The organism is Streptococcus lishijunsis (assembly GCF_047290665.1).
Classification (GTDB): Bacteria; Bacillota; Bacilli; order Lactobacillales; family Streptococcaceae; genus Streptococcus.
The window spans coordinates 1-40,526 of record NZ_JBLBUC010000015.1 but is presented as its reverse complement, the minus strand read 5'-3'; the positions used below and the strand labels follow the sequence as shown (position 1 = coordinate 40,526).

General features: G+C 37.1%; 39 protein-coding genes. 4 read left to right on the top strand and 35 right to left on the bottom strand.

The features are described 5' to 3' along the window. The 16 genes from ACLN19_RS06850 to ACLN19_RS06775 all read right to left on the bottom strand — a co-directional run. Nucleotides 1-445: putative cross-wall-targeting lipoprotein signal domain-containing protein (locus tag ACLN19_RS06850; RefSeq protein ID WP_413384669.1), on the bottom strand; the 445-nt coding region annotated here is incomplete at its 3' end. Nucleotides 446-506: 61 nt separating this feature from the next. After that, nucleotides 507-1,256, bottom strand: coding sequence for an LPXTG cell wall anchor domain-containing protein (locus tag ACLN19_RS06845; RefSeq protein WP_413384668.1), 750 nt, complete (start codon nt 1,254-1,256; stop codon nt 507-509). Between the two features lie 17 nt (nt 1,257-1,273). Next, nucleotides 1,274-1,609: a hypothetical protein gene (locus tag ACLN19_RS06840; protein WP_413384666.1), complete on the bottom strand. Its 336-nt coding sequence runs from the start codon at nt 1,607-1,609 to the stop codon at nt 1,274-1,276. Between the two features lie 252 nt (nt 1,610-1,861). Next, nucleotides 1,862-2,728 (bottom strand): replication initiator protein A, encoded by an 867-nt coding sequence (locus ACLN19_RS06835; protein WP_413384664.1) that lies wholly within the window; start codon nt 2,726-2,728, stop codon nt 1,862-1,864. A gap of 2 nt (nt 2,729-2,730) precedes the next feature. Next, nucleotides 2,731-2,922: a hypothetical protein gene (locus ACLN19_RS06830; RefSeq protein WP_413384663.1), complete on the bottom strand. Its 192-nt coding sequence runs from the start codon at nt 2,920-2,922 to the stop codon at nt 2,731-2,733. A 2-nt stretch (nt 2,923-2,924) separates the two neighbouring features. Next, nucleotides 2,925-3,176 (bottom strand): hypothetical protein, encoded by a 252-nt coding sequence (locus ACLN19_RS06825; RefSeq protein ID WP_413384661.1) that lies wholly within the window; start codon nt 3,174-3,176, stop codon nt 2,925-2,927. 20 nt (nt 3,177-3,196) lie between these two features. Continuing rightward, a complete protein-coding gene (locus ACLN19_RS06820) occupies nt 3,197-3,691 on the bottom strand; it encodes a hypothetical protein (protein WP_413384659.1) in 495 nt (164 codons plus the stop codon). 270 nt (nt 3,692-3,961) lie between these two features. Further along, nucleotides 3,962-5,371, bottom strand: a complete 1,410-nt coding sequence (locus ACLN19_RS06815; protein WP_413384657.1) for a PTS transporter subunit EIIC — start codon at nt 5,369-5,371, stop codon at nt 3,962-3,964. After that, nucleotides 5,352-7,022: an alpha-glucosidase gene (locus ACLN19_RS06810; RefSeq protein ID WP_413384655.1), complete on the bottom strand. Its 1,671-nt coding sequence runs from the start codon at nt 7,020-7,022 to the stop codon at nt 5,352-5,354. The genes ACLN19_RS06815 and ACLN19_RS06810 overlap by 20 nt, the downstream gene beginning before the upstream one ends. Nucleotides 7,023-7,157: 135 nt before the next feature. Continuing rightward, entirely contained in the window at nt 7,158-7,862 is a 705-nt protein-coding gene (locus ACLN19_RS06805) for a MurR/RpiR family transcriptional regulator (protein ID WP_413384653.1), read from the bottom strand. Beyond that, entirely contained in the window at nt 7,843-8,613 is a 771-nt protein-coding gene (locus tag ACLN19_RS06800) for a MurR/RpiR family transcriptional regulator (protein WP_413384651.1), read from the bottom strand. The genes ACLN19_RS06805 and ACLN19_RS06800 overlap by 20 nt, the downstream gene beginning before the upstream one ends. 97 nt (nt 8,614-8,710) lie before the next feature. Continuing rightward, complete coding sequence (glmS, locus tag ACLN19_RS06795) at nt 8,711-10,528, bottom strand: glutamine--fructose-6-phosphate transaminase (isomerizing) (RefSeq protein ID WP_413384649.1); 1,818 nt, start codon at nt 10,526-10,528, stop codon at nt 8,711-8,713. 192 nt (nt 10,529-10,720) lie between these two features. Beyond that, on the bottom strand, nt 10,721-11,278 hold the full coding sequence (gene lepB, locus ACLN19_RS06790) for a signal peptidase I (RefSeq protein ID WP_413384647.1): 558 nt from the start codon (nt 11,276-11,278) through the stop codon (nt 10,721-10,723). 131 nt (nt 11,279-11,409) lie between these two features. Beyond that, complete coding sequence (gene pyk / locus ACLN19_RS06785; protein WP_413384645.1) at nt 11,410-12,915, bottom strand: pyruvate kinase; 1,506 nt, start codon at nt 12,913-12,915, stop codon at nt 11,410-11,412. 53 nt (nt 12,916-12,968) lie between these two features. Beyond that, the gene (pfkA, locus tag ACLN19_RS06780; RefSeq protein ID WP_413384643.1) at nt 12,969-14,000 is read right to left on the bottom strand and encodes a 6-phosphofructokinase; all 1,032 of its coding nucleotides are present in this window, start codon (nt 13,998-14,000) and stop codon (nt 12,969-12,971) included. An 81-nt stretch (nt 14,001-14,081) separates the two neighbouring features. Beyond that, on the bottom strand, nt 14,082-17,186 hold the full coding sequence (locus tag ACLN19_RS06775; RefSeq protein WP_413384641.1) for a DNA polymerase III subunit alpha: 3,105 nt from the start codon (nt 17,184-17,186) through the stop codon (nt 14,082-14,084). 194 nt (nt 17,187-17,380) lie between these two features. Here ACLN19_RS06775 and ACLN19_RS06770 point away from each other — a divergent pair, with 194 nt between their 5' ends. From ACLN19_RS06770 to ACLN19_RS06760, 3 genes are read left to right on the top strand one after another with little or no spacing between them, the layout of a single operon-like run. Beyond that, complete coding sequence (locus ACLN19_RS06770) at nt 17,381-17,749, top strand: GntR family transcriptional regulator (RefSeq protein ID WP_413384638.1); 369 nt, start codon at nt 17,381-17,383, stop codon at nt 17,747-17,749. Nucleotide 17,750: 1 nt separating this feature from the next. Next, the gene (locus ACLN19_RS06765; RefSeq protein ID WP_413384636.1) at nt 17,751-18,449 is read left to right on the top strand and encodes an ABC transporter ATP-binding protein; all 699 of its coding nucleotides are present in this window, start codon (nt 17,751-17,753) and stop codon (nt 18,447-18,449) included. Between the two features lie 9 nt (nt 18,450-18,458). Then, nucleotides 18,459-19,250, top strand: coding sequence for an ABC transporter permease (locus ACLN19_RS06760; protein ID WP_413384633.1), 792 nt, complete (start codon nt 18,459-18,461; stop codon nt 19,248-19,250). A 36-nt stretch (nt 19,251-19,286) separates the two neighbouring features. Here the strand turns inward: ACLN19_RS06760 and ACLN19_RS06755 are convergent, their stop codons facing one another. The 19 genes from ACLN19_RS06755 to cpsA all read right to left on the bottom strand — a co-directional run bounded on the left by ACLN19_RS06755 (nt 19,287) and on the right by cpsA (nt 38,401). Then, complete coding sequence (locus tag ACLN19_RS06755; RefSeq protein ID WP_413384631.1) at nt 19,287-20,654, bottom strand: DUF2130 domain-containing protein; 1,368 nt, start codon at nt 20,652-20,654, stop codon at nt 19,287-19,289. Nucleotides 20,655-20,701: 47 nt separating this feature from the next. Beyond that, nucleotides 20,702-21,265 (bottom strand): GTP cyclohydrolase I FolE, encoded by a 564-nt coding sequence (folE, locus tag ACLN19_RS06750; RefSeq protein WP_413384629.1) that lies wholly within the window; start codon nt 21,263-21,265, stop codon nt 20,702-20,704. Nucleotides 21,266-21,300: 35 nt separating this feature from the next. Then, on the bottom strand, nt 21,301-22,251 hold the full coding sequence (locus ACLN19_RS06745; protein WP_413384627.1) for an aromatic acid exporter family protein: 951 nt from the start codon (nt 22,249-22,251) through the stop codon (nt 21,301-21,303). An 8-nt stretch (nt 22,252-22,259) separates the two neighbouring features. Beyond that, nucleotides 22,260-22,829, bottom strand: coding sequence for a restriction endonuclease subunit S (locus ACLN19_RS06740; RefSeq protein WP_413384625.1), 570 nt, complete (start codon nt 22,827-22,829; stop codon nt 22,260-22,262). A gap of 88 nt (nt 22,830-22,917) precedes the next feature. Further along, on the bottom strand, nt 22,918-23,478 hold the full coding sequence (locus ACLN19_RS06735; RefSeq protein WP_413384623.1) for a TMEM175 family protein: 561 nt from the start codon (nt 23,476-23,478) through the stop codon (nt 22,918-22,920). A 158-nt stretch (nt 23,479-23,636) separates the two neighbouring features. Beyond that, complete coding sequence (locus ACLN19_RS06730) at nt 23,637-25,067, bottom strand: flippase (protein WP_413384621.1); 1,431 nt, start codon at nt 25,065-25,067, stop codon at nt 23,637-23,639. Further along, nucleotides 25,060-25,923, bottom strand: a complete 864-nt coding sequence (locus ACLN19_RS06725) for a glycosyltransferase family 2 protein (protein WP_413384619.1) — start codon at nt 25,921-25,923, stop codon at nt 25,060-25,062. Before ACLN19_RS06725 ends, ACLN19_RS06730 begins: the two co-directional genes overlap by 8 nt. Beyond that, nucleotides 25,916-26,893 (bottom strand): glycosyltransferase, encoded by a 978-nt coding sequence (locus ACLN19_RS06720; RefSeq protein ID WP_413384617.1) that lies wholly within the window; start codon nt 26,891-26,893, stop codon nt 25,916-25,918. Before ACLN19_RS06720 ends, ACLN19_RS06725 begins: the two co-directional genes overlap by 8 nt. Nucleotides 26,894-26,901: 8 nt before the next feature. Continuing rightward, nucleotides 26,902-28,047, bottom strand: a complete 1,146-nt coding sequence (locus ACLN19_RS06715; protein ID WP_413384615.1) for a glycosyltransferase family 4 protein — start codon at nt 28,045-28,047, stop codon at nt 26,902-26,904. After that, nucleotides 28,047-29,345: an O-antigen polymerase gene (locus ACLN19_RS06710; RefSeq protein WP_413384613.1), complete on the bottom strand. Its 1,299-nt coding sequence runs from the start codon at nt 29,343-29,345 to the stop codon at nt 28,047-28,049. The genes ACLN19_RS06715 and ACLN19_RS06710 overlap by 1 nt, the downstream gene beginning before the upstream one ends. Beyond that, nucleotides 29,342-30,199 carry a glycosyltransferase family 2 protein gene (locus ACLN19_RS06705; protein ID WP_413384611.1) on the bottom strand — a complete coding sequence of 286 codons (858 nt, stop codon included), beginning with the start codon at nt 30,197-30,199 and terminating at the stop codon, nt 29,342-29,344. The genes ACLN19_RS06710 and ACLN19_RS06705 overlap by 4 nt, the downstream gene beginning before the upstream one ends. A 9-nt stretch (nt 30,200-30,208) precedes the next feature. Continuing rightward, nucleotides 30,209-30,886, bottom strand: a complete 678-nt coding sequence (locus ACLN19_RS06700) for an acyltransferase (protein ID WP_413384609.1) — start codon at nt 30,884-30,886, stop codon at nt 30,209-30,211. Then, entirely contained in the window at nt 30,883-32,151 is a 1,269-nt protein-coding gene (locus ACLN19_RS06695) for a glycosyltransferase (RefSeq protein ID WP_413384607.1), read from the bottom strand. The genes ACLN19_RS06700 and ACLN19_RS06695 overlap by 4 nt, the downstream gene beginning before the upstream one ends. A 7-nt stretch (nt 32,152-32,158) precedes the next feature. Further along, on the bottom strand, nt 32,159-33,331 hold the full coding sequence (gene cps2T, locus ACLN19_RS06690) for a beta 1-4 rhamnosyltransferase Cps2T (RefSeq protein ID WP_413384605.1): 1,173 nt from the start codon (nt 33,329-33,331) through the stop codon (nt 32,159-32,161). 15 nt (nt 33,332-33,346) lie between these two features. Next, on the bottom strand, nt 33,347-34,729 hold the full coding sequence (locus ACLN19_RS06685) for a sugar transferase (protein WP_413384603.1): 1,383 nt from the start codon (nt 34,727-34,729) through the stop codon (nt 33,347-33,349). Nucleotides 34,730-34,751: 22 nt separating this feature from the next. Beyond that, nucleotides 34,752-35,468 carry a tyrosine-protein kinase gene (locus tag ACLN19_RS06680; protein WP_413384601.1) on the bottom strand — a complete coding sequence of 239 codons (717 nt, stop codon included), beginning with the start codon at nt 35,466-35,468 and terminating at the stop codon, nt 34,752-34,754. A gap of 15 nt (nt 35,469-35,483) precedes the next feature. Then, nucleotides 35,484-36,170 carry a Wzz/FepE/Etk N-terminal domain-containing protein gene (locus tag ACLN19_RS06675; protein WP_413384599.1) on the bottom strand — a complete coding sequence of 229 codons (687 nt, stop codon included), beginning with the start codon at nt 36,168-36,170 and terminating at the stop codon, nt 35,484-35,486. 8 nt (nt 36,171-36,178) lie between these two features. Beyond that, nucleotides 36,179-36,910, bottom strand: a complete 732-nt coding sequence (gene cps4B / locus ACLN19_RS06670; RefSeq protein ID WP_413384597.1) for a capsular polysaccharide biosynthesis protein Cps4B — start codon at nt 36,908-36,910, stop codon at nt 36,179-36,181. Nucleotides 36,911-36,922: 12 nt separating this feature from the next. Beyond that, on the bottom strand, nt 36,923-38,401 hold the full coding sequence (gene cpsA, locus ACLN19_RS06665) for an LCP family glycopolymer transferase CpsA (RefSeq protein WP_413384595.1): 1,479 nt from the start codon (nt 38,399-38,401) through the stop codon (nt 36,923-36,925). Nucleotides 38,402-38,732: 331 nt separating this feature from the next. Here cpsA and ACLN19_RS06660 point away from each other — a divergent pair, with 331 nt between their 5' ends. After that, entirely contained in the window at nt 38,733-40,454 is a 1,722-nt protein-coding gene (locus ACLN19_RS06660; RefSeq protein ID WP_413384593.1) for a phospho-sugar mutase, read from the top strand. Nucleotides 40,455-40,526: the final 72 nt, after the last annotated feature.

The following is a 40,526-nucleotide window of genomic DNA, read 5'->3' as shown; positions in this document are numbered from 1 at the left end:
TAGCTGTCGCATCTTCTACGGCTTGCGTTTGACTAGCCAGATCAGCTTGCGCATTGGCTAGTGTATCGTGTGATACTGTCGCTTCTTGATTAACCGTAACACCAGCATCTTGCGCTTGACTGACAGCTGTATTAAGCGCATCAGAAGTCACGTCTTGTGTCAAGACGCCTGTTTGAGTACCTGCCTGACTAGCTACTTCAGTTGATGCACTAGACGCTTGACCTTGCGCTTCGACAAGGTTGGTTGCTGGATTAGCTGTAGTTGTGACAACTGGTGTTGTGTCAGTAGTAACAGTTACCTCATCAGCCGATGCGCCACCTGCAAAAATGGCAGTACCTAAGATAATCCCACAAGCAAGCCCTGCTGTTTTGGTCTTACGGAAGAACCCATGACCTTTGACTGTGCGCTCTTGCGCTTTACGCAATTTTGAAATCTTATTTTCCATTGTTGGAATCTCCTTTTAAAATATCTTCACAGTTTAGCGACATGTTGGTCGTATTTTAATACTAAATGTGCTTTTTCTTGAATAGCCAAGCCCCTAGAGCGACTAAGCCACTGCCAAGCGCTGATAAGATACCTGTCGCTTTATCTCCCGTTGCAGGAAGCGTCGCCATCTCACCATTTGATGTTGGGATAGAGATGGTATTATCAGCGTTTCGTGTACCTCCAACTTCTTCAGGTTCAACTTGTGAACCATCTGAAAGAACAACTTGCCCATCTTGCGTACTAACAACTGTTGCCCCACTAGCTGTTTCAACAGGATTAGCTGATGTAACAGCTTGTACGACTTGACCTGTAACACTTGAAACTGCCCCAATTTCAGGAGCAGACGGTGCGACTGTAGCGCTATCTTGACCTTGACTAGGGCTAGTAGCGTTATTGTTTGATACATTCGAAGCATCAGGAACGCTTGGGTTAGTTACCTCTGACTCTACAGGGTCAACAGAAGTACTTGGCACTTCCGCTGTTTCCCCGCCTGTCGAAGGAATCGTTGGCAACTCTGGGCTAACACTATCGTCAACAACGATAGGCTGAGATGGCACACTAGGCTCGCTTGGCACTACTGGTACATCTTGACTATCGCTTGGGATAGTGGGCTGTGTTTCAGGAATCGTTGGTTGCGAACTATCGCTTGGAACAGTCACTTCTGTGCTTGTATCAGCTGGAACGATTTCATCAGCTGAAATAGGCGTACTAGCTAGCGATAGAGCTAAGCTAGATACGGCTAGCTGACTGATTAATTGTTTTTTAGACACTATAATCACCTGTCTTTCTAATATTTCATTTTGTCATAAGGCTTTTTACGATGGTAGCCTTTGCCTGTCAAAGTTAGACGTGTTGATGAACCAAAGCGTTGTCGTCTTGCGATTAAGATACCATTTCGATCAATTCGTTTTATCGCATCATAGACTTTCTTATACTCGAATTTAAGCCTTAGCTCTACTGCCACACCTCTGATATAGCCTCGTTTTTTAGCTATTCCATATTTTGGTTCAAGCTTTATCAACTCGCCTGTTTCTAAATAAGCAAAAGCACCTCCCTCTCTGCCTAGTTGTTTCAAATCACGAATGCAGACAACATTGTCTGCGCTATATTTTAATTTATCCATGTTATATCTCCACTCGATAAATAAGGTTAATTTACACCCATGCTGTCATATTATGAACCGTATTTTGATGACCTCGTTTGAAAGGATACGAGAACCCCCGCAAGAATGGCAGACTTGCAACTCGAGACTGGCATCGAGCCAGCGACTACACTCTACCCTCGCTTGTGTATCTCGATAGTTGCGCCTGATCTGGATAGAGGTTGTATTTAATTGTCAAAGAGCAAGCAGTTTTAAGACATGCTAAGGTCAGCCTTAAGCTTGTTTTCTAGCCATTTTGTTATATTCGAGCAAGATGCCGTTGAAAACATAATCTGCGATAGCTTCCGCAGATCTAGCAAAGCGCATATTATCGAGAGCCAACTCGTAACGCTTATCGAAATGACACATGAGATAATCAGCGCTAGACTTTGAATAATTTTCAGCTAGCAACTGAGAGTGCACAAGCTCAAAGATATAATCTCTGTCATACTTCGTAGCTTGTTCAATTTTTCGAGAAATTGGATAAGACTGATTTTCTTTATTTTCAGAAGAAGCCCTTATCTCCTCTTCCTCCTCTAAAAAGCTCTCTTTAGTCTTACTCTTTTTAGTCTCACTCTCTTTAGTCTTACTTACTGCGCATTTTGCGATTTCAAGAGAGCGCATTTCACGCTGTCCAGAAGTCGGATTTTGCGCTGTCCGGAAGTCGGATTTTACGCTGTCCGCTGATATCAAGGCTTTTGCCTCTTCAAAATCCATATCTAAAAGACGAATATCAGAAACTACATTTTTCACATACAGACGATTAGCTTTATTAAGACCTTGACGAACCTCATCAAGCAAGCCATACTTTATCAATTCTTTCTTGAGTTTTCTAATTTTATCTTTACCCCAATCAAGATCTTCTGTCAGCTCATCAATCGTGTAGTAGATAAAGACGTCACCTTCATCATCGACAAAACGCATATCGCCTTTCCTGGCATTTTCGACAGAAGCTGACATTCTATCTCTTAATAAACTAAACAACAACTTAGCTTCTGCTTTCAAACGCTTATAATATTTTGTTCCAATCAACACTTTTGGGATTTGATAGAAATTATCGCTATTGATTGCTTGAGAGAGTGAAATTCTTCCGTAAGCCATTTTTAAATCACCTCGGCATTTTCTTTTATCATAAAGCCTCCGTTCGATGGAAACTTAACCAAACCAACAGCTTCTAATTCACCTAAAGACTCGATAACCCGTTCTCTAGACCAGCCTGTCAAACGCATAGCCTCAACAATGATGATATTTCTAGCTTGCTTTTGTCTTACTCGCATCATTTTTTTACGATTCATTCTTAAACCTCATCCATTAAAACAGCATAAACTAATTTAGCTTCAGCACTAACATCGTAAATTCTATCTGAAATCAAAGACTTTGGAATCGTATAAAAGTTAACTACTTTGAAGCATTTATGCTTAACGACAACACCTCGTGAATCGTAGCGTACTAACTCTGCACGCTCTAACTCACGTAAACAAGACTCAACCTCTTCTTTAGAACTGCCTAGAGTGCTCATCACAAACCCAATCGCTTCTTCTTTTGTCATATTAATTAACCTCCTGATTTTTAAAACTTTTTAATCAACTGATACAAACCATTTTCAAACCGACACACAGCCCAACCATCAACTGGTTCAGCTGTTGGACAATGCTCACCTTCAAACCCAAAATTCCAGTGATCTGAAACTCTCAAACTGCCTTCTGGTTTATAGCCCCAATCAATATCTTTAGAGCTGTAAAAACTTAAACTGTATGGCGATCGTGACCAATCATCATCCCAATTCTCAACAACAAATTTCATAGCTTCATATGTCGAGACATTCATAGAGAGTTGTCCAGACTGCTGCAGAATTTGCAGATCTTTATCATAATCGTTTGTCAAACCACGATAAGAATCTAGCATTCTGCTTTCTTTGATAAGATCGTAATCCTCGCCCAACTCTTCATATTGACGAATTTCCCAGCTTCGTTCACAATATTTAGCACCAAAGGAATATCCAAGCTTGCGCTCTACAATGCGATAACCTTTATTTCTAATCCAATATATCTCTTTCACTCTCATAAGCAGTCCTACCTTTTTTCTAAACTCATAAAAGGCAACTCAATAGCTCTATTGCCAAGATAAACCAACTCTTGTTCTAAAAATACCCAAAAAGGAAGTGATGAACCTTTAACATAAATATCATTAAGATCGCAAATTTCACCAAACGAACCAACTTCTTCAAAATTCAGAAAAAACAAAAAGAGAACAATTTCTTGTTCTCTTGATTATCAAATATTAAACTTAGATAGATTTTTCAATTCTCAAAACTCTAGACACTTACAATTGACCCTAATCTTCATCTAAAATCGCTTGAGGGATAGCAAAAAGCTTCGTCAATGAAAAACATAATAGAAAACTAAAGATTGAGACAACAAAGTAAATCAATAACTGGTAACTATCATAAATATACATGAGATAAGACGGCAATACCGCTAAACCGTAAGAATTTGACTGAATATGAAAAAGTGATAATATAGCAGATCCAAGTCCTGATGATAACAACATAACATAAAGAGATTTCAAGTTATAGCGTAAATGAATTCCAAACAAAACAGGCTCGCTCACTCCAAATAACTGAGACATAAATGCTCCCATAACAGTCTGTCTCACCTTATGGTTTTTAGAAGAGACATAGAAAGCAAGACAAGATCCTAGATTAGCAAAACCATACATAGCACATAGTGTAATCAATTGATTAAAACCTGTATTGGCTAATAGAGAGGTTTCAATGACAACGTACATATGATGCAAACCTGTGATAACTGCCAAAGGATAAGTTGCTCCTACAAAGAACCCTCCTAAACCAAACGGAAGATTCATCAACAGTTGTGTCAGGCTAATTAAACCTGTCTCTAACCAATGCACAATAGGAGCAAAAACAAATAAAGCAACAACAATAGTACCTAACATCGTGATAAATGGTGTCATAATAAGATCTAGTGAATTAGGCATCACTTGTCGCAGTTTTTTCTCCATCTTGGCTCCGATAATTCCTGTCAAGATAGCTGTGACAACTGACCCCTGAGCCCCCATGACTGGCAATACCCCAAAAACCATAATGGCTTTTTCGCTACCTGAAGCAACAGCATAAGCATTTGGTAATTGCGGCGCAACTAACATTAAGCCAATCACAAGACCGATCATCGGTGTCCCTCTAAAAACTCTAAATGTTGACATGGTAATAAGAGCTGGCAAAAAGGCAAATACGGTATCTGTCAACACCGATACCAGCGAATTCAGATAGTCAGGATAGTGTTTTACGGATAAACCAAATAAATGAAGCACATTATCATTAAAGACAACTCCTTTTAATCCCAAAAATAGCCCCGTAGCAGCAATCACAGGAACAATAGGAACAAATATATCACCCAGTGTTCTCATAAAACGCTTAAACCCTCTGTCTTGAGCTGTTACATACTCATCTTGAGCCGCTTTTTCAACAGTATTTACCCCTAATGATTCGACTTCTGTAAATACCTTATTGACCACTCCTGTCCCAAGAATAATCTGATACTGACCGCTATTAAAAAAGGTCCCCTTTACTTCATCGATAGCTTCTATCGCTTCAGTATCAATGCTATTTTTATCTTTGACAACTAAGCGAAGACGAGTTGCACAATGAGTCGCTGATACAATATTATCAACGCCAACAATATCAATAATAGCTTTAGCTATTTGCTTATAGTTTTGTCCTGTCATCCTTTTTCTCCTTTATTAACACTGCTCGATAAGGTGGTAAGTCTAACTCACCCTGTCTCCACTCTCCTTGATAATTATCTAGTAATATCTCTCCTTCCATATCTAATCTTATTGTACGTCGATTAGCTGATAGATTGACAATAACACTAAAAGAGTCTTTATCCAAGTACCTTTGATAAGCAAAGATGTCATCCGAATCCGTCTCTAAAAAGCTTATTTTTCCTGTCATCAACGCTGGATACGCTTTTTTTAATGCAATCATACTTCGATAAAACTGTAATAGACTATCCTTGTCTTCCAATTGAGCTGCAATATTTCGTATTGGGCTTTGTTCACAGATAGGTAGCCACGGCTCAACAGTTGAAAAACCAACATACTGGCTATCATCCCACTGCATAGGTACTCGGCTATTGTCACGACTACGATAGTTAATAACCGAAAGTGACTCCTCAGCACTCAAACCTTCAGCAATACCTCTATAATACTGATCAACAGAAGATATATCATCAAATTCTCTAATGGAGTGACGATGAGCATTTATCATCCCAATTTCTTGGCCTTGATAAATAAACGGAGTCCCATAAAGGTAAAAATAAACTAATGCTAATGCCTTTAAAGCTTCATTATTTTCTTTGTCTTGCTTTAAGTACTTATCAGGCGCTCTATTTTGATCGTGATTTTCAATAAAAGGCGCTCCCCAACCATGCTTCTGTATATGTCGTTGTGATGTTCTCAATAACTCAAACAAAGTTCGCTTTGTCCAATTGACTCTTTTAAACCATTCACTACCACTGGCCACATCTAAGTCAGCTGCTTTAAAATCAAAAATCATCGAGAAAAAACCATCGTCACCTATAAATTGTTCCAAATCAGAATAATCGACCCCTGGTGCTTCAGCTATAGTAACCGCATTATGTGGTACAAAACAACGTTCCTTTAATTCATTTAAAAACACCTCAATACCTGCTTGATTACGACTTGCTCGTGTGCATTTTCCTAGCCCATCAACGCCATCTGGTGTGATATCCCTATAAGAAAGATCTTTTTTGATGAAGGTTATAGCATCCACTCGAAAACCTGAAATCCCCAAATCCAACCAGCAATTGACCATTTTATAAATCTCTTCTCGCATCAAGGGATTTTCCCAATTAAGATCTGGCTGCTTCTTGTGAAACGTATGATAGTAATAAACCTCTTCATTAGGTACTTTTTCCCAGACACTTCCACCAAAAACAGAACGCCAATTATTAGGTAACTCTTTTGATTCTTTGAATATGTAATAATCTCGATACTTAGAATGCTTATCTTTTAAAGCTTTCTGAAACCACTTATGCTCATCTGAGGTATGATTAACCACTAGATCAAGTACTATTTTTATCCCTCTTTTCCTTGCTTCAGCTAATAGCCTCTTAAAATCATCCATAGTCCCATATTCTGGAGCTATATCAAAATAATCAGAGATATCATACCCATTATCTGCCATAGGAGATTTAAAAATAGGACTAATCCAAATCATGGTAATACCCAGATATGTCAAATAATCAAGTGAATCTGTTATACCATTTAAATCACCAATACCATCACCATTACTATCTCTAAAACTTTTGGGATAGATTTGGTAAATGATTTCTGATTGCCACCAATCCTTCATAATGTCCTCCAATATCTTTTTTGTTTACGCTTACATATTCATTATAAAAATAAAAACAACGCAGAGCAATAGCTCTGCATCGTTTTGAAATATTGTCTTTTTCTTTGACAATTTGACTCAAAATGTAAAAACGTATCAAACATCTAACTGAATTTTTAAATATAGTAACTCCAAAGCCAATATATAAGATGTTATCAAAGGCATCGGTAATAAACCATCTCCTGAAGATAAGGTTGGTATCATCAGCTGCTGATCAACTAGAATAGGAAGATAATGTATCGGTCCAAATAAAACGGTATAAAGAGCTGATTGATTATGACATGATACGGGTAAGTTATCCGTGTCAATAGCAAATAACCAAAGGAGTTGGTCCTTTAAGGAATCACGTGCTGAACTCAAAGCCAAGGCATTGGGTAAAATAAAGATAGGTTTTTCTAATGGTAGAAATATCCGTTGCATCTCTTTAGCCAATCGTAATTCTAATTCACTGTGTGCATAGATAAAAATAGCTTCAGTTGATGCTAATGCCTCTTTTAGGGACGTTAAATCAAGAGATTGAACGTAGTCAACAACGTCATGATAGTGTTGTGTTAATCTCAGGGTAGGTACAACCTCTACCCTATCATTTTTTATTACAGCTTTTAACTCTGAAAAGCCACTTAAACCTAATTTTTGACAAAATCGAAATACAGTTGTTGTTGAAACATGATTTTGTTTGGCTAATTGTTGTATGGTCATCGTTTCAAGAGGAGTGTTTACCACAGATTCAAACAGTTGCCAATCTGTTTGCGTCAATTTTTTCTTATGTTTTTGGACAAGACTAGATAGGGTCACTAGCATACCCCCTAACTAACATCAAAACATCAACATATAATTGATCGATAATAAAATAAAAGGTTGAACTAATTTCATAGGTCAGACTAGTTGGTGTCTGGATAGATTCTGTTGGAACATACAGTTGATAATCAGATAACTGTGCCATCGTATTTTGACTCGTTCTTGTAAAAACAAGACGCTTTATCCCCCTAAAGGAACTATCCTTTAAAATATCAATTCCTTCACTAGACTCCCCCTTGTAGGACACTAAAATCAATAAATCATCTTGTTTGAACTGTTTTTTAACATAATTATATTCCCCAAAATCAAATATCACGACAATCTTCTTACCAATAGACGTAAATAATTGTCTAAAATATTCAACCTCTAACTTTTGCTCATTACCTGTACCGTATAAATAGATTACTGAAGCTTGGCCTAATAATTGTACAATATCTGCAAAAGCTTTTTGCTTAAAAATTTGATCAATATAGGTATGAAAACTACTGGTTACAGATAAAAAATCGGTTTCGTGTTCAGCCTTTTTAGGCATATTAGACTGTTGAAGCAAATATTTTAACTCTGCAAAGCTAGAGATATCAAGCTTCTTTAATAATCTAAAAATACTAGCGCGTGACACAAAACACTCTTTAGCTAGTTTCTGACTCGTCAATGCTTTCATATCCAGTGAATCTTGCTGTAAATAGGAAATGATTTCTTTTTCTTGGTCCGTCAACCGCCCATAGTAGTTATTAACCAATTCTAAAAAGTCCATATCTCATGCCTCTCTTATCCTAACCTTTCATTAGTGTCTTAACCAAATCAAAAATAAGACAAAGCTCTTCAAGAAGCCTTGTCTTAATGATAATGGATTACTCCACCGTAACGGCTTTAGCAAGATTACGAGGTTTATCAACGTCTAAACCACGTTGTAGAGACGCATAGTAAGCAATTAACTGCGTTGGAATAACGATAGAGATAGGGCTCAAGAAAGGATGGACTTTATTGACAATAATGTCATCGCCTTCACGCTCCAAGCCTTCTTCAACAATTATCAAAGCTTTAGCACCACGAGCAATGACTTCTTGGATATTACCGCGCGTGTGAGCTGCAATAGTCGAATCAGACGATAAGAGGGCAATAACTGGAGTTCCATCTTCTATAAGAGAAATAGTGCCGTGTTTGAGCTCACCTGCTGCAAAAGCTTCACACTGAATATAGGAAATCTCTTTTAATTTAAGGGCAGCTTCCATGGTCACATAATAATCCGAACCACGACCAATATAAAAGGCATTCCGAGTTGTTGCTAATAGTTTTTCAACTTTTTCAGCAATCATGTCCTTTTCAGACAGAGTTGACTCGATCGATTGAGCCACTAGTGACAATTCATGAACTAGATCAAACGCTTTAGCAGCTTGGTTACCATTAGCTTCACCGACTGCTTTGGCTAAAAAAGCAAGGGTCGCAAGCTGAGCTGTGTAAGCTTTTGTAGAAGCAACAGCAATTTCTGGACCAGCATGAAGTAACATGGTATAGGTTGCCTCACGTGAGAGGGTCGAACCAGGTACATTTGTAATCGTCAAGCTTGGAATACCCATAGCGTTAGCCTTGACTAACACTTGACGACTATCAGCCGTTTCACCAGATTGACTGAGCAAGATAAACAACGGCTTTTGACTTAAAAGGGGCATATGATAACCCCATTCAGAGGCAATACCTAATTCAACGGGAGTATCTGTCAAAGTCTCCAACATAGCTTTTGATGCAAAGCCAGCATTATAAGAAGTACCTGCTGCTAAAATATAGATACGGTCAGCCTCTTGGACAGCTTTGATAATATTAGGGTCAACAAGCATGTCACCATTATCATTAGCATAAGTCGAAATCAATTTGCGCATCACACTTGGCTGCTCATCAATTTCTTTTAGCATATAAAATGGGTAAGTCCCTTTACCAATATCTGACAAGTCAAGCTCTGCAGTATAGCTTTCACGCTCAATCACATGCCCATCATAATCTTGAACAACAGCCTTGTCCTTACTGAGTAAGACAAGCTCTTTGTCGTGAATCTCCATAAACTGATTGGTTTCACGAATCATAGCCATAGCATCTGAACAGACCATATTGTAGCCGTCACCTAGCCCAATAAGCAAAGGAGATTTATTTTTAGCGACATAGATAAGCTCTGGCTGCTCAGTATCCATCAGAGCAAAGGCATAAGAACCCTCGATAATATGAAGCGCTTTTTGAAAAGCTTCAAAGACAGCTAGACCATCTTCTTCGACAAATTTTCCAATCAGATGAACAGCAATTTCAGTATCTGTTTCACCGCTAAGATGGTGACCAGATAGATAATTTTCTTTAATCTCTAGGTAGTTTTCAATCACACCATTATGCACCAGAACAAAGCGTCCTGTCTCTGAACGATGTGGATGAGCATTATCTGTCGTTGGCTTTCCATGTGTCGCCCAGCGTGTGTGTCCGATACCAGCAGTTCCGCTAACGTTTAAGTTAGACACTTTTGCTTCCAAATCAGCAATACGTCCAACGGACTTGACTAACTCAGACTTTTCGCCATCACACACAAAAATACCTGCCGAATCATAACCGCGATATTCTAGTTTTTCCAAACCTTGAAGCAAAATATCGGTTGCATTTTCATTTCCAACAACACCAACAATACCACACATATCTTATATTGATGAGTCTAACACTCATCTCTCCTTTTTCTAATATAAAATTGGTCTAGTTCGATTTCATCTCACTATTAACAATAATAATAGTATATCCCTAATGATTTTTCTTGTCAAGAAAAAGATTGGTCTAGTTCAGTTTAGCTTATATTTGTCAAAAAAAGAGCTAGTCAAACTAGCTCTTTTTGATTATTCTGTTTGGGTAAATCCAAACTCACTAAATGGATACAACTTGAAACTAATCACACCCTTGATTTGCTTTTTGTTTATCAAACCAAAACGACGACTGTCGTTGGTATTCTGACGGTTATCATTTAGGACAAGATAGCGATCTTTAGGAATCGTCTCCTCTTTCCCATTAGTCAAACTACTTACAGAAAAATCAGAAGTAAAGGCAATCTGATTATCATTTGTAGATTGATACTTAGCTTTAATCGCTTCAATGTAAGGCTCTTCTTGATGAAGATTGTTGATATAGAGAATATCATCCATAACCGTTACTTGCTCACCAGGCATCCCAATGATACGACTAATGTAATAAATGCCATCTTCTTCATAAACGATGAAATCTTTATACTGAGGGTCTTTATTTTTATTAACCAATACAATATCTCCTGAATTAAGATAAGTATTGGCAGCGTCATCATGCACTTTAAACGTCGAAAAGACAAAGCGATGCAATAAAAAAATCGCTAAAACGGCAATGACGGCTAATATAATATTACGGATAAAATCTCTTTTTACCATGTTTTTCTCCACTTCTTCTATATTATACCATGAAGTTCTGAGCTGAGCAATATAGAACATTAGAAAAGATTGAAATCTTTTTTCTGAAAACATGAGAAAAAGACTAGCTAAGCTAGCCTTTTCACACTCTCTTATTGGACAGTACGTACACGCATCGTATTTGTAGAACCAGATACACCTACTGGTACACCAGCTACGATAACAATGTTATCACCTGATTTGACAAGACCAGCTTTTACAGCTTCACGTTCTGCCAATTCAAACATATCATCAGTAGATTGTGGTTTTTCAGTAACAACTGGAATCACACCCCAGTTCAACATCAATGATTTTTGAACTTTTTCAGTGAATGTCACAGCCAAGATGTCTGCATCTGGACGGTATTTAGAGATCGCACGTGCAGAGAAGCCTGTTTCAGTCACAGTAACGACTAATTTGATGTTCATTGAGTGACACGCATCTTTAACAGCAGACGCAATCACTTCTGTCTTAGACGTACGGGCAAATTTAGATGAATCTAAACGACCGTATTCGTTCAAGAGTGTTTGTGCATTTGTCACAATTGTTGACATAGCTGTTACAGATTCAAGTGGGTATTTACCGTTTGCAGACTCACCTGAAAGCATTGTAGCATCTGTACCATCAATAACAGCGTTAAAGACGTCTGATACTTCTGAACGTGTCGCACGTGGTTTTTCAGTCATTGTTTCAAGCATGTTTGTTGCTGTGATAACAACTTTACCAGCAGCATTGACTTTGTCGATGATGATTTTTTGGTAAACTGGAACCATCTCAAATGGCACTTCGATACCCATGTCACCACGAGCAATCATGATACCGTCAGCTGCTTCGATGATTTCATCAAGGTTATCAATACCTTGTTGGTTTTCGATTTTGGCAAACAATTTCACATGACCATTACCTGTTTCTTCACAGATAGCACGTACTTCATTGACATCTTTAGCCGTACGAACAAATGAAATAGCGATGAAGTTGATGCCTTGTTCAAGACCAAAACGGATATCAGCATTATCACGCTCTGCAAGAGCTGGGAATGGGATTTTAGTGTTAGGGATGTTAACACCTTTTTGTTTAGCAATGATACCATCGTTTTGTACTTCTACTTCAAATTCACGAGTAGCATCATCTTTAGCAATAACAGTCAAACCAAGTTTACCATCGTCGATAAGGATTGTTTGACCAACAGCAACATCATCAAAGATATCAAGACCACCAGCTACGTTAAGAGCGATAATGTCTTTAGTTGATTTAATCCCTTGTTTTGTTGCGACACGAAGTTTATCGCCTGTAAGGTAAGCATACTCTTTAGCATCGCCTTCAAACAACTCTGTACGCATTTCAGGACCTTTAGTATCAAGCAAGAAACCAACACGTTGACCAGCGATTTCTTCTGCACGACGTACAGTTGCCATACGCTCACCTTGCTCTGCATGGTCACCATGTGAGAAGTTGAAACGGAAAGTGTTTGCGCCAGCTTCAATCAATTTGGCGATATTTTGTGCAGATGCTTCAACATCTAGTTTTTCTCCCCAATAGCCATCTTCACCGAATTTTTTACCACCGCGAAGTTCTACCGCAGGACCAAGTGTTGCAACAATTTTTACACGTTTATTCATGATAAATATGAAACTCCCTCTATATTTTTGCCTCAAAAGGCATCATTACACTATTATTTAGATACTCGATTGCTATAATGCGCCAAATCACGATTAAGTTGCGCAAAATCCAAGCGAGCTTTATGTGGATTATTGACCACAATCTTGCCATCTACTAAGCTAAACAAAGCACCTTCTTCTTTAGTACCAAGAATTGGGCTCTCAACTAGCTCATCATTGTGAATACCAACAGCAAGACCACCACGACCAGCTTTAAGTAGCTCAACTGCATGAGCACCCATCCAAGACGCCAAGACACGGTCACGTGCAGTTGGTGCTCCACCACGCAAGAGATGCCCTAAATTGGTAACACGAAGATCACTTGTGTCGCCAGCTTCTTTCATTTTAGCAGCAAATTCATCACCGCTCATCACACCTTCAGCAAGGACGATAAGGTGATGTGATTTTCCTTTATTTTCATAACCATCACGGACATTGGCTACAACGGCATCAATATCAAATGGTTCTTCTGGAATGATGATTTGATCTGCTCCTGCAGCAATGCCTGACCAAAGAGCAATATCACCTGCATTACGTCCCATAACCTCAACAACGAAGGTACGATGGTGACTGGCAGAAGTGTCGCGGATTTTATCCAAGGCTTCCGTTGCTGTTTGCACAGCTGTATCAAATCCGATAGTATAGTCTGTTCCTACAATATCATTATCGATTGTCCCAGGAAGACCAACAGCTGGGAAACCGTGTTCTGTCAAACGCATAGCGCCATGATAAGAACCATCACCACCGATAACAACAACGCCTTCAATGCCATGTTTTTTCAATTGCTCAATACCAGCCAATTGACCTTCTAACTGAGCAAATTCTGGATAGCGTGCTGAACGCAAAAATGTTCCACCGTGTGATAAGGTGTTTGACACACTGCGAGAATCTAAAGGAAAAATGTCGCCATCAACCATACCAGCATAGCCGCGGTTGATACCATAGACTTCCATCCCTTCAGAAATTGCCTTACGAACAACAGCACGAATGGCAGCGTTCATCCCAGGGGCGTCGCCACCACTGGTTAATACAGCAATACGTTTCATTTGCTTGATACTCCTTTTACTAATTTAACGTGTTTATTATATCACAAGCTGACCAAAATATGTTAGTTTATATCAAAAAATTTACTGAAAAACCGTTTTCAAGACAAATTTTTTCAAGTCCTCTTCAAGGAAAACGCTTTTTTCTACGAAGTCATGCTGACTTTGAATGGTCTCCTTACTTTCTTGGTAATGTAAAATGACAGGAAGGCTTCCAGGATATTTTTTCAAAATCTCTGAAATTGCTAAATCGTGTTCATGATTAGCAACCAATAACCAACAACGCTCCGTACTGACTTCTTGAAGCTGCTCTAAAATCATTTGAAGTTGGCCTTCACGTTCATTTATTTTTCCTGTTAAATAATAGTAGGCATCTTCTTTTAAAGCATCTTTAACAGTTGCATACGTCTCTGGGAAAACAGTGACATCAAAACGCTTGTGGGTATCTGTCACTTGTAAAAATGCCATCTGCTCACCCTTTGTTTTGGTTCTGATGATTCGGATACGCTCAACTTGCACTAAAATACTAGCGCGTTGGTTAGCCACTAAATCAGAAATCCAGCTAAAAGGACGTGTCGAACGACTAGCCAAAACACTCAGAGGATGTGGGCTAATCCCTACACCTAAAATTGCCTTTTCTAAATCATACTTTTGAGCTGGTGTATAATCAGCACTTTCCTGCCATTGATAAGAAGACTCTGCAAATAAACTCCCCAATTCATTCACAAAAACCAATAAATGATCAAGGTTATCCAGGATTTTCTGACGATTAGGCTCAAATAAATCAAACAAACCTATCTGAATCAGTGGTTCAAGAAAGGCCTGTTTTTGATAAGGCTCGGGAAGTCGTGTTAGGAAATCCTCTACACTCTCAAACGGACGATTCTCAATGATCCAATAAGCTAACTCACGAGGCAAATGCTTGATGTGTGATAGACCTAGATGGATCTTTCCATCAGCAATTTTATCACCATAAGGGATCGTATTGATAGATAAGGAAGCAAGGCTATAACCTGCTTCAATAGCATCTGTGATGTAATCCTGACTAGAGTAGTTCAGCATGATACTGTAAAAAACATCGGGATAGTGAGCTTTAAAATAAGCTAGCTGAAAGGCAAGTGCCGAGTAGGCGTAGGCATGACTGCGGTTAAACCCATAGCCCGCAAATTTTGCCATACGTTCAAAGATAATACCAGCAGCAACTTTGTCATGTCCTTTTTTCATAGCACCTTCTATAAAAGCGCTGGCCATCTTTTGCATATCAGCGGCATCTTTTTTAGACATGGCTCGCCTTAGCAAATCGGCTTTTCCCAAAGTAAAGCCTGCATAGACTTGCGCGATTTGCATGACTTGCTCCTGATAAAGCATGATTCCATAGGTTGGCTCCAAAATCGTCTTTAGACTAGGGTCCAGATAATCTATTTTTTCCTGCCCAAAACGACGCCTAATAAAATTCTCGCTATAATCACTTGCACCTGGGCGATTAAGACTGGTTGTGGCAACCACATCTTCAAAACGATGGGGCTTAATCCGTTTTAACAGATTGATGGCTCCTGTTTGTTCAAACTGAAAAATCCCTTTAGTGCGTCCCTTTGCAAATAAGGCTAGCGTCTTTTCATCTTCCAAATCAATAGCTTTAATATCAATCGAAACACCATAATCTTCAGCCACTTTTTCCTTCATCTTTTGGACAAAGGTCAGATTACGCAGCCCCAAAAAGTCCATCTTAAGCAGGCCATTAGCTTCGATGGCATGGGCATCATATTGCGTAATCATCATCTCCTCTCCACTTTTTAAAGGAATATGATTGGTAAGGTCGTCATCGCTCATAACCACACCAGCCGCATGGATAGACGTTTGTCGTGGATTACCTTCGATACGTTTAGCAATGTCAAAAGCTTTTTGGTATTCTGGTCGGCTAGTGATTAGTTGTCTAAAAGCGATATTTTTGTCATAGACACTACTCAAGCTATCTCGAAATGATATTTTCTTGGTCATAGCTGTCAACTCGTACTCAGGTGTCCCAAAACGCTTAAACACATCTCGGATGGCTTGCTTAGCTCCAAAAGTCGAAAAAGTAACAATCTGCGCTGTATGCCTTGAACCGTAGCGGTCTGCGACATAACGTAAAAACTCACTGCGGTAAATATCTGGTAAATCAATATCAATATCTGGCATACTAAAACGCTCACGGTTTAAAAAACGCTCAAATAGCAACTGATTTGCCACAGGATCAATCCCTGTAATATCTAGCGCAAATGCTACAAGACTGCCCGCTGCAGAACCACGTCCCATCCCCATATAATAGCCACGACTACGTCCAAAGCGCAATAAATCCCATACGATTAAAAAATAATCATCAAAACCCATCTGGTGAATAACCGATAATTCCTCGTCTAATCGTTTTTGATAAGAAGAAATCCACAGACCTTTTTCCTGTAAACCAAGAGTTGTCAACTCACGCAACTCCTCTACCGCAGGGCGATCTCGATTGAAACGCGGTAATTTTAAGTCCGTATCAAACTGATAATGAATACCAGCTACCAAGGCCTCTAAACCCGCTAGCGCCTCAGGATGTCTTTGTAGAAATTGCTCAGACATATACGACTCAGACATGAGCTGTGCCTGTTCTTCAATCACAGGGGTATCTCTCAGAGAGGTATTATCACGAATAGCACGTAATACATGAAGTGTCTCGATATCTCTAGGCTCAAAATAACGTGCACAAGCCAGTGCAATGGATTCTCTATTATCCCTTGGAGACGAAGACTCAGGTGTAAGCCCCCACAAAAACGAAAACGTCAATTCTAACTGAGACAACTCCTCTTGATAAGGTATGATAATCGCTAAATGGGCCTCATGACCTTCCAGATCTTTGTGGCTAACACCCTCGCTTAATAACTTAGTCGATAATTTCATGAGCTCTCTGTAACCAATGCTATCCTTAGCCACTAAAAAACACGTTATATCTTTTTCGTTTATTCGCACCTCGATCTCTAGACCAACCACAGGCTGCAAGCCAGCCTTTTGTGCTTTTTGGATAAAATGATAAGCGGCATACATATTGTGCTTGTCCATGATACCCACAGTCTTATAGCCCAACTGCTTTGCCTTGTCGATATAACCATCCAAGTCAATCACACTATCCATGAAAGAATAGACAGTTTTGGTATTTAATTGTGCAAACATAGCCTACCTCTTTTACCTTCTTGTTCTTACAACATTTAGTCTATTATACACTAAAATCCTCTCATCCGTAAAACACTAAAGATTAGCTATCAAAGACAACGGAAAAGTCTTGACTTATCTTTTATTTTGTTGTATTATTAAAGTGTAACAAAACAACGATTAAGTCTATAATAATGGCTTAGAGAGGAGCTAGTATGACGTGGACTTTTGATGACAAGTTGCCAATATACGCGCAAATTGCTCAACACATCAAACTCAAAATTGTATCGCAAGACATAAAAAGTGGAGAACAGCTCCCTACGGTGCGTGATTATGCCCAAGAAGCTGGTGTCAATCCCAACACCATGCAACGTGCCTTTAGTGAGCTTGAGCGTGACGGATTGGTTTATTCGAAACGAACATCTGGACGCTTTGTAACGGAAGATAAACTCCTTATCGCAAAGCTTCGTAAGGAAGTAGCCAGTCAAGAGCTAGACCAATTTGTCACGAAAATGAGCCAGATGGGTTTTTCAAAGGAAGAGATTATCCCCACACTAGAAAACTATATTAAGGAGAGTAATTAGGATGACTGATATTGTACAAATACACCGACTCACTAAAACATACGGACATCATCTTGCCTTAGATGATGTGACTCTCAATATCCCAAGTGGCAAAATTATTGGCCTTTTGGGACCAAATGGTAGTGGTAAGACAACGCTCATCAAACTGATGAATGGACTTTTAAAACCTACCAAGGGAGAACTAGTCATCGATGGCTATAAACCCTCTGTTGAAACTAAAAAAATAGTGTCCTACTTGCCTGATACAAGCTATCTACACGAAGACATGAAAATCAAGGATGCCCTGACTCTTTTTGAAGACTTTTACGAAGATTTTGAACGGAGTCGAGCCGAAAAACTCTGCCAAGAGCTCTCACTTGATGTCAATGAACGCTTGAAAAATCTCTCAAAAGGCAATAAAGAAAAGATACAACTTATCTTGGTCATGAGCCGAAAAGCTCGTCTTTACGTCCTTGATGAGCCTATTGGAGGGGTTGATCCTGCTGCTCGAGACTACATCTTAAAAACCATTATTAGCAACTACTCTGAAGAGGCGTCGGTCATTATCTCTACCCATCTGATTACAGATATTGAGCCTATTTTAGATCAGGTGGTCTTCTTAAAAGAAGGCAAAATAGTCTTAGAAGGCAATACCGATGACCTACGTCAAGAATATGGTAACTCTATCGACCATCTCTTTAGGGAGACTTTTAAAGCTTAGGAGACGATTATGTTTGGTAAATTAGTAAAATATGAATTCAAATCCATTGGCAAGTGGTATCTCGTCATCAACGTGGCACTGCTAGCTTTATCAGCTGTTTTAGGAGGTATCAACGGTCGTCTTTACCCTATCAACTTAAACAGTGTCACTAGTGATATTTCCATATCTACTAGTGGTATATCAGATTGGCAAGCCCTTCTCTTTGGCTTGTTAAGTCTTTGCTTAGGACTTTTGATAGCCTCTTCCTTAATTGCGACTTTGGTCATTATCATCCGCCGCTTTTACACCAATATTTTTGGACGTGAGGGCTATCTAACATTGACACTACCTGTATCTACCCACCAGATTATCCTAAGTAAATGGCTCAGCGCTATTTGTTTACAACTCATCAATGGTCTGGTCCTCGTTATCGCTCTTGTCTTACTGTTTCTACCAACAATAGGACTAAGCAATATGTTAGCGGTGTTACCACAAGCCAGCAATATCTTTAGCTACCAAGAGACCTATGCTGTTTTAATATCACTTTTAGTCAGCATCGTCTCATCAAGTATCAGCTTCTATATGGCTATGGCTATCGGACAACTCTTTCAAAATAATCGTATCCTAATGGCCTTTCTAGCTTATATCGCTATCAGTATCATATCAGGCTTCATAGGAACGTTCATCTCTTCTATCTTCTCTTTGGAAGATGCGTTCTCGATGCCGTACGTTATCTTTTCCATTATCTATAGTCTTGTGTGGAGCGTCATTTCCTATATCATCACTCACTTTATCATCACTCACAGACTCAATATCCAATAATAAAAACAAGGTGCTCCAAATGGAGCACCTTGTTTTTTAATCGTCTTGTCTTAAAGCTTCAAATTTCTGACGCATCGTCTGATTGTGTCTTGTTAGTTTTTTGACAGAGACATCTTCCAATTTTTTGTTAGCCAGACGCAATTGATTTTCAGATGTTGTTAGCGCCTTTTTAACAGCTTCCATGCGTTTGATAGACTTATCAATCTCATCAATTGCTTTTTGGAAATTTGTACTAGCTGAATGATAGTTCTTTGCAAAAGCTTGCTTAAAGTGGTCTAAGTCCTCTTCAAAATGTGTAATATCAATATGTTGCTCACGTACCAAAGCCAATTCTTGCTTGTAGCTAAGCGCATTGAGGGCTGCATTTCTCAATAAGCCTATCAACTGAATGAAAAATTGGGGACGCACCACATACATCTTGTCAAATTTATGGCTGACATCTACAATACCTGTATTGTAATAGTCGTTGTCAGCTTCAAGAGTGGACACTAAAACCGCATATTCACAGCCTTTTTCTCTACGATCACGGTCTAACTTTTTGAAGAAAGATTCATTTTTATGCTTTTTCTGCGTGTCATCAGCTTCATTTTTCATGTCAAACATAATAGATATCAACTCAACGCCATTGTCATCACACTCACGATAGATATAATCCCCCTTTGAGTTGGTCTCACTTGAGAGCTTGTTGTCTTTTTCAAAAGTCGCATGTGGAAAAGCAATCGCACGAACCTTGTTAAACTCCGTCTCAGCATAAAGCTCTAAGCTCTCTCCAATAGCTTTGGTTGATTGTTGAGCTTTAAAGTCCTTATAAAAAGCTACCTGTTCATTAGCTGCCCTTAGCTGTGCTTCGTAGTCCATCTTGACTTGATTGATCGCTAATTCTTGCTCTTTTTCTTGTAAAGTGAGCTGATTTTGCATGCTATCACGTTCTTTTTCAAGCTTTGTCAATGATTTTTGCAGTTTATTTTCCTGCTCTAAGCTAAGCATCTCTAGTTGTTTTTCGAGATCTTTGATCGCTATTTCTTTTTGAGAGATCGCATCACCCAAAGCTTTTTCATATGCGGTCACAAGAAGGCTCTTTTCCTGCTCAAATTGACTCAACTGAAATTGTAACTCAGACAAAGCCTTATCTTTTTCAGCCAGCGTAGCCAGGCTATCTTGCTCTTTTTGGGCAAGTTGCTGCTCAAGAGCTCTTTTTTGCGCTTCCAACTCTTTATCTTTTTGAGCTAATTCGTGAAGCAGTTCATTTTTAGATTTTTCTTCAAGCAGAGCAAGCTCACGCTTTAATTGCACATGAAGTTCCTTATCAAAAGCTTGACCTCGTACTTGCTCTAAGAGTTGATTATATTCCGATTCGTTTATACTAAAGCTTGTGCCACAATGTGGGCATTTGATATCATTCATCACAGTCTCTCCTCTATAAGAAAAGAAGTGCACTATAAGCCACTTCTTTAAGTTAAACGCAGTAAATCAAGTAATTCTTGACGCATAAATCTATCATCTTTATAGCATCCTTTACTTACCGTCGTCACTGTCTTACTACCTGGTTTTTTAATACCACGCATACTCATGCACATATGCTCGGCCTCTAGCAAAACATAAACCCCTTTTGGCGCTAATGCTGTCTCAATACTCTCAGCTATCTGAGCTGTCAGACGCTCTTGCACTTGTGGGCGTTTGCTAGCTACTTCGACACAGCGAGCCAATTTACTCAAGCCAGTGACTTGTGCCTTATCGTTTGGCAGATAAGCAATGTGGGCTTTCCCATAAAAAGGCACTAAATGATGCTCACACATCGAATAAAAGGGAATATCACGGACAATGACTGCTTCCCCATTGCCTTCATTAAACATGGCTGTAAAAGCCTCTTTGGGGTCTTTAGTCAAGCCTTGCCACATTTCTTGATACATACGCACCACACGAGCAGGTGTCTCACGCAGTCCTTCACGCTCTGGATCTTCGCCCAAAGCTTCTAATAATTGATACACGGCTTGTTCTGCCTTATCAAAATCCATAAAAACCCACCTTTCCTACAAAACAGGTATTAGCCCTAGCCATAATTGGCATAAAAATCTGCCTTAATCTGTAAAAAATATTGTAAATCATGCAATAATTGAAATAAGCGTGCACGCTGTTCAAATTCCTGTCGTGTCTTAGGAAGATCACGATTACGAAAAACAGCTAAACTAGCCTCTATCTCTGCCAATAAACTTGTCACAGGATTATCACGACTAAATGCCTTAGCCGTTTGTTCAAATAAACCTGCTAGTATATCCGCTTCATCACTAGCTAGATGACAATAATTGATATTACGAGCAATAGCCCGTAGCGCTTTAGCTTGCTGTTGACGCATCTCAAAGTAGTGCACTTCATAATTAGTTCGGTTAAAGACTTGATTGTGCCTATCATGATAGACTGTCTCCAGAGCCTCTTTTAACAAATCATCCAACTTGGTAATCCGTCTGGCTTGATTACGCCCATCTCCTTGAAGTAAAAACTGAGCAAATAAGAGTAAAATCTCTTTGATAGACGCCTCAACGGCTAAATGATACTGCTGTATAGCTTTTTCTTTTGACACCATATAGCTATTAGCTAAGAGCGCAGCGCCTGTCCCTACTAGAAATAAGGCAAATTCATTGAGCAAAAGAGAGCTAGAAATCGAATGTTCTAGCCACAGATGTGTCACAAGCACACTACTTGGAGCGATACCTACTGCTAAGCCTGCCAGATTAGCAATTGGAACATAGACAATTAAAAACAAGGACAAACTTGCCATTGAATAACCCCAATAGGCAAATACTAAAATAGCAATCAACAAGCCCAATATGGTCGATAAAGTACGCTTGATAGCTATCTCAAAGCTAGAGCGTCTCGTATCTAAAACACCTAAAATTGCAATAATCCCTGCTGATGTCGCATAAGACAGTTTCAAGCTATCCGCCACAAACAAGGCTAAAATACTAGCTAAGACAATTTTAACACTACGTTGGACAACTGACATAGCACCTCCTAGCCAAATAACTGACGCTCGATTTCTGTCTGTACACGCTGCCACTCTTGGTTAGCCCTAGCTAACTTCCGCTTATAATCAGCCAAGCCTTGCAAATAACGCTGTGCCAAGAAATCTTGCTTAATCTTAGGAATGATTGGTATGTTAATACTAGATAATTCTTTCGTGCTTATATTCATCACAGCCCGACCGTGATCAGCTGCTTTTAGTTGCTTACGCCCTTCTTTTGAATCTAGAAAGAACTTGAGGTAAAAACTCTGAATAGCTACCTTAGGACGTAAAACTGTAATATTGGCACTAGCAACAACAGCGCGATCTTGTGCCTCAAAAACAGCTACTTTGTGCTGAGTTCCCTTAGAAGCTAGCAAAATATCACCCTCAGACAAAAGATAACGTGATAAGGCTTTTTCCTCACCAGAAAAGGTCTTTAGATGCTCATAATCAATCCCAAGTGGCAACATATCCCCCAGATTGATGACGGCAACATTGCCTGGCTCAGCTTTAGCAGGCACTGCTTTTCCCTTAAAAATCTCAACTAACTCAGACAAAGGCATCTCTCGTGTCGTCATGCTACTCCCCTCTCAGACAAGTCTTTTAGTATTATAACATTTTTACGCCGTAGCTGTCTATTGATTATAAAAAATAGGCAACTGCCTATTATCGTAATGCCCTTGGTAAAATCAAGACTCCTGCTGTCGCTAAGACCGACCACATCATCGCTGGGGGCCAGATGGTCAAGCTCAACACCAAACCTAGTATTTTGATAGCGACATCAAGTGCCATACGTTTATCATTGTGCGCTACAATGGCCTCTTGATTGGCATTATCAGGTAAAGTGGCTAACTCTTGGTACATCCAAACATTGCTAAAGGTTACCAATAAAACGATAATACCATAAGCAGCCTGAGCCACACTGTTATTAAAATCAGATGATACTAAGGTCGTCACATAAGGGACAAGGGAGGAGAAAAATAATAAGAGTAACGAAATCCATACCAATTTGTTGGTGATATGCTTAACACCATCCCAAGCACGATGAAGATTGACCCACATCGTTCCTAACCAGAAAAAAGAAATGGTATAAGCAAAAAAGTTCATCCGCAATGCCCAAAACCCTTGCCACGAAATCACCTCAGGCTTTTCCAATTCCAACACTAAAATCGTCATGATAATCGCTAAGACCGCATCTGTAAAAGCGACCAAACGCTCCTTACTCATCTCACTACTTCTTTTTTCACATAATACTATTAGTATAACGTAAAGAAAAAGAGGTGTAAAGGTATGGAAAATGTAAAATAGATAATAACACAAAAAAATCCAAGCTAGTAGCTTGAATTCACATGTCATTATCCGATAACAAACCACAAAATAATACTCTACTTTTTAAGGAATCCTCTCATTTCCTTATGATAAGTGATTAAAACTATTACTGCTACCCCTATTATACTAATAAGTATCGTAGCTATGAGAATGACTATATTATGAGAAAATAGCACACTCACTTGCTGATAAGATACATAAACCCATATTGATGCTAGAGATGTAACTATAATGGGTTTCATAAAGGTTAGATGAACAGACTTACGAACGGCAAACCAGCCCATCAACGCCATAACAGCTTCTGCAATAACGGTGGCAATAGCAGCTCCATTTTCCTGTAAACTTGGAATAAGTGCAAAATTGAGCACAATATTGATAATAGCACTGACAAAAGTGGCTACCAAAATATGCTTTTCTTTTTTTAGCGGAATCATAATAACATTGATATATAGGTTAGCTAAAATAGCAAAAAGTAAAGCGATAGATAATAACTGCAAAGAAGAAGTTGCAGGTAAATAAGCGGAGCCTGCTAAAAATGTAATAATTTCTTTACTAAGAACAAAGACTCCCATCATTGCTGGACCAGCGATAACTAATAAACCTGACTGTAAAATAGTTAACTGCTTCTCTACTTCCTCTTTATTTCCCTGTGCTAAATGATAAGAAAAACGAGGAATAGCCACTATCAAAGCTGCATTGATAAGTTGTTTAACTAATGTATAAACTTTAACAGATACACTATAATAACCAACACGCTCGTTGGTAGATAAAATTCCCAATATGGTAATATCTGAATTGATATAAATCAATGAAGCAACAGCACTCCCAAATAAAATCAAAACAGGCTTCCAATGTGGAAATGTTTCCTTAAGAGAGACTATACGTAACTTCAGCTGATATTTTGAAATATGAAACCAATTCCATATATTGGCTAGTACTGTTGAGCTAGCCATTACCAAGGCATAAATAACATAATCATCTTTATCTTTCACCAATGTAAACATCAGCACAACAGCTATTATCTGGCAAATAATGTATCGAAGTGTGATATAAAAATAATCTTCATAAATAGAATTTATCCAATCGACACCAAATGTTGTGAAAAAAACAGTGATACTTTGTACCATTATCAATGCTGTATAAGGTTTTAGATCATCCCAAAAAATCAATAAAACGGCTAAAACAATATAAGCGACAATTGTAGAGTAAATATTCAATGTGAATATCTGATTAATAAAACCTTGTATTTTATCCGTATTTTCTCTAACACGAGCCCCTTCGCGAATCGCATAGTTGGTAATCCCCAAACCTGCAATAAGTAAAATATAACTTACAATAGATAAACCAAAATTCACCTTTCCATAATTCGTAGCGCCGAGAACTCTCGAAGCATAGGGAAACGTAATAATCGGAAATATGATAACACATAATTGTCTAATGACATTTAGTAAGGAATTTAATTTTAAGGAGGAATTTTTACTAGTCATCTTCTAACTCCTTTAAAACCTGCAGATATCTCTTTAAAGATTGTAAAGAATTTTTGATACGGTTATAATTTTTGTTATTAATATTAACTGTTTCTGAATTTGTAGAAAAAGATTGTAAATGCTCTACTTTATAATTTGGTGAATAAATCATAGGAAGAGCATATTTGTCACATCGTAATTTCAATAGATTTTCTTCATAATAAAGAAACGTACCTGTATCATAAGCTTCACAATATTTTTCAAAATAATCTTTGGACATAATCTGAAAAGCACCGTGAAGTGTTAAATCATCATGAAACTCATTAAAATCGGTATTTTCCCAAATATTAACCGAAATTTTTCCTTTACGACTATGCAACCATTTTTTGAGTGCTACTTTCGCCAAAGATATCCGTATATCCCTGATTGATTTTTTGATTACATTAATATCTTTTGATAAATTTGGTATAGGATTTTGATAAAACGATGCATTTACAGAATATATAGATGGACCAAGGACTCCAAAATGGTATTTAGTATAACAATCTAATATCCATTGATATAAGCCCTGTTCTGGTAAAAGAATATCACTATTAGAAAATATAACAAAATCGGGAACCATAATTTCTAATAATTTAAAATAACCTAAATTATTACCATTAGCAAATCCTTGATTTGATTCTGATTTTACAACAGTTACATTAGAAACATCCTTAAAAGTAGTAGCTAATTTTTGAAACGAGTCATTAGGTGAGGCATTATCAACCACAATAATTTCTGTCCTACCAGCCTGCTCCTGCTTTAAAAAATCTCTTACACAATCAATTGTCACCTGATATTCTATATAATTTAAAATGATCACCCCAAAGTTAGCCATCAATTTTCTCCTTACTCAATACTATCTTATAAAATATTTCAAATAGTTTAGGATTTAAACAAATGAGAACTGCAGATAACTTATACTTTAATGCATACGTTTTAGTCTTAAAAAATGATTGGTGATATTTTTTTATCACAGCATACAACTTAGATAAGTAATCATAGGCATGCGTATTCTTACTAGATAAAATATTTGAAATTAAGATGAGAGATACCAAAACATAATGAGATTCCACTACCTGAATATCCTTCTCAGATAACTGATTTTTGTCTGATAAAATATATTCATAAACATCTAAAGCAGTTAACTTTTTCATCGAAAATCTCTTACTAAACATAGTACCATTTTCGTTTATTTGATAATGATAAAAAGGAAGGTCTATATACATAAACTCAGTATGTTTCGTTAAAAGCATATAATTAAATAATAAATCTTCATGCGCATGGATGTTCTTATCAAATCTTAAATCATCAATATACTGACTAAGATATATTTTATTCCAGACGAAACCTTGGATTCTATCATCTGCAATCAAATCAGATATTTCTTTTTTTTCAGTAAAAATAGGAATTTCTTGCTTTTTTTGCAGTACCATTTTGTTATCAAAACCGCATGAAATAAAAGCCATATTTTTATTTTTAGAATAAACAGCAATCATTTCTTCAAACATAGTAGGCTCTATAAAATCATCACTATCTACAAAAGAAATATACGTCCCTTTAGCATTATCTAAACCTATATTTCTAGCATTTGAAACACCCTGATTCTCTAAACAAATAACATTTATATAACTATAATTTGATTGATACTCACTAATAATTTCAAAACTATTATCTGTTGAACCATCATCCACTATAATAATCTCTATATTATTATATGTTTGATTAACGATACTATCTAAACATTTATCAAGTGTTGTTGCGCTATTATATACTGGAATAATAACTGTAAGTAAATCTTTATTCATATTATCGTTCATCCACCATAAAAACTATTTTTAACACCTGCTACCGTTTTATCAATTGAATACTGTTTAGCACTCTCCTGAGCTTTTTTTTGGATATTTTTATACAATCCTTTATCCCTTATCAAACACTCAATATTTTTTGATAGCTCATTATGGTCACCTAAAGGATATAATAAGCCTGTTTCACCATGTTGAATAAGCTCTGCTGTTCCTCCTGTATTAGCTCCAACTACAGGAATTCCATGTAGCATGGCTTCTATACATACTCGACCAAATGCTTCATTTGTTGAACAAACTAGTTCAATATCAATAGATTTTCTAAAATTGTAAATATCATTTTTTTGACCATGTACAAGAAGCCAAGAATAAGTCTCATATTCTGGTACAGTTCTTTTTAGAAAATCTTCATCTACTTGACCTACGACATGTAATTTTATAGGATAACCTTTTTCCGATAATAGCTGACAAGCTTTTATAGCTTGATTTTGGCCTTTTCCTTGACTTACTTGTCCAATAATAGCTATATTTATTTCACCGCTATCAATATCATTTAACTTAGGATAAATCAATTCTTCAATATCAAAACCGTTATAAACAACTTTTGAATTATTATTTAAAGAATATTTACTAAGATAATTTTTTTCTAATGCATGAGATATAAAAATCAACTTTTCTGCCTTTTGAAACATGTTTTCATAATAAGACCGTTTACACAATCTTTTAAACGAAAAATCTTCCTTACCAAATTCTCTAATATGCCAAATATGTGGGATACTAAGTTTTTCAGATAACAAATATCCAAAATCAACTACACTGGTATTAGTATAGATATAATCATATTCTTCATTTTTTAGTGAGTTTAGTAATGCTTTATCTATACCCCTATTTTTATAATATGCTAAAAAATCAGCACAATATCGATATAACTTTTTTATTAGCTTAGTTCTATTTTTAGCATAAACCCAAGAATAATCCGCATATATTATCCTAACATTATCTAATTTTTTTACTTCCTTCGATAAGCTTCCTTCTTCTGCATTAAAAATAACATGAAATTCAAAATCTTGACATAATTTTTGTAAAATACTTAATAAAGATTTATTGGCACCACTCAAATCATTTGAATGTGTAACTACTAAAATTTTTTTAGACATTACTTCCTCCTTTCTTTCTTGTAGAGGATAGTTAATAACATTAAGAACCCTAAGCTCCAATAGATATTCTGAAAAATCATTTGTTGAAAACTGTAAAATAAACCAATGAGAACCATACTATACAAAGCAATATTTTTTTCTGATCTATTCTTTAAAACCTTAAAATAAAAATAAGCCATAAATATACCATAGCAAAACATTCCTATAATAATACCTAGAAGTCGTCCATCAAAGTAAAATGTCCAAAAAATAGAAACATATGAATTCGCCGAAGTTCCATAGCTAGTTATAACCTGCCACTGTGTTCCTAAACCTTCAATAACCTCATAGACATTTCGCCATGCAGTAAAATAACCCACCCCAGGCACTATATTAGCTAATAAATAAGATAAAGGAAATAGAAAACCATTAAACGTAGCCATACCAAATGCCATCATATTTTTACTATCAACAATATTCGCCCATTTTTGAAACATATAAGGCTCCATAGCAAAATAATAATAAGTATCACGTATAGTGTCTTCCCCTGAACGAGATTTTGTAATCAAATATATTCCTATGCAACTCGCTATTAAAAAAGCTATAATAAAAAGTTGCTGACTTTTAATCACAATAACGCGTTTAAATGTTAACTTTGATCTTTTACCATTAAAATTATGAAATACGTATGAAATAAACATACATAAAATTAAATAAATGATAGGAGATCGTCCACCATCAGAGAATAATCTCATCAAAAGAATTAACAATGTCCCTAAAATGTAAAAATTATTCCTTCTTTTGGAGAAAAAATTAGCTGCTACAAGTGGAGTTAGTGCTAATGAAAAAGGAGCAGCAATAATAATGCGAATTGCATTCATAACAGGATTGCTAAACAAGGCTCCCGATTGAGCTACTTGACGAATATGATTTAACGAATAACCTTGAACAAAGTATATTAAACTTTTAAAAAAATCAATTGAAAAAAAGATTAAAGAAACTATGATAAGAAATTTGACAACTCTGTCATTAATAACATACTCATAGTTAGGTCTATTAACAGTCCCTATTCTTGTCATGGCAATATTATTAAATACCTTAAATAAATAAAAACCAAGAAAAAACATCACCGAACCAATTAATATCATTTGAAAAAATTTATCTGACACTGGTAAAATGCCATATAATTTTAAACTAACCAAAAAAATAATAATTGTCCATTCACCAAAAAAAATTGTTAGAGGATTAAGTTTTATCGGTTCTATAAAAAAAGATAACAAGAATATTATCAAACAAACACAGAGTAATAAAGTAATCATTTACGTTTTTCTCCTCCCATTAACTTATATAGTAAATGGCAAGAATGTAAGTTCCACTTATAATAAAAGTTTCTATTCTTTCTTCCTTTACCAAATACCGATGCAACAGAAACCCCTTCTAAGTGGTCTAGTGATATATTATCTAAATAAATCATCTTGAGATTATCTCGTTCTGCAATATATTTCAAGATAGATTCCTCACCATACATAAAGGTTTTGGGATACAACCCATCATACTTTTTAATATAATTTTTTCCAAAAATAAGACAAGCACCGTGCAACTGATAATTATCGTATTTCGTATTAATAATACCATCCGTATTAAAATCATATTTCTCGGGCTTACCTCTTAATAATAAATCCAAATTAATATAGGAAAGAAGGTACAAAACAAAAAATTTTATCATCTGTCTAAATACTTGAGACTGATGGTGATAAATCTGAGGTGATGGATTCTGATTAACCATGTCTTCGATGCGAATAATCCTAGGCCCTGCAATATCAAAAGCTGTTTTATCATAATCATTATTTAGAACTTCAATAAAATCATCTTGGTTATAAATAGTGTCACTATTTGATAAAATGATGATGTCAGGATTTAACTCTTTTTTAGCATATTGAAAACCTAGGTTATTACCTTTAGCAAATCCTAAATTTTTTTTAGAAATAATGAAATGGACACCACTTATACCACTATAGTCTTCTTGAACATCATGGAGTGCTTCTTTTTGAGAACCATTGTCAACAACAACAATTTCAACATTTTTGTCTAAATATTTTTCTAATGATGTAATACAATTGATTGTCTCTTGTTTATTTTCATAATGCAAGAGGACAAAAATCACTTTTTTCACTTGCTTCACCTATCTAAACCCTATAATTTTAGCTGGAATACCGCCTACAATAGCATTATCAGGAAATTCTTTAGTAATAACGGCATTAGCTGCCACAACACAACCACTGCCAACCTTAGCACCGTCTAAAAACGTAGCACCAGCTCCTATCCAACAATTATCACCAACGATAATTCCTTTATGTGTTACTCCTTGTTCTCTAATCAAAACATCTAAATCATTAAAATTATGATTTTCCGCATGGAAACGTACATTTTGACCGGCAATAACATTACTCCCTATTTTTATACCACCTGCGGAACCAAAGAAAGTATATTCTGAAAAGGAGGAATTCTCACCAATTTCCAGTCCTTTTCCTAGGTGAGTGATAGAGCCTGAACCAATAACTTTACTGTAATCACCCAATTTTACATGATTTCCCAAATGAATCCCATCTCGAGAAGAAGCATCAATATAGACAAAATTCCCTAAACGTACATGATGCCCCAGATAAAGTCGCTTGGGAAGTAATACCTGAGTATGTTTTCCTAAGAATAGTGCTTTCTTATCACCCTTAAAAGTCCATTTTCTCACAATACCTCTAAGTCGCCCCAAAAGGTAAGGGAGTCCTCTTTGACATAAATAGAAAACAGAGATATCCTCACTAATCGTTTTACCAGTTATTTTTTTTACAATAGTACTTATCACCTAAAATCCCCTTTATAAAGCTCCAATAGCTCTTTAGTATGTTGATTCAAGTCTTTGATAGTATAAGCATGACTATCAACATCAAGTAGTTTAGACTCTAATTCTTTAAGGCTCTTGAAAATATATTCTTCCGAAACTAAGTCTTTAGCTCCTACGTTTTCACTAACATAAACTGTCACTCCATATGAAAGTGCTTCTAAAACGACTAATCCAAATGTTTCCTTCCATTGACTTGGAACCACTAAAATATCGATATTTTCGTAAACAGATAGCAAATCTTCCTGCTTAAATCTTCCCATTTGTTTTACAAATGAGGGGGCTTTATCATTAGGATAATGACCGTAGGTGTAAACAGTGTAATTCTCTGTATTAATAGTTGAAATATAGTCTAAAAAATCAAAATAGCCCTTATATACTTCATCGGGACCTATAAATGCTAAATGCATCTTTTTTCTAGTGTTTTTAGCAACTTCCCTAGCTTTAATTTGACTTGTTGTTATAGAAATAACTGCACTTTCCTTAATACTTTTGACATTACTTTCAAATATATTTTTAGCTAGTTGACTATTAAAATGAAAACAATCAATAAGAGCAAATATATCTAAATAATATTGTTTTAATGTGGCATAATTTTTCGTCTCTCGAATATCTTTAATAGGGGTTTGGCTAATATGTTTAGGATTTTTATTCATTTTTTTTAAGATATCCCTAATAATGATATACCATTTTGATTGAAAAATTCGCAATTTATTTGTTGGCAACGCATCGTGTGACATAATATTCCATGCGAGGTTATTATTATCTTCATCAAAAGACTTACCGTTATAATAAAAAGAAGGAATAGGAGCTAATCCATAATAATCATGAGTTGTAAAAATCAATCGAATATTTAGTGATTTAGCCGCTTCAAAAAATTCTTTATGTAATCCCATAAGAGAATGGAGATGTATCACATCTGGCTTTAGCTCTTTTAAAAACTGACTAAAAATCTTAATATCACAGGGAGTTTTAAAATCATCTGGTTCATAAATTCCCCCAAATAAAGCTAAAGGAAGAGAATTATACAATTCATATGTTTTAATACCTTTTATTTCTTTTCCTAGCTTAATGATAGGACTTTTAGCAAAAAAAGTTTGTAAGGCAGGATATAAAGCATATACTTCTTGTCCTTGGTTAATTTCTTCCAACATCAAATCAGTTGCGTATGATACGAGACCACCTGTTCGAACTGGAGCAAAACCAATAGTATAGTGTAAAATTTTCATTATTTTATTATTTCAAAAACAACGTTTCATATTCTTCAACGATAAAATCCCAGCTAAAGTGGTCTTGTACACGTTGAGTCGATTTTGTGTTTAGTCTTTCCATGTCATCATCGCTAAGTGCTTCTGCTTCAGCGATGGTCTTATCTAGATTGTCTTTATCCCAATAAATAGCACTGTCCTCAGCGACTTCTTGATTAAAGCCAACATTTAAGAGAAGATTGAGTTTTGTCGAAGCAAGGGCCTCTAAAAGAGAGGGATTGGTGCCTCCGACTTCATGCCCATGGAAATAAGCAAAGGCATTTTCTCTAATGTATTTCAGCAAGTCTTGGTTATAGACTGTCCCAACAAACTTTATGCGCTTATCCTTATCAAAGCCTGTACGCTGACGCAATTTTTCATAAAAAGCATTTTCTTCAACATTGGTGATTAAGACAAAGTCTTTTTGTGATGAAGACTTCATAAATCCTCTAATCATTGCCTCGTAGTTGTTTTCAGGAACAAAACGACCAACGACTAAGTAGTAATTGCCTTCACTAACCTCTTTTTCGTCAAACCAATCTCGAACCAACTCACTATCAGCCTCAACACTAGAGCGACTGAGGTCTGTCCCATAAGCGATATAGGTCGTATTGGGTGTGTACTTGCTATAGTCTGTCTTTATATAATCTTCAATAGTCTTACTATCACATACTAACAAGTCCGCATGCTTAACCATCAGACTTTCTGATAATTTCCAATACTTACGCACTGGCATAGACCATTTTTCACGAAGCCACTCATGCCCATCAGGATTAACAAATAAACGACCATTTAACTGTTTTATTTGACGTTTGAGCTGACCTATAAAAGGACCTATACGACAGGCTAGCACGTAAAAAATAGGTGCCTGATCCTTGTTTTTCTTAGCTATTGCGATAGCTTGACTGAGTGCCTTTATATCATAATAAATAGCCCGTGCAGGTCCTATTTTAGGAACGTCAATGTTAAAACAAGTCGCACCGTTATATTCAAAAACATCTTCTTGGATATGAGATTTTGCAGAATTTTCTCTCATACATGCCACATAATAGTGAATATCTGATGCTTTTTGATGCTCTGTCAATTTTTCAACAAACGTTTCAAAACCGCCATATTTAGCAGGTATTCCTTTAGACCCGATAATATAAACTGTTTGTCTCACTAGATTCCTTACTTTCTATTTACTACCTTCTCGACCTAAAACCACTTTAATGGTTTTGAAGAAAATTTTGATATCCAGCCAAAGCGACCAATTCTTGATGTAGTACAAATCAAGAGCTACAACCTGCTCAAAGTCTATGATATTGCTTCGACCACTAACTTGCCACATACCTGTAATACCAGGCTTCATAGCCAAACGCTTAAAATGATGCAACTCATACTTTTCATATTCGTTTAAGGTCGGTGGACGTGTCCCAATAAAGGACATATCACCCTTTAAGACATTGATAAATTGTGGTAACTCATCAAGGGACCAATCTCTCAATTTTTGCCCAAAGGAAAAAATCCTAGGGTCATTATCCATCTTAAACATAAGGTCTGTATTTAGTTGATTGGCTTTCATCATCTCTTTTTTACGCTCTTCCGCATCAAGATACATACTTCTAAACTTATAGATATTGAAAATTTTTCCATTTTTGCCGACACGCTTCTGCTTAAAAATCAAAGGTCCCTTAGATTGACGTTGGACAATCGGATAAATAATAAGCGCCACAAGACCTGTAAGAAGTAAGCCTGCTAGGCTAATGATGATATCACATGCTCGCTTAATGAAAAGACTACGATAGTGACTGTGATTAAGCGAGGACGTTAAGACATTGACTCTACCGATATTGTGCCAAGTCATTGATGATAAATTATCTGTCAGACCATTTGGAAAGGCAAGGCTGACTGGTATCCCTAAAGCATTAAAGTAATCACGCTTATCATTGAAGTCTCTAAACGCATCGTTAGCTACAAAGACTTCCTCAACTTCATTGTGCGATAATAGATAACGAATCTGCTCAAAATCAGTTAGTATTGGAATATCAAGGGTTGCTGTGCTAGCTTTTGCCTGACTAAAGTAAGCTAAAACACGGTAACCATTGCTTTTTAGGGAATCAAGAAGGTCAGAATCCTCAGTAAAATTAGTCACTAAGATAACATTAGATGTCACACGAATCCATTTTTTAGCTAAGTATTTCAATATCAAGCGTAAGCTAAATACTAAAACAATCCCTACTGACAATTGACTAAAGAGATAGCTCGCTTTAATCAATGCTATCTCATCCTTACTCAAAAAACGAGTAGCTGCAATCACAAGAATCGTCACCACTAAAAAGAGTAGGCTAAATCGTGTAGCAAACTTAAACTCATCAGGAGTTGGTCTTGTCACGATGTAAGTATAATGATCAGACCACACAGCATAGATAAGGCTAATAATGATACTAATCAGCCAAATCCTAGGATTAAGCAAAAAATGATAATGGAATACTAGAGATAGACATAGAAAGGTTACCAAAATAGCAACAGCATCTACACATAAGTATAAAATTTTCTGAAGTGAGGATTCACTATACATACGTTTCCTTTCTAATAACTATCTATTTTCGTTTACGTGATTTTTTATGTTTGACACCGTATTCACCATAATTGCCATACATACCGTAGTTTCCATACGAACTAACAGCGTGTGGTGCTTTGTTTAAGATAATACCGAGAAATTGTGCGCCACTTTGTTCCATTTGCTCTTTAGCTTTCTTGAGGAAACGACGTTTAATACGACCGCTTTCTGTCACAATCACAGAGGCATCGCATCGCTTAGCAATAATAGCAGCATCCACGACCAAACCAATCGGTGGCGTATCAATAATGACATAGTCAAACAACTCGCCAACCATATCCATCATATTATTAAATCTATCATTTTGTAGCAAATTGGTTGGGTTAGGTGGGACTTGCCCTGATGGAATCACCATCAAATTAGCGATATTAGTCTCGCACATGGCTTCTGACAACTCTGCATTTCCTGATAAATAGCTAGTCAAGCCTTTGATAGGACCGTCAGAGCGAAATGTCCCTGACATGACCGAATTACGGACATCTGCATCAATCAATAAGGTTCTAAAACCAGTCTGTGCAAAAGAGATAGCCAGGTTAATAGCTGATGTTGACTTGCCTTCGTTTGGTTGCACTGAGGTTAGGGCGATGGTTTTAATATCGCTTCCGCTAAACTGAATGCTCGTACGAACAGCATTGTAATACTCCTCAGCTTTATTATAAAAATCCTGCGTTTTTGAAATAATCGTTAAGTGCGCCATGACCGCAAAACCTCCTTACATCTTGTTAATATTAGGAACCACACCTAGTAAAGCCATTCCCAATTTATTTTCAACATCTTCGCCTGTCTTGACACGGTCATCAAGGACTTCAGCCATTACCACAATCATGGTCATCAAAAAGGCACCTGCCAGAAAACCAAGAATCGTGTTTCGCTTCGTATTTGGAGAAGAAGGTTCTGTTGGCACTTTTGCCGCTTCTAGCGTTGTCACATCTTCTACTTTAGTAACCTCTTTGATTTTTTCAGTAGCCGCTTCACGGATATCATCTGCTAAGCGTGCCGATTCATTTGGATTACTGTCTTCTACTGAGATCGAAATCACACGTGTATCTGCTGGAATAGATACTGAAACTTTTGATGATAGCTCGCCTGCTGTGATAGATAAATTATCTTTTTCAATGACTTGGTTCATCACATCAGCTGAGGTGATAATCTCTTTGTAGTCATTAACCAAGTAGCTACCTGCTTGGAGGTCTTGGTTAGTGATATTATCATTTGTGCGACTCACAACATAGATACGTGTAGTTGAGGTATATTCTTTACTCAACAAAAAGGTGCTAGCAAAAAAGGCAGCAACAGCAAGTAGCAGTGAGACAAACAAGATGAGAAATTTTTTATACCAAATTCTCTTCAACAGCATAAGGACATCAATTTCAACATTGAAAGATTCGTTAGAGTTCATACCTTCTCCTATAGGATATTATTATTGATTAGTTTTTCAAGATTGCCCTCAAATAAATCGTGGGCACGGTGTCTTCCATATTCTTTAAAAATCTCTTCAAAAGCTTGCTTCATAAAGGGTGGCCTCTTATCGAGATTGTGCATGTCACTAGCTACACAGTGAACCAAATCTTCTTTTAAGAAATAGCGTGCTCTCTTTTTAAAGATTTTTTCCTTATCACCAAACAACTTTGGTTTTAAGACATGGTTACTATTTATCTGTGTATAGCAACCCATATCTATCAACTCACGGACACGCTCAGCTTTAAATTCCAAAGCATTGTAGCGCTCAATATGTGCAATAACTGGCGTCACACCTAACATCAATACTTTTGTGACGGCTTGATGAATGTCTCGCCATGGTGTTAGCATACTAAACTCAATCAAAGCATAGCGTGTCCCATTTAAAGTTGGGACTTTTTTAGCTTCCAATTTTTGACGTAAATCTTCAGTGTAAAACAGCTCACCACCATATAGAACTGTCAAACCTTCGTACTGTTCTTCTGCTTCTTCTTTGACAATCTGAAAATGCTCGTAAATGGTTTGCTCAGGGGTTTCAAACATTCCCTTGCGACGATGAGACGTTGAAATCAAGGTTCTAACACCCTGACGATAACTCTCACCAATAAGAGCTAAACTTTCTTCCAAAGTTTTTGGACCATCATCTACATCAAATACGATGTGAGAATGGATATCAATCATAATTGTTACTCCTTAATTCCCATTTAAGACTGTTTCAATCGCTGCTTTAGCTTGGTCAATGCTGTCTTGATTTAGTTGCATCATATAAAGGCTTGCTGTTGGCATCGCATAAGAGCTGAGCTCACCTGTTGAGCCGACTCCTGTCACAGATTGAGAGGTGACAGTAAATTTTCCGCCAGAAGATAGCTGTGTATTAGCAATAGCCATCACTTCTGATAACGGCATATTGGTTTGAATAGACGTTTGCAAATCATCTACGATACCAGAAATTTTAGTCAGTGATGATGGTTGAGCTAACTTATTGATAATAGCAGCGATAACTTTTTCTTGATTTTTACCACGATCATTATCGCCACCTTCTAATGAATAGCGTTCACGGACAAATTCCAACGCTTGTTTGGAATCAAGCTGGATATTTCCTGCCTCAAAGGTATAGTGGTCATGGTAAGAGGTGAAAGCTTGATCGTTGTACACTTCAATACCACCTAGCTCATCAATCAGCTGTAAGAAAGAGGTGAAATTCAATCGCACATAGTATGGAATGCTAATACCGTATAAGTTTTCTAATGTTTTTCGTGAGGTATCAACACCATAAATACCCGCATGAGTCAACTTGTCATACTGATTATTACCCCCGTCTGGAATCTGTACATAGCTATCACGTGGAGTCGTGGTCAATAAAATCTTGTGTGTCTTGAGATTGACCGTCATGATGATATTGACATCAGAGCGTGATACTGTGCTAATAGACCCATAGGTATCAATACCTGAAATATAAATGTTAAAGCTATCTCCAGCCGCCTCTTGTGTACTAGTGCCAGTCTCTTTTTTAATCTTATAAGAATAAAGCGTCTTTAGGTTGGAGCTAAATCCTTCATCTTGAAGTTCCAACAAACTAGAGTAAGCACTATTTAGGACCATGGCTTGTACACTGCCGTCCATCATATCACTGTAAGCTTTTTGATAAGAATCCACTTCTGTCCTTGGTAAATCAATCTGCTTATCCGTTTTAAGATGATTTAAGAAAGTCGTGATATTATCATGGTCACTAGATAAAGGAACAGCTAGGCTACTAATCTCTTCAAGAGAGTTAATACTGCTGTCTTTAGGGACGACAACACTCATCTCTACTTCCGAATAAAAGGTGCTTTTATTGACATTTTCACCGATATTAACAGCATATCGAAAACCAAGAAAAAGCCCTAAAGAAAGAAGTGAAGAACCTACTAAAAGCCCTGTGGTTGTTTTTTTCGCACGTCCTGACAAGATTAACATCAAGACCAAAATAAAAACAGCTAGCAACAGTGCAGTAAGCCCTACATTGACGTAACGAAAGGCTAGGAAATTATAGCTGTACATGGTAAAGATACTCAAACCTGTCAAAACAGCATACACTGCCGCTAGAGCTATATTAAGTATTGATAATCGAGAAGTTTTATCGCCTTTTCTACTTCCATTGTAACGATTACGACGGCGACTAGAACGAGCCATATAAATCTCCTTTATATTTTATTAAAAAATAGTCTCTTTTATTGTACTCTTTTTTAAGCTTTGCTGTCAATCCTTTTAGGTCAAAAGGCTAGTTTTTGTTTGATTTTATCTTTATTTCTACACATTTTTAATCATATTATTTATTTAATTTGAAAATTCAGACTTTATTAGTTTAAGTATTTCTAAAGTATTTTGTCATATTTCTTACATTTTTTCTTAAAAAAGATGCCCTTTTAGCTAAATCGTGGTATAATGAAAACGGTTAGATAATTGTTCCTAAGGACTTTTAGCCTTTAGGAGAGTAGATGTTATAGATTAAGGAGTAAAACGTATGTCATATGAACAAAACTGCCAAAAATGGCTCGATTTTCAAGAATTACCTAGCTATCTTCGTGATGAGATTGTCTCTATGGATGACAAGACTAAGGAAGATGCTTTCTATACCAATCTGGAGTTCGGTACAGCTGGTATGCGTGGTCTGATTGGTGCAGGTACCAACCGTATCAATATCTATGTTGTCCGTCAAGCAACTGAAGGGCTTGCTAAGCTCATCGAAGCTAAAGGTGAGGACACTAAAAAACGTGGTGTTGCTATTGCTTACGACTCTCGTCATTTCTCTCAAGAATTTGCCTTTGAATCAGCTCAAGTCTTAGCGACACACGGTATTAAATCATACGTCTTTGAAAGCCTTCGCCCAACCCCTGAGCTTTCTTTTGCTGTGCGTTACCTCCACACCTTTGCTGGTATCATGATTACAGCTAGCCACAATCCTGCCCCATTTAACGGCTACAAAGTATATGGCGAAGATGGTGGTCAAATGCCTCCAGCTGATGCTGATGCCTTGACAGATTATATCCGTGCTATTGATAATCCTTTTGCCATTAGTTTGGCTGATTTAGAGACAGCTAAAGCAGACGGTCTTATCGAAGTTATCGGTGATAGTGTCGATACAGAGTACCTAAAAGAAGTCGCAGACGTCAATATCAATAAAGACTTGATTGAACAATACGGTAAAGACATGAAAATTGTCTATACCCCACTGCACGGAACTGGTGAAATGCTAGCTCGTCGAGCGCTTGCCAATGCTGGCTTTGACTCTGTACAGGTTGTTGAAGCGCAAGCAACTCCTGACCCTGATTTTTCAACAGTCAAATCACCAAACCCTGAAAGCCAAGCAGCTTTTGCTCTAGCTGAAGAGCTTGGTCGCAAGGTCAATGCTGATGTCCTTGTCGCTACTGACCCTGACGCTGACCGTCTAGGCGTTGAAATCCGCCAAGCTGATGGTTCCTACAAAAACTTATCTGGTAACCAAATCGGTGCTCTCATCGCTAAATACATCCTTGAAGCTCATCAAAATGCAGGAACACTTCCTCAAAATGCTGCTCTTGCTAAATCTATCGTTTCTACAGAGCTAGTCACTAAAATTGCCGAAAGCTATGGCGCTACAATGTTTAACGTCCTAACTGGCTTTAAGTTTATTGCTGAAAAAATCCAAGAATTCGAAGAAAAACACAATCATACCTATATGTTTGGCTTTGAAGAAAGCTTTGGTTACCTCATCAAACCATTTGTGCGTGATAAAGACGCTATCCAAGCCGTTTTGATTGTTGCTGAAATCGCTGCTTACTACCGCTCTCGTGGCATGACTTTGGCTGATGGCATTGATGATATTTATAAAGAATATGGCTACTACGCTGAAAAGACTATCTCCTTGACCTTATCTGGTGTTGATGGTGCCGCTCAAATCAAGGTTATCATGGATAAATTCCGTGACAATGCACCAAGTCAATTTAACCAAACAGATATTGTCCTCCTGGAAGACTTTGAGCAACAAACTGCTACTAAAAACGATGGCAGTGTGACATCTTTGACAACACCTCCAAGCAATGTCCTCAAATACACCCTAGCTGATGATTCATGGTTTGCCGTACGTCCATCTGGAACTGAGCCAAAAATCAAGTTCTATGTCGCAACTGCCGGTACAAGCTTAGAAGATGCTGAAGCTAAAATTGCAAACATCGAAGACGAAATCAATACTTTCGTCAAAGACTAAAAAAGAACCGTTGAGTTTGTACTGCCCCCCAAAAGTTGGACACTATATATTTAGCTGAAGGATTGAGTTCTG

Excerpts from the sequence above, each read along its gene's own strand:
- ACLN19_RS06840 (WP_413384666.1), bottom strand. The coding sequence starts at position 1,609 with ATGGATAAATTAAAATATAGCGCAGACAATGTTGTCTGCATTCGTGAT.
- ACLN19_RS06835 (WP_413384664.1), bottom strand. The coding sequence starts at position 2,728 with ATGGCTTACGGAAGAATTTCACTCTCTCAAGCAATCAATAGCGATAAT.
- ACLN19_RS06830 (WP_413384663.1), bottom strand. The coding sequence starts at position 2,922 with ATGAATCGTAAAAAAATGATGCGAGTAAGACAAAAGCAAGCTAGAAAT.
- ACLN19_RS06825 (WP_413384661.1), bottom strand. The coding sequence starts at position 3,176 with ATGACAAAAGAAGAAGCGATTGGGTTTGTGATGAGCACTCTAGGCAGT.
- ACLN19_RS06820 (WP_413384659.1), bottom strand. The coding sequence starts at position 3,691 with ATGAGAGTGAAAGAGATATATTGGATTAGAAATAAAGGTTATCGCATT.
- ACLN19_RS06815 (WP_413384657.1), bottom strand. The coding sequence starts at position 5,371 with ATGACAGGACAAAACTATAAGCAAATAGCTAAAGCTATTATTGATATT.
- ACLN19_RS06810 (WP_413384655.1), bottom strand. The coding sequence starts at position 7,022 with ATGAAGGATTGGTGGCAATCAGAAATCATTTACCAAATCTATCCCAAA.
- ACLN19_RS06805 (WP_413384653.1), bottom strand. The coding sequence starts at position 7,862 with ATGCTAGTGACCCTATCTAGTCTTGTCCAAAAACATAAGAAAAAATTG.
- ACLN19_RS06800 (WP_413384651.1), bottom strand. The coding sequence starts at position 8,613 with ATGGACTTTTTAGAATTGGTTAATAACTACTATGGGCGGTTGACGGAC.
- glmS (WP_413384649.1), bottom strand. The coding sequence starts at position 10,528 with ATGTGTGGTATTGTTGGTGTTGTTGGAAATGAAAATGCAACCGATATT.
- lepB (WP_413384647.1), bottom strand. The coding sequence starts at position 11,278 with ATGGTAAAAAGAGATTTTATCCGTAATATTATATTAGCCGTCATTGCC.
- pyk (WP_413384645.1), bottom strand. The coding sequence starts at position 12,915 with ATGAATAAACGTGTAAAAATTGTTGCAACACTTGGTCCTGCGGTAGAA.
- pfkA (WP_413384643.1), bottom strand. The coding sequence starts at position 14,000 with ATGAAACGTATTGCTGTATTAACCAGTGGTGGCGACGCCCCTGGGATG.
- ACLN19_RS06775 (WP_413384641.1), bottom strand. The coding sequence starts at position 17,186 with ATGTTTGCACAATTAAATACCAAAACTGTCTATTCTTTCATGGATAGT.
- ACLN19_RS06770 (WP_413384638.1), top strand. The coding sequence starts at position 17,381 with ATGACGTGGACTTTTGATGACAAGTTGCCAATATACGCGCAAATTGCT.
- ACLN19_RS06765 (WP_413384636.1), top strand. The coding sequence starts at position 17,751 with ATGACTGATATTGTACAAATACACCGACTCACTAAAACATACGGACAT.
- ACLN19_RS06760 (WP_413384633.1), top strand. The coding sequence starts at position 18,459 with ATGTTTGGTAAATTAGTAAAATATGAATTCAAATCCATTGGCAAGTGG.
- ACLN19_RS06755 (WP_413384631.1), bottom strand. The coding sequence starts at position 20,654 with ATGAATGATATCAAATGCCCACATTGTGGCACAAGCTTTAGTATAAAC.
- folE (WP_413384629.1), bottom strand. The coding sequence starts at position 21,265 with ATGGATTTTGATAAGGCAGAACAAGCCGTGTATCAATTATTAGAAGCT.
- ACLN19_RS06745 (WP_413384627.1), bottom strand. The coding sequence starts at position 22,251 with ATGTCAGTTGTCCAACGTAGTGTTAAAATTGTCTTAGCTAGTATTTTA.
- ACLN19_RS06740 (WP_413384625.1), bottom strand. The coding sequence starts at position 22,829 with ATGACGACACGAGAGATGCCTTTGTCTGAGTTAGTTGAGATTTTTAAG.
- ACLN19_RS06735 (WP_413384623.1), bottom strand. The coding sequence starts at position 23,478 with ATGAGTAAGGAGCGTTTGGTCGCTTTTACAGATGCGGTCTTAGCGATT.
- ACLN19_RS06730 (WP_413384621.1), bottom strand. The coding sequence starts at position 25,067 with ATGACTAGTAAAAATTCCTCCTTAAAATTAAATTCCTTACTAAATGTC.
- ACLN19_RS06725 (WP_413384619.1), bottom strand. The coding sequence starts at position 25,923 with ATGGCTAACTTTGGGGTGATCATTTTAAATTATATAGAATATCAGGTG.
- ACLN19_RS06720 (WP_413384617.1), bottom strand. The coding sequence starts at position 26,893 with ATGAATAAAGATTTACTTACAGTTATTATTCCAGTATATAATAGCGCA.
- ACLN19_RS06715 (WP_413384615.1), bottom strand. The coding sequence starts at position 28,047 with ATGTCTAAAAAAATTTTAGTAGTTACACATTCAAATGATTTGAGTGGT.
- ACLN19_RS06710 (WP_413384613.1), bottom strand. The coding sequence starts at position 29,345 with ATGATTACTTTATTACTCTGTGTTTGTTTGATAATATTCTTGTTATCT.
- ACLN19_RS06695 (WP_413384607.1), bottom strand. The coding sequence starts at position 32,151 with ATGAAAATTTTACACTATACTATTGGTTTTGCTCCAGTTCGAACAGGT.
- ACLN19_RS06685 (WP_413384603.1), bottom strand. The coding sequence starts at position 34,729 with ATGTATAGTGAATCCTCACTTCAGAAAATTTTATACTTATGTGTAGAT.
- ACLN19_RS06680 (WP_413384601.1), bottom strand. The coding sequence starts at position 35,468 with ATGGCGCACTTAACGATTATTTCAAAAACGCAGGATTTTTATAATAAA.
- ACLN19_RS06675 (WP_413384599.1), bottom strand. The coding sequence starts at position 36,170 with ATGAACTCTAACGAATCTTTCAATGTTGAAATTGATGTCCTTATGCTG.
- cps4B (WP_413384597.1), bottom strand. The coding sequence starts at position 36,910 with ATGATTGATATCCATTCTCACATCGTATTTGATGTAGATGATGGTCCA.
- cpsA (WP_413384595.1), bottom strand. The coding sequence starts at position 38,401 with ATGGCTCGTTCTAGTCGCCGTCGTAATCGTTACAATGGAAGTAGAAAA.
- ACLN19_RS06660 (WP_413384593.1), top strand. The coding sequence starts at position 38,733 with ATGTCATATGAACAAAACTGCCAAAAATGGCTCGATTTTCAAGAATTA.